This is a genomic window from Haloactinopolyspora alba (genome assembly GCF_003014555.1).
Lineage (GTDB): Bacteria > Actinomycetota > Actinomycetes > Jiangellales > Jiangellaceae > Haloactinopolyspora > Haloactinopolyspora alba.
Genome location: NZ_PYGE01000009.1, coordinates 1 through 57,671 on the forward strand (window position 1 = coordinate 1; position 57,671 = coordinate 57,671).

A 57,671-nucleotide genomic window follows, 5' to 3' on the forward strand; every position below is an offset into this window, starting at 1 on the left:
GACCCGGAAGGCACCGGCATCGTCATGACCGGGATGCGACAGAAACTGGCCGAGTTCTACGAGAAACTCCCCGGCCGCGGATGAACGAGCATCAGCGCGGGCGCGTCGGTCGGCACCACGGAGGCCGCCGCCCGCACCGAATCCACCGTCACATCCGAAACTGCCGTCATCTCGCTCCTTCGCTCGTGTCGGGGCGTACGGGAGGCCACCAGTCATGACCAGCACTCTTGGCGCCGACGCCACACCCCCACCGGCCAATCTCGACATCGCCGAACTCGAGCGGGAGCTGACGCGGCGAGTTGACGGCGAAGTTCGGTTCGACGTGGGAAGTCGTGGGGCGTACGCGACCGACGCGTCGAACTACCGGCAGGTGCCGCTCGGGGTCGTGCTGCCTGGAACGGTCGAGGCCGGGGTCGAGGCGGTGGCGGTGTGCCGTGAGCACTCGGCGCCGGTGCTGTCCCGTGGCGGCGGGACCAGCCTGGGAGGCCAGGCCACCAACGTCGCGGTGATCATCGACTGGACCAAATACTGCGACCGGCTGTTGTCGGTCGACCCGGACAGCTGGACCTGTGTCGTCGAGCCGGGGATCGTGCTCGACGAGCTCAACGACCAGCTGTCCGGTCACGGGCTGGAATTCGGCCCTCGCCCATCCACACACAGCCACTGCGCCATCGGCGGCATGATCGGCAACAACTCGTGCGGGGCGTCGGCACAGCGCACAGGCAAGATGGTCGACAACGTCGTCGCTCTGGAGATACTCACCTACGACGGAGTCCGCAGCTGGGTCGGCCGGACCAGCGACGGCGAGTACGAGCAGGTGCTCGCCGAAGGCGGCCGCAAGGCCGAGATCTTCCGTGGGTTGCGCGAGATCGTGGACGAGTACGGCGACCTGGTCCGGCGGCGGTTCCCGGACATACCCCGCCGGGTGTCGGGTTACAACCTCGACTCACTGTTGCCCGAGAAGGGTTTCGACGTGGCCCGGCTGCTGGTCGGCAGCGAGGGCACGCTGGCCACGGTATTGCGGGCGGAGCTGCGCCTGGTTCCGGTGCTGGCGCAGCGGACGCTGCTCGTGCTCGGCTACGACGACATCGCCGCGGCGGCGGACGCGGTGCCGGACATCCTGTCGAACAGCGACCCGGTGGTGCTCGAGGGGATGGACGACCGACTGGTGTACTTCGAACACCAGGAGCATCTGAACGAGGAGTCGCTGCAGATGCTCCCGGAAGGGGCCGGCTGGCTGCTGGTGCAGTTCGGCGCCGACACGAAGGAGGACGCCGACGCCCAGGCAGACGCGCTGCTCGAGGCGCTCGGAAAAGCCCGGGGTGACCCTCGGGTGAGCTTCTCCGACGACTTGGCCAAGGAGAAGGAGATCTGGCAGGCCCGCGAAGCCGGCCTCGGCGCCACCGCAAGGCCCCCGGACATGTCCGACACCTGGCCCGGCTGGGAGGACTCCGCCGTCCCGCCGGAGCGGCTCGGCGACTACCTGCGCGACCTGTCGGCGCTGATCGAGGAGTTCGATCTGGGGGACCCGTCGTTCTACGGTCATTTCGGCCAGGGATGTGTCCATGTGCGCATCCCGTTCGACCTGGTCACCGCGGACGGGGTCGCCTCGTTCGCCCGGTTCACCGAACGGGCGGCCGATCTGGTCGCTTCCTACGGTGGTTCGCTGTCCGGTGAGCACGGCGACGGCCAGGCCCGTGGGCCGTTGCTGGAGCGGATGTTCGGCTCTGACGTCGTCACGGCGTTCGAACGGACCAAGGCGCTGTTCGACCCCGACACCATGATGAACCCGGGCAAGGTGGTCACCGCGCGCCGCGTCGACGAGAACTTGCGTCTCGGCGCCGACTGGGAGCCGCAGCCACACAGCACGTGGTTCGCCTACCCCGACGACGACGGCAGCTTCACCCGCGCGACCATGCGCTGCGTGGGTGTCGGCAACTGCCGTCAGGAGCAAGGCGGAGTGATGTGCCCGTCGTACATGGTGACGCGCGAGGAGGAGCACTCCACTCGCGGCCGGGCGCGGCTGCTGTTCGAGATGCTCCAGCCGCACGAGGACTCCCCGATCACCGACGGGTGGCGCTCCACCCGCGTACGCGACGCACTCGACCTCTGCCTGGCCTGTAAGGGCTGCAAGTCCGACTGCCCCGTCAACGTGGACATGGCCACCTACAAGGCCGAGTTCCTCGCGCACCACTACGCGGGCCGCCTCCGCCCGGCGGCGCACTACACGCTGGGGTGGCTGCCGCTGTGGGCACGGGTCGCGTCGCACGCTCCACGGCTGGTCAACGCCGCGCTGTACGCGCCCGGGCTGGGCCGTCTCGGCAAGCAGCTCGCCGGAGTCGCGGTCGAGCGAGACGCGCCGCCGTTCGCCGGCGAGACGTTCCAGCAGTGGTGGCGCCGCCACCAGGGCGACGCGCCCGAGCCCGACCCCCGCGCGGATCGGACCGTGCTCATCTGGCCGGACAGCTTCACCAATCACTACCACCCGAACGTCGGGCGTGCGGCCGTGCACGTACTGGAAGCGGCCGGGTTCGACGTCGTCGTCCCCGACGACGCGGTGTGCTGCGGCCTGACCTGGATATCCACCGGGCAACTCGACGTCGCCCAGCGCGTCTTCCGCCGTACGCTGCGGACGCTGCGGCCGTGGCTGGCCGCCGACACCCCGATCATCGGGCTCGAACCCTCGTGCACCGCGGTGTTCCGCAACGACATGCCGGACATGCTGCCCGACGACGCCGACGTCCGCCGCCTGGCCCGCCAGACCCACACCTTGGCCGAGTTCCTGCTCCGGCACGCGCCGGACGGGTGGCAGCCACCGCAGCTGGACCGGCAGGCGCTCGTCCAGACCCACTGTCACCAGCACGCCGTCATCGGCTTCGACGCCGACACCGAGCTGATGTGCCGCGCCGGCATCGACGCGACCGTGCCCGACTCCGGATGCTGCGGCCTGGCCGGCAACTTCGGCTTCGAGGACGGCCACTACGACGTGTCGATGGCCTGTGCCGAACGCGTGCTGCTGCCCGCGGTCCGCGACGCCTCTCCGGAGACGCTGGTGATCGCCGACGGGTTCAGCTGCCGGACCCAGATCGAGCAGGGCGACAGCGGACGCACCGCCCTTCACCTGGCCGAAGCGCTGGACCTGGGGTTGCAGGGCGATCGAGGGGAGCCGTACCCGGAACGGACGGTGGGCCGGCCGGCGGTCGACCGGCGTGCCTCCCGCGGCGTCACCGCGACCGGTGTGGCCGCGGCGGCGAGCGCTGTCGCGGCCGTGGTGCTGGGCCTGCGTCGTCGATGGAAGAGGTGAACATCGAGGCCGAGTCGAGGGGTCCGCGTCATCGCGCTGGGTGCCACCGCGGTCGAGAGGACCGTCGCCCGCCGAGTCGAGCGGGCGCGTAACGTCGAACGACGTCCGGCGCAGCAGCCCGCAGCCGGTCGGCGGCGGCCGAGCGGCGCCGACACCGTGCCACTCCCCAGACGGAGGCCAGCGCGCCGGTTGCGGCGCCCGTGGCCGCGCCGAGCAGGTACCGATGTCGCGAGGCCCACATCTGGTAGCTGCGCGTGATCGACTTGCCATCGAACTCGCCGTGCGCGCCGTAGTCTTCGACGTCGTCGACCGGTTCCCACAGGTTGGCCGGGGCGTCGGGGTCCAGCGGCTGATCGGTCTGCTGGGACGCGAACGCGGTACGAGCCAGGTACCGGTCGAGCAGCCCGCCGGCGAACTTGTTCGCGACGATGGTGCCGACCGTGCTGCGGCCGACCCAGTACTCCCGCCGCCCCGGATGGGCGGCCGCGTGCAGCACGGCCCGCGCGCCCACCTCGGGCTGGTAGATCGGAGGCACCGGCTGGGCGTGGTGCGGTAGCCGGGTGAGGGCCCAGTCGAACTGCGGCGTGTTCATCGCTGGCAGATGCACCATCGTGAGGTTCACGTGTGAGCCTTCGTGCAGCAGCTCGCAGCGCAGCGACTCGTGGAAGCCGCGGAGGGCGTGCTTGGCTCCGCAGTAGGCGCTCTGCAACGGGATGCCCCGATAGGCCAGCGCGGACCCGACCTGCACGATCGTGCCGCGGTCGCGGGGGAGCATCCGGTCCAGGGCCACCTTGGTGCCGTAGACGTAGCCGAGATACGTCACATCGGTGACCCGTTCGAACTCCTCCGGTTCGATCTTGGTGAACGGTGCGAGCACGGACGTCATCGCCACGTTCACCCAGGTATCAATGGGACCCAGTTCGATCTCCACCTGGCCGGCGGCCTGGGCGAGCGCGCCGGCGTCGGCGACGTCCACAGGTAGCGCCAGGGTGCGACCGCCCGCGGCGCGCACGTCGTCAGCCGCGGCCTCCAGGCCCGCCTGCCCTCGCGCGAGCAGCGCCACCGCTGCACCCTTCTCCCCGAACCGTCGGGCGATCGCACGGCCGGTGCCTCCGCTGGCACCAGTGACGACAACGACGTCCATGTCCCCGGATCTCCTCTCGCTGCGGGCGCGCCGCCGACACGGCGCGTACGTCATCGCTTACCCCGCACGCTGTCGATCACGCGGGCAGTGGGCCGGAGGATCGGCGCTCGGCTTCATGGCATCGGGCCACGAAGCAGTTGATCATGGAATGGTCGGCGCCCAGATCTCGCGGAGCCGGTCGATCTGTTCCTGCGCCCCGGTGGACACCATGTCGCCGGCTTCGCCGTCCGTTTCGCTGCGAATGAGGGCGGTGTGCAGGTGCACCAGTTCCCGCTCGAGCGGCGCTGGGAGTGCGCCGAGCGTGGGGCGCTCGCGGGTGGCCCGGGCAATCTCGGCCCGGTCCGCGCCCGCGCCCCGCCCCGTGAGTACCTGCGTACGCGCGCGCGTCACGGCCTGCTGCGGGTCGTCGGCGGGGCGGGCGCGCGCACCGCTGCCTGGCTGGTTGTCGGCCGTCATACCCCCATGTAATCACCACGGCTCCCGGATGTGTGTGGATCACGCCTGCGGGTAATGCATCCACCGACCCCGGGCGTCCACAGGTGAGGAGAGTCCGTGCCCGATCCAGCGATCTTTCCGTGGTTCGTGGTGATCACACACGCGTTGACGGTGTTCTTCATGCTGATGCTCGCCCGGTCCGGCATCGAGGTTCTGGCGTCGTTCCCCAAGATGTACTGGAACGACGGATGCCCGCCCGGTCGGGAATGGGCGCGGTTCTCCACCAAGATGTACGGTGCCGACTCGCGCCGTCCGTGGGTCAGCCTGGACGAGGAAGAGGCGTGGAATCCGGTGATCGCGATGCCCGGGCGGAAGAACCTGGGGCTTGGGCGGCACTGGCACTTCATGACCGTGCACTTCTGGATCGCCACCGGGATCGTCTACATTGCGATGGTCTTCACGTCCGGGCGCTGGCACTTCCTGATTCCGACCGAGTGGTCGGTCGTTCCGGACGCGATCGAAGCCGTCGGAACGTACCTGCAGTTCGAGCTGCCGGCGAAACTGCCAGGTGAGCCCTACAACGCTGTGCAGAAGCTCACCTACTTCGCCGTGGTGTTCTTGCTCGCGCCGCTGCAGATCATCACCGGTGCGGCGATGTCACCGTCGGTACTGGCGCGTTTCCCGTGGTATGGCAAGCTGTTCGGTGGCAAGCAGGGTGCGCGAAGCATCCACTTCATCGGGTTGTGCGCGTTCGCCGGATTCGTCGTGATCCACACCGCGATGGTGATCATCCACGGACTGCCGCTCGGATTCGCGAAGATCGTCCTGGGCCATGAGACGGCGGACCGGTCGCTCGCGGTGGCGATCGGGACGATCGCACTCGCCGCGATCGTGCTCATCCATGTGCTGTTGACGGTGTTCGCCCGGCTGCGCCCGCGGACGGCCCAGCATCTTCTCGGCGTCGTGGTGGCGCCGTTCGAGGGAGTGCTGTCTCGGCTGTTCACGTCGCGGCAGCGTTACACCCGCGCCGACATCTCGGAATATCACCGGGTCAACGGTTATCCGCCGGTCGATCCGGAGTACGAGCGGATGGCTGCCGACGACTTCGCCGACTATCGGCTGCCCGTGGGCGGACGTGTCGCCAACCCGGTGTCGCTGTCGCTGGCCGAGCTGCGTGAACTCGGATGGGCGACGCAGATCTGCAATCACAACTGCATCCAGGGATGGAACTCGATCGCCGAGTGGGGCGGTGTGCCGCTCGAGCGCCTGGTCGACCTCGTGTCGCCCGATCCGGACGTGACACACGTTGTGTTCTACGCGATGGATGACAAGGGACTCACCGAGGGCGAAGGTCGTTACGGCTACTTCTACGAGGCGGTGCCGATCTTCCTGGCCCGTCACACCCAGTCGCTGCTCGCCCTGGAGATGAACGGGGCGCCGCTCCCGATCGAGCACGGCGCGCCGGTGCGGGTGCGCTTCGAGACCCAGCTCGGCTACAAGATGGTCAAGTGGATCAAGGCCGTGGAGTTCGTCGACGACGTCTCCACCATCGGGTTGGGACAGGGCGGATACCGCGAAGACCAGCTCTACTACGCCAACGCGGCAGGGATCTGACCATGGCCGTTCCACCGGACATTCGGCCGGAGGTGCTGCGCGAGTACGCCCTGCTGGCCGACGGCGAACGGGGCGCGCTGATCGGCCCTCGTGGTGACATCGTGTGGATGTGTGCTCCCGGATGGGACTCCGACGCGGTGTTCTCCGCCCTGATCGGTGGCGCCGGGACGTATGCCGTCAGCCCTCGCGACCGCTGGTACGTCTGGGGCGGTTACTACGAGGTGGGGTCGCTGATCTGGCACTCGCGCTGGATGACCTCCAGTGGCGCGATCGAGTGCCGGGAGGCGCTGGCGTTCCCCGGCGACCCGCACACCGCGGTCATGCTCCGTCGCGTACACGCCAACGACGACGAGGCCGCCGAGGTGGACGTGGTGCTCGACCCGCGCGCCGGCTTCGGGCGACACGCCATGCGTCAGCTCCATCGCAACGATGACACGTGGACCGCGCGTGTCGGCCCGCTCCATCTGCGGTGGTCCGGTGCTGCTGCGGCTCGCGAGCGTGACGGCGCTCTGGCCTGCACGCTGGTGGTGCCCGCCGGACAAACCCACGACCTGATCCTCGAACTGTCCGACCAACCGCTGGCCGACCAGCCGGTCGACGCCTCCGCGTCGTGGGAGGCCACGGAGCATCGGTGGAAGGGGACGATGCCCGACCTGAGCACCGTGATCGCCCGCCGAGATGCCCGCCACGCCGTGGCGGTGCTGCGTGGCATGACGAGCAGGCACGGTGGCATGGCCGCGGCCGCCACCACGTCGCTGCCGGAACGCTCCGAGGCGGGACGCAACTACGACTACCGATACTCGTGGATCCGCGACCAGTGCTACGCCGGTCAGGCCGCGGCCGTCGCGGGTGTGTCCGACCTGCTGGACAACGCCGTGGAATTCATCGCCCAGCGGATCCTCGACGACGGGCCGTCGCTGCGGCCCGCGTACACCGTCGACGGGGGACCGGTGCCCGACGAACACACCCTTCGCCGCGTGATCGGTTATCCGGGTGGGGGCAACCGGGCCGGCAATCGAGTCGGCCACCAGTTCCAGCTCGATGCGTTCGGTGAGGCGCTCCTGCTGTTCGCGGCCGCCGCGCGGGACGACCGCCTCGGTACCGAGCATTGGCGAGCCGTCGAGGCTGCGGTCGCCGCCATCGAGGAGCGCATGAACGACGAGGGCGCCGGGGTGTGGGAACTGCACGACGACCGGTGGACCCACTCCCGGTTGATCTGCGCCACAGGACTGCGCGCCGCCGCAGCGGCGGGCGCCGCTCGCTCGCAAGCTGCCGCTTGGACGTCGCTGGCCGACACCATCGTCGCCGATACCGCCAAGGACAGCCTGCACCCCACAGGACGGTGGCAGCGCACCCCGACCGACCCTGGGGTGGACGTTGCGCTGTTGTTGCCGGTGATCCGAGAGGGTCTGGACCCGGGCGATACGCGAAGCATCGCCACCCTCGACGCCGTACGCACAGAACTGACACAGGACGGGTACGTCTACCGTTTCCGGCACGACCAGCGTCCGTTGTACGAGGCGGAGGGCGCGTTCCTGCTCTGCGGGTTCGTGACCGCGATGGCCGATCACCAACAAGGCCGCGAAGTGCAGGCCCGAGCGTGGTTCGAGCGGAACCGGGCGGCCTGCGGTCCTGCCGGGCTCTACTCCGAGGAGTACGACGTCAACCAGCGCCAACTGCGCGGCAACCTGCCACAAGCATTCGTGCACGCCATGTTGCTCGAAGCGGCCTGCCGCCTTGCACAGCCATCGACCGCACCGTGAACCGTAGCGGCTCATCGGCGATGGGTTTGATGCGTGATGCACGGGCGGGTGTGACGCGTCGGAATCCGGGGAGCTCTCGGCCCCACGAGCGTTGTGTGTCCTGCGTCACAGAACTCGCCTCCGCATGGTTTCTAGCGTCGGTTCGTCTCTTCGGGATCGATCACATCGTGGGATGGAGGTCCGATCATGGCGGATGCGCAGGCGGTGGATCGTGGTGTGGCTTTGCCGGTGCGGGTCGGTGCCGGGATTGTCGGCGGCCTGGTCGGTGGTGTCGGGTTCGGTGTGTTGATGCAGGCCATGGGGATGATGCCGATGGTGGCCGACCTCATCGGCAGCAGCTCCGAGGGCGTGGGTTGGCTGGTGCATCTGTTCAACTCTGCGCTGTTCGGTGCGGTGTTCGTGGTGCTGTTCTCGCGGGTGCTGCAGGACCTGGGGGTGACGGCCCTGCTGGGGCTGGTCTACGGCGCGGCCTGGTGGGTGCTCGGCGCGCTGTGGATCATGCCGGCGTGGCTCGGGATGAGCGAGATGGTCTTCGAGGTCGGTGACGCGCAGTGGCAGAGTCTGGTCGGGCATCTGTTCTACGGCCTGCTGCTGGCCGTGACGTATCTGGTGCTGACGGCACGGATGGCGCGTCGGTGACCAGGGACACGTCGCGGGGGGCGTCCTCACCGGGAGATGATGCGGAGCAGAAGTTGACGTACTGTCTGGTCGAGGGCGTCGATGCCTTGGACCGGCAGCCTTGGGACAGCGATTCGCCTCCGTGGGCGCCGGGCCGGCGCGAGGAGGCGACGCTGATGGAGCAGGCGGGCGCGCAGCCGGACAAGACGTGGTGCCTGGCCGAGGTGGACATCTTCTGTGACCTGTCGGACCAGGAGATGCGGGTCATCGCGGACAACGCGCCGATGCGGACCTATGCGGCCGGCGAGTTGCTGTTCTCGCCGCACAACCCGGTCGAGACGTTGTTCATCCTGAAGCGCGGCCGGGTGCGGGTGTTCCGGGTGTCCGAGGACGGGCGTGCGCTGACGACGGCGATCATCACGCCGGGGACGATCTTCGGCGAGATGGTGTTGCTGGGGCAGTCGATGTACGACAACTTCGCCGAGGCGCTCGACGAGGCCGTGGTGTGTGTCATGAGCAGGGCGGACGTGCGCAGGTTCCTGCTCGCCGACCGGCGCATCGCCGGTCGGATCGCCGAGACGCTGGGTCATCGGCTGGCCGAGATGGAGCAGCGGCTCACCGACAGCGTCTTCAAGAGCGTTTCGCAGCGGATCGCGTCGACGTTGTGCACGTTGACACCGGACGCGCCTCGAGGTGGGGTGCTGAGCCGCGGGCAGCAGATCACGCTGACGCACGAGCAGCTCGCGGCGTTGGTGGGGACGTCCCGCGAGACGGCGACGAAGGTGCTGGGGGAGTTCGCCGACCGCGGCCTGCTCCGTCTGGGACGCGGCCGCATCGTCGTCCTGGACGCGGCGGCGATGGAGGCCGAAGCCCACGAGGGGTGACCATCCGGGACATCTGTCCTGGTCGATCGCGGACAGCTCGATCTGCCGTGGTGGCGGCCGGGCGCTCCAGCGTCGCGAACATGGAACCGCAGGAGTATGCGTTGACCTCCCAGGTTTCGGCTGTTAATTTACTTCTAAATTTACGTCCGAATCGAGGTCAGGTTGGCGCACGCCCCAGCACCGAACGGCTCCTCCGCGCGAGGCGATCTCGTGCCGTCGGCCATCCTCGGCCTGCTCGGCACTCGCGGCTCGGCGTCGCGGGCAGAGATCGCACGAGTGCTGGAGATCAGCCCGGCGACGGTTACCCAGGTCACCAAAAACCTGCTGGTCCATGGCTTGATCACCGAACTCGAGCAGGTTCCGTCGGACGGCGGGCGGCCGGCGCGCCTGCTCGGTCTCGTGCATTCCGCGGGCGGGGCGATCGGTGCCAAGGTCACCGCCGACCACGTCGCCGTGGTGGACGTGGGTCTGGACGGCGCGGTCCGGCACTCGACGTCGTACCCGTTCGATCCGGAATCTCCGACCGCGCTCGACCGGCTGGTCGACATCCTCGGCGCCGCCATGGACGACCGTGGCGACCGCCACCTGCTGGGGATCGGTGTCGGAGTCCCCGGGGCTGTCGACGACCAAGCGACGGGCATCGTGTCGGCGCCCACTCTGGGATGGAACGACGCACAGGTCGGGCCGATCCTCCGATCCGGACTGGGCGTGCCGGTGCTGGTGGAGAACGACGTCAACACCCTGGCGGTGGCGGAGCGGCTCTACGGTATCGGGCAGTCGCACTCGTCGTACCTGGTCGTCACCATCGGCCGGGGAATCGGCTGTGGCATCGTCGTCGACCGGGCGATCTACCGCGGGTCGCGCGGCGGCGCAGGCGAGATCGGGCACACCCCGATCACGGTCGACGGTCCGTTGTGCGGGTGCGGTTCCGAAGGTTGCCTGGAAGCACACGTCGGCGAGGCCGCCCTCGTGGCCACCGCGCGGGAACGCGGCGTCGTCGGCCCGCGCGGCACCGTGCGAGGTCTACACGCGGCGGCGGACGACGGCGACCCGGACGCGCGGGAGATCTACCGCCACGCGGGAGAGCTGCTCGGGCGGGCGCTGGCTGGCATCGTGCACACGCTCGACCCGGAGATCGTCATGATCCTCGGCGAGGGTATCGACGCGTGGAGCCACTGGGAGCCGGGCTTCGAGGCGGCCTTCCGGCGTCACCTGATCGCCTCGCGCCGGGGCCTCACCTACGTCGTGGAGCCGTGGGCGGAGGACAAGTGGGCGCTCGGCGCGGCAGCGCTCGTGTTCGCGTCGCCGTTCGACGTCGCGGGCGCCAGCGGCGACCAGGGCCGTCTGGTCCGGGAGCGGCTGCACGCCGGCCAGACCGAGTCGCGGGCATGAACGCGACGCAGCCGACCCTGACCCGGGGGTCCGTCGACGATCGGGACGGGGCCCGTCCGGTCGCTCCCGGCGCGAGTCGGCGCCGACGCTCGCCGCGGCTGCGAACCCTCGGTTGGGCGCTGTTCTTCCTCCTGCCCAGCGGTGTTCCGCTGTTGCTGTTCACGTTCGTCCCGATGGTGTCGTCGGCGTGGGTGAGCCTGCACGAGTGGAACCTGATCTCGTCTATGACGTGGGTGGGGTTGGACAACTATGCGCACCTGCTCACCGACCCCAACACCCGCGAGGTGTTCGGGCACACGCTGCTGTACATCCTCGGCTACTTCCCGCTCGTCTACGCGGGAGGCCTGGGCTTGGCGGTGGTGCTCAACCGGCGCCTCGCCGCCCGGGGGTTCTTCCGCGCCGCGTACTTCCTGCCCGTGGTCACCAGCTGGGTGGTCGTCGCACTGGTGTGGCAGTGGCTGCTCAACCCGTCCAACGGGCTCGTCAACCAGATCCTCGGCTTCCTGAACCTGCCGGAGCCCGGCTGGTGGACCGACCCCTCCTGGGCGATGCCGTCGGTGATCCTCGCCTCTGCCTGGAAAGACCTCGGCTTCGTCATGGTCATCCTCCTGGCGGGCCTGCAGACGATCCCGCAGGAGCTGTACGAGGCGTCCCGGATCGACGGGGCGTCGGCCTGGAAGCAGTTCCGGCACGTGACACTGCCGCTGCTGTCCCCGTCCACGTTCTTCGTCGTGGTGATATCGCTGATCAACGGGTTCCAGGTGTTCGACCAGGTCTATGTGATGACCGGCGGCGGGCCGAGCGGCGCGAGCCAGGTGGTGGTGGGCCAGATCTACGAGTTGACGTTCCGTTACGGGCGAGCCGGCGAGGCGTCGGCGCTGTCGTGGCTGCTGTTCCTGGTCATCCTCGCGGTCACGGCCGTCCAGATTCGCGGGCAACGCCGGTGGGTGCACTATGCCTGATGCCACCGTGACCGCTGTGCGCCCGGAGGCCGAGCCGAGAACCGGTCCGCGCCGTCGTGGGTTCGGTCGAGCCGCGCTCTACGCCGGAGTGATCGCCGGCGCGTTCGTCATGCTGTTCCCGTTCCTGTGGACGCTCGTCACCTCCATCACGGCCGACGGCAACCTCTCGGGCGGCCCGACGCTCTTGGTGGAGAACCCGACCCTGGAGGCGTACCGGACGCTGTTCGACACGCTGCCGATGTGGCGGATCGTGGCGAACTCGTTCGGCGTCGCCGTCGTGTCGACCGTGGCGCAACTCGTCACCGGCTCGATGGCCGCGTACGGCTTCGCGCGTCTGCGGTTCCCGGGCAGGAACGTCATTTTCACGCTCTACCTGGCCACCCTGATGGTGCCGCTGCAGGTGCTGGTGGTGCCGCTGTTCATTCAGATGAGCCGCTTCGATCTGAACGACACGTACTTCGCACTGCTCGCACCTTCCGTCGCGTCCGCGTTCGGCATCTTCCTGCTCAAACAGGCGATGGAGAGCGTGCCGCGAGAGCTCGACGAGGCCGCGACCATCGACGGTGCCAGCCACCTGCGGATCTACGCGACCATCGTGCTCCCGCTGGTCCGTCCGGCACTGGCCGCGCTGACCGTGTTCGCCTTCATGAGCAGCTGGAACAACTTCCTCTGGCCCCTGATCGTCATCCGCTCGCCGGAGCTGATGACGCTGCCGCTGGGCCTGTCCACCCTGCACGGCCAGTTCACCACCGAATGGAACGTGGTCATGGCCGGCTCGGTGGTGTCGATCCTGCCCATCGCCGTCGTCTACCTCTTCGCGCAACGGCACATCATCGCGGGCATGGCGCACACCGGCTTGAAATGACTCTTCAGACGAAAGGACCAACCATGGTGCAACGCAGCTCCACCCGACGCGCGGCCGTCGCCGCGGGCATCGGTGCCCTCGCGCTCGCGCTCTCGGCCTGCTCCCAGGGTTCGGCCACCGACTCGTCCGACTCGAACAGCGCGGACGGCACCACCACCGTCAGATACATGAACTTCTCCGCCAACGACGGCCACGAGGCCGACCTCGACCGGATCGTCGAAGCGTTCGAGGCCGCAAACGAGGACGTCCAGGTCGAGGTGGAGACCGTGCCGTTCGCTGACTACTTCACTTCCCTGCAGACCGCGGTGGCCGGCGGCACCGTCGCCGACACGTTCGAGTTGAACTACGAGAACTTCGTGACCTACGCGGAGAACGGGTCGCTGGCGCCGCTGGACGAGATCGACACCGGTGCCTACCGTGAGTCGCTGCTCGAGGCTTTCAACCGGGACGGGACGCAGTACGGCGTCCCGACGTCGTTCTCCAACGTCGTCCTCTTCTACAACAAGACCCTGTTCGAGCAGGCCGGCGTGGAACCGCCCACGAACGACTGGACCTGGGCCGACGAGCAGGCCGCGGCGAAGGCCCTGACCGACAAGGACGCCGGGGTCTGGGGCGACTACCAGCCGATCAGTTTCAACGAGTTCTACAAGGCACTGGCCCAGGCCGGTGGCGAGTTCATGAACGACGACGCTTCGCGGGCCACCTTCAACTCCCCGGAGGGCGTCGAGGCGGCCAACTGGCTGGTGCAGAAGTCCGGAACGACCATGCCGACGAAGGCCGACGGCGCCGGCACGCCGGACTTCGACTCGAACCTGTTCGCCGAAGGCAACCTCGCCATGTGGCACACCGGTATCTGGATGTTCGGCGCCATGGCCGACGTGCCGTTCGAATGGGACATCGTCGTCGAACCCGGCCGAGCGACCGACGCGTCGGCGATGTTCGCCAACGGCGCCGTCGTCTCCGCGAGCAGCGAACACCCGGACGCCGCTCAGCGCTGGGTCGACTTCCTCGCCGCATCGGACACGACGACGGACATCCGGCTGGAGACGTCCTGGGAACTGCCGCCGGTGGCCGACGAGTCCAAGCTGGCCGAGTACACCGAGGCCACACCGCCGGCCAACCGGCAAGCCGTTCTGGACTCGCTCGACGCCGTCGCGCTGCCCCCGGTGATCGAACGCCAGCAGGAGATGCAGGACGTCGTCACCGAGGAACTCGGCAACGCCGCGGCCGGACGCAAATCCGTCGAGGACGCACTCGCCGACGCCGAGCAAGCTGTCAACGAGCTGCTCTGATCCCGCCCGTTTCTCGATCTTTAGGACACTGACGCCCATGACCACGACGCCACCTCCGTCGTCGTCCACTCTCGCCGGCCTCGCGCACCGCAGCCATCAGGTGATCACCGAGCACCAGCATCGCTCCGGTGCCTACCCGGCGTCGCCGACGTTCTCGGCCTACCGGGGATTCGCGTGGTTCCGAGACGGCTCGTTCACCGCCGAGGGGATCTCGCGGTACGGCGACGTCACGTCGGCGAATCGGTTCCACGACTGGGCGGCCGGTGTCCTCACCGATCGCCGCGGGCACATCGAGAGCCTGGTCGGCGCCGCGGACAGCGGCCGGCAGGTGCCGGTGGAGTCGATGCTGCCGACCCGGTTCACCCTCGAAGGCGGCGACGGCGCCGTGCAGTGGTGGAACTTCCAGACCGACGGATACGGGACGTGGCTGTGGGCGGTCACCGAGCACGCCCGCAGGCACGACCTGGACGTCGGGCGGTGGCGTCCGGCCATCCAACTCTGCGTGGATTACGTCGCGGCGTTCTGGGACCGCAACTGTTACGACTGGTGGGAAGAACATCTCGACCAGCGGCACGTGTCCACTCTGGGAGCGCTGTACGGGGGCCTCGTCGCCGCGGTCGGCTCCGGCGTGGTGGATGCCGCACGAGCGGCGCGTGCCGGGCAGGTCGCCGAGGAGATCCGCAAGCTGGTCCTCGACGAAGGTGTGCGTGACGGGCACCTGATCAAGTGGCTCGGCAGCGAGGTCGTGGACGGGTCGCTGCCGGCGTGCGTCGTGCCGTTCGGTCTGGTGGAGCTGGACGATCCGGTCGCCGCGGCGACGCTCGACGCGGTGACGCGCGAGCTGGACACCGACGGCGGGGTGCACAGGTACGCGGCCGACGTCTTCTACGGCGGCGGGCAGTGGCTGCTGCTGTCGGCCCTGCTCGGCTGGAACCGGGCCGCGGCGGGCGACACGGCGGCCGCGTGGAGCTACCTGCACTGGATAGCCGCTCAAGCGACGAACGACGATGAACTGCCCGAGCAGGTGCCGCACCATCTGCTGGCACCCGAACATCGGGCGGAGTGGGTCGAGCGGTGGGGCACCGTCGCGACGCCGCTGCTGTGGTCGCACGGAATGTACCTCGTCCTGGCCGACGAACTCGGCCTGCTGACCGGAGAGCCGCGACAGTGGCAGGAGCGGCGATGACGGCGGTGGACGGCGAGCAGACCGTGATGAGGCACCGTCCGCACGGTGTCGGGCACCCGTACGCCGTCTCGCCGGACCAGCGCGTTCCGGTGCTTCCGGAGGCCGGGCAGCGCGTGCGTCTCGGCGTGGCGGCCGCGACCGAGGTGACGTCGGTGACGTGCGAGTGGGTGACCGTGACCAGCGGCGACGCGGCCGATGGCGGTACCGCGGGCGGCGAAGCCCGCACGCTCACGATGCGGCCCGCCCGGCCGGACGCGGGAGACGCTGCTGCGTTGGCCGGGGGAGAGGGTCATCTCGCGCAGGCGCAGGCCGCCGCGACGGCGTCGGACGGCGGATGGGAGGTGACGACCGAGCCGGTGCGTGACGGTGCGCGCTACCGGTACCGCTTTCACGCCACCCTCGGAGGCGGGACCGGCGAGGACGTGGGCACGGAGTGGTTCGAGTTCAGCACCGCCCGCTGGGTGCCTGACGCGGGTACGTTGAGCATCGCCTCTGACCGGCTCGTGGACGGCAGTCTCGAGTGGCTCGTCGTCGCCGGCCGCGCGCATCGTGCCCGGTTCGCGCTGCGGCTCGAGCCGGACGAGCACGTCGTCGGTTTCGGTGAGCGTTTCGACGCGGTGGACCAGCGCGGTCGGCGGCTGGACGCTGTCGTCTTCGAGCAGTACAAGTCGCAGGGCCGGCACGCACGGACCTACCTGCCCATGCCGTTCGCGCACGTGGTGTCCGAGTCCGGGCCGAGTTGGGGCTTTCACGTCCGGACGTCGCGTCGTACCTGGTACGACGTGGGTGCGTCCACGCCGGACCGCCTGGTCGTCGAGGTCGCCCTGGGTGGAACGGACGACGAGACGGTCGACGTCGCCATCTACGACGGAACGCCCGGTGACGTGCTCGCCGCGTTCACCGCGCAGGTCGGTCGGGCCGAGGAGCTGCCGACGTGGGTGTTCCGACTGTGGGCGTCCGGCAACGAGTGGAACACGCAGCGGATCGTGATGGACCGGATGCGGCGGCATCGCGAACTCGACATCCCGGTGGGTGCCGTTGTCATCGAGGCATGGAGCGACGAGCAGACCTTCGCAACGTTCCGGGACGCACGTTACGAGGTGCACCGCGACGGAGCGCCACACGCCGCGGAGGACTTCGACTACCCCGCGGACGGCGCCTGGCCGGACCCGAAGGGAATGATCGACGAACTGCACGACCGGGGGATCAAGGTGATCCTGTGGCAGATCCCGCTGCTGAAGACCCGGTACGAGCTGGGCGCCGACGTCAGCGACGACGCGCAGGTCATCCGGGACGGCGCCGAACTGGTGCGCGACGGCCACGCCGTGCGTGAGGCGGACGGCGGCGCCTACCACAACCGGGGCTGGTGGTTCCCGCAGTCGCTGATGCCGGACCTGTCCGTGCAACGCACCCGCGACCAGTGGACGCAGAAGCGCCGGTACCTGGTCCGTGACCTCGACGTCGACGGGTTCAAGACCGACGGTGGCGAGCACGCGTGGGGCCACGACCTGCGTTACGGCGACGGGCGCCGCGGCGACGAAGGCAACAACCTGTACCCGGTGCACTACGCGCGCGCCTACGGTGACCTGCTGCGTTCCGAGGGCAAGGCGCCGGTGACGTTCTCGCGCGCCGGCTTCACCGGGTCGCAGGCGCACGGTGCGATCTGGGCCGGTGACGAGGACTCCACCTGGGAGGGGTTCCGCTCGTCGATCATCGCCGGGATCACCGCGTCGGCGTGCGGCATCGTCTACTGGGGCTGGGACCTCGCCGGGTTCTCCGGCGACGTGCCGGACCCGGAACTGTACCTGCGCGCGGCGGCTGCGTCGTGCTTCATGCCGATCATGCAGTACCACTCCGAGTTCCACCATCACGAGCCGCCGCTGCGGGACCGGACGCCGTGGAACGTCGCCGAGCGCACCGGCGACCAGCGTGTGGTTCCGGTCTTCCGGCGATTCGCGCACTTGCGCGAGCGGCTCGTGGACTACCTGGCCGAGCAGGCGAGGGTGTCCGTGCGGGAGTCGCGTCCGCTGATGCGTGGGCTGTTCTTCGACCACCCCGGCGACCCGTCGGTATGGCGGTACCCGCTGCAGTTCAAGCTCGGCGACGCGCTGCTGGTGGCGCCGGTCGCCGAACCGGGTGTCGACGACGCGGTCGTGTATCTGCCCGAGGGCCGGTGGGTCGACGTGTGGACCGGGACACACCACGCCGGGCCGGGCGAGGTGACATTGCCGGCGCCGCTCGACCAGCCACCGGTCGTGTGTCGCGCCGACCGATGGCCGCAGTTGCGCGCGGCGTTCGCAGATCAACGGGGGACGTCCGAGTGAACGACACCGAAGGGTCCGCCATGCATCGAGGAAGATCACGCACGCCGTTCAAGGAGGGCGTCGAGAAGATCAGCGAAGCTGACCTCGATTTGCAGATGGCGAAGGTCGCCGAGGGGTGGCGGCATGGTGCGGTTCAGTGCGGTCAGGTGTGCACGGCGAGCAGTTGGTCGCGAAACACTTCCGGCAGCGTGTCCTGCGAAAGTGCTCGCACGATGTGTGCTGCGCCTTCGGCTGCTGATCCCGCTGCCTCCGTCAACTCGTGGCCGGCCGCGGTGAGCCGCTGCTCGAGCAAGTGCCGCAACGGCCCGTCCTGACCTGCGATCCCGCCCACCGCCGCGAGTCGCCGGGTAAGGCCATCGGCAGCGTGCAGCAGCGTGGCCGCGAGCTCGTCGGCGGCTTGGGCGAGTAACTCGGCCGCAGCGTCGTCCTCTCGCGCCGCCGCCACGACGTCGGGCACGAACGACGCCATCGTCGCGGAGGGATCGGGGCTGCGGTGCAGGTCGTTGACGAGCGTCGCTACGCTGCCGAAGCGACTCTCGGCTGCTGTGCGCAGGGCCGCGGACGTCGTGGGTCGGCCCGTTGCATGTCGAACCGCGACCTCCAGCGCCCGACGACCGATCCACGCCCCGCTGCCGATGTCGCCGAGCAGGTGACCGAGGCCGTCGGTGCGCCTCCACGTGGTCGTCGCATCGGTGGCGATCACGACCGAACCTGTTCCGGCCGCGAGCACCGCCCCGGCCTCGAACCCCAGCGCTCCCACGTAGGACGACACGCCGTCTGCGAACACCGCCATCATGTCGGCGTGCACGATGTTCAGGATCGGCAGCAGCGCCTCCGTGACGTTCGGAAACGCCCGACCACCGGCGACTCCCAACCCCAGGGTGGCGACATCCAGGCCGTGCCGTCGCGTCGAGACCGTCACTTCACGGGCCACGGCGTCGCTGACCGCCCGCAGGTCCGGACCTGTTGCGGACACGGACGGCCGTACGTGACCTTGCACCATGTCGACGAGCTCGCCGCCGCGCACGATCGCGACGCGATAGCCACTGGCGCCGATGTCGACGCCCACGTGGCAGTCCTGGGCGGTGCGTCGACGGTTCGACCTGGTCGTGTGCTGTACCGCCTCTCGCAGGCTGCGATGCTTCTCGTCCAGGGCACGCGCTCGTGCAGGATCGACGTCCAACAGCAGGACGAGCAGAGCCGTGCGAACCTCTCCACCGCAGGTGTCGAGGGCGCGGGCGGCTTCCGGGGCTGATGCGCCGGAGGCGACTTGCAGCAGGGTGAGTACGCGGGCGCGCAGCTTGTCGTTGACCGGGACGAGATCGATCATCAGATTCGAGTAGGTGTGGCCCAAGCGGATCATCAGCGCGGTGGAGAAGCTGCTCAAGATCAGCTTCTGGGCCGTTCCCGCCTTCATCCGGGTCGATCCGGTGATCACCTCGGGGCCGGTCGCGGCACAGAGGTGATGATCGGCCCCATCGGCCAGGGGTGCACTGGGATCAGAGGTGATGGCGACGGTGCGGGCGCCGAGTTCCCGTGCGCGACGAAGGGCGCCGGCGACGTACGGCGTCCTGCCGCTGGCGGCCAGGCCGATGGCGATGTCATCGGCCCGGAGGGCCTGCTCGGCGTCCGCGGCGCCGGACTCGGGGTCATCCTCGGCGTCCTCGACGGCGCTGATCATCGCTGCCGTGCCACCCGCGAGATGAGCGGTGAACGTGTCGGAGGACACCCCATAGGTCGCCGGCACCTCGGCGGCGTCCAGCACCCCGAATCTGCCCGAGGTGCCGGCGCCGAAGTAGTGGACGCGACCGCCTCGTCGTACCGCCGCGACTGCATGATCCACGACCGCCGCCAGTTGCGGCAGTGTTGCCGCGACAGCCCCGGGAACATTGCTGTCCTCCGTGTTGATGCAGGTCAGGATCTCCTGCGTGCTCATCAGGTCGATGTCGTACGACTCCGACAGGCGTCGTTCCGTGGGCTTGTCCGTGCCGGTCGCGCGAGTTGTCACTCGGCCAGCTTCCACGGTCCGTGCGGTTCGCCGGGGACGTCGTTCCTCGTCCGCCTCGTCGTGACGTAGCGGTTCTCGCGGTACTCCACCTCGTCCTTCTCCGTGAAGATCCTCGACGGCCGCCACAACGCCGTGCCGTCCTCCGCCACCGCGATTTCCTGCCACGGACCGCGGGCAGCACCGGGTTCCTGGTTCGGCGCCCGCCACGAGGCAAGCCAGACGGAGCCTTCATGGGTGACGGAGTCACCTTCCGAGTACGTGGTCGCGGGGTCCCAGGCCCGTGGCGCGGGCTCGACGTCGGAGTCGTCGGTGTCGCAGGATCGGGAAACTGTGAGGTCCTCGAACGTGCTCTCCTTCGTCGCGTAGAGCCCGACACCGCCGCTACGCACGACGGTGTCGCGAGCATCGAGGATCTCTTCGCCGTTCAACGTCACCGTGATGCGGTCACCGTGGATCGTTGCGCCCAGCTCGACCGGACCGTCCAGAGGGTCGCTGAGGGATGTTCCCGCTACCTTGACCGGCCCCGACCTGTGAGCCTCGCGGATGATGCTCGCGTACTGCGTCCCGCGGCTGGTCTTGCCGACATGGATCCGGTACCCGTAGGAGTCGGTGGAATCTCGCAACGAGACGCCTGCTGCACCGCGGCCGGGCAAGGTGACGGTGGTGTCGACCTCGTAGTTGCACGTCTCGGAGAAGCGTGCGGGCAGGGCCGAGTCGACCAAGACGTGTGCCCTGCCACCGTTGGCAGCGAGCCGCAGTTGACCCGAGTCGACGGACGCCTCGCCGCGGATCCCCCGCCAGTGGTCCTGGTCCAGCACTTCGGCAATCGTGACGTTGTCGAAGGTCGCGGCCCGTCGATGCGTATAAGCCGCGACGCCTCCGGTAGGCAGGCGTGTGTCATTGGCGGAGATCGACGTGTCGCCGACAGTGGCGGTCAGATGTCGCCCGACGGCGGATACGGTCATGGTGTGTGCGGCATCGGCGTCGAGTCGCAGATCAGTCTCGGCGAGGACGGTGAGCTGGCCGTAGAAGACCTTGATGATCTGAAGCTTCACACCCTCCGACGTGTTGAGAACGTTGGCCCGGTAGTAGTTGCGGGAGTCGCGGTAGCGGAACGCGAGACCGGTCCGGGTGGTCGTCTGGTGGCGCGTCCCGGGCACGACCTCCGCTGTCATGACCATGTCGGTCGGCACGTCTTGCTGCACCGCGAACGACAGCCTGTCGGCGGTCGACGTCTGCGCCAGCTGCGTGCCTTCCTGGCCTCCCAGCGCCCAGTCACCGTGCGCCGGCCTCCAGCCCTCGAGAGACCCGTCATCGAAGCCGTAGACGGTGCTGTCCAGACTCGCCTCCGCGAAGTCCTCCTCGAGTACCGGGGTGAGATCGACGGCTGCCTCGACGGAGAGGGAGACGACGTCACCGTTGCGGGTGAACGCCGCCGGCTCACCGTTCACCAGCACCACGTCCGCGTCCGGAGCGTTGATCGACAGCGACCCCGTGAACGGATCCCCGAGCGAGATTCGCGCGGTGTCGCCGGCCAGCTCCACACTGATGTCGGACACGACGTCGGATGCGTCGACGAGGCTCGCGTCGTCCCTGACCAGCGACGAGCCCGACGTCAGCGAGTACCGCGTGAGGCCGCCGTCCTCGTCACGCTCGATGTAGGCGGTCTCGCCGTCGGTCGCGGCAGTCCCGAACTCCCTCGACGCGGGATCGTCCTCACGTGAGAGGTAGAACGTGCCGGTTCCCTCGGGGAGGTCGATCTCCAGAGCGGTCGCCACGGAGTGATCGACTCCGGGCAGCTCGATGCGTTCCGCTGTCACCGACGGCGCCGGACCGGCCTTGCCTGGAACCACCACGGTGTCCAGTCCGGTGGCGCCGGTGGTGGACCAGTCGTACGACAGATAGTCGACGTCGGTGCGTACGTCCTGACCGACCCGGACGGCGCCGTCGTCGTGGACGGTCGGGGTGACGTCGGAGCCAGCGGTGCCGACGGGTACGAGCTGCACGCCGGAGACCGGCTCGTCGCCCGGCACGGTGTCGAACCCGACCGTGGCGACGCCCGTGCTGTCGTCGACGGAGACCGGGTCGCCCGGGAAGTGCCAGAGCTGCCGGTAGTCGTGCGCGTCGGCATCGCCCGTCAGCGAGTCGGAGACGATCCAGAAGCCGGGCTTGACGAAGTAGACGACCCGGTCGTGGGTGATCGGCCGGTACCCCTGAGCCTCGCCACGGTAGACATCGAGGCCCGCGTTCGAGCGCCACAGCCATGTGGCGCGGGTGACTCCGGCTTCCTGCGGGCGTCCATCGACCTCGACGGTGTTGTGCGCCTCGGTCGTCCGACGCATCCAGTTGTTCGTCTCGGTTGAGCTGTAGTCTTTTCCGACCCCTGGATCGACGATCAACGGGCGGCCGTAGGCAGCCATCACGAGGCTGAGGTCGTCCGGATGCCGGTGGGATCTCGTGTAGCCGGTGTTCTGGTTGTTGATCAGCATGTACCGGGCATCGCTGTCCCAGCCGGAGCGCTGGACCGCGTAGCTGATGGGGTAGACCGTGGACCCGAGCGTCGGAACCGTCCCCTCGGTCCGACCGGAGCCGACCCAGGAGAAGTCGGTCCACGAGTTTCGCGCTCCGCTCGTCCGAATGGCGTCCGTACCCGCCCTGCCCTTCGCGGTGTCACCGATCAGAGCAGATTCGAGATTCGGCATGCGAGTCGCGAACAGAGCGTCTGCCAGCCGGTCCGCCGAACTGGCGATCGAGTCGGGGAGGCTCCGCCCGTTGGTGTCAGCGAACTCGATGATGGTGTTCAGCAGATTCGCAACGTAGGCGTGGTAGTTGAAGGTCGGCTCGCGGTACACGCTGTCGCTCTTGAGGTGTCTCCCGACGAACCATTCGACCGAACGCACGACGTACGGCTCCCACCTCGGCGATGCCGAGAACTCGGGAAAGTACACCGCCGAGACATAGATCGCGCGTGCGATCGAAAGGTACCAGTTGTTCCCTACGTAGTTCTGCAGCACGTCAGACAGGTGATCCGTCGTCGCGTGGACACCGGACAGGTACGCCACGAGGTCGGACGGGTCGATGGTCGGCTCGGTGCGGAACACGGAGAACGAGTCGACGAGCTGCGCGAGCCGCTTGGCCGCCGAGAGATTCCTGTTCGACGGCCAGCTCTGCATGTCGTTGAAGAAGTCGAGGGAGATGTCCATCCACGCGGCCGCGTACGTTGCGCGTTTCTGCGGGTCGCTCTCGTTGAGGTACGCGTCCGTCAGAACGGGCATGAACGAGAAGTCGGTCATCAGAACCCGCGCATGGCCCGGGTTCTCCTCGGTGCCGCCCCAGGTGTCGTGCCAGTCGACGTCGATCCGCTGCTCGGCATCGTCGTAGAAGTCGCGGGTCTCGGTGCCGAACCGGAAGATCCCGCTCGCGAGTTCGTCGGCGGTCGCGTCACGAATGCCGCCCCCTCCGGGCGACGGAACTTCGATACCGGTGCGGCCGGAATAGAACTCCGTGAGTTCCTCCGCGGCGCCTTCCTCGTCACCGGCGTCGAGCCTGTCCGCGACGTCGGCGAGCTCTGGACGTGACAGGTCGAGCAATTCGCCGAGCTCTGACATGTCGCCCGCCGTAGTGGCGGCCGTCGCCGTGGGCAGGCCCGTCGTTGACAGGCCTGTCGTCACGAGGGCCAGCACAAACATTGCGGCAGCCATAGCGCGAGCACGACCGTGAGTGGCTCGCCGGGGAACGTTCCGCTGCATGCCAGGGCCTCCTTGCATCTCGGTGTCCGTGACGGCGTCAGCCGTTGAGTTCGTCCCCCGTGTGTTCGTGCTCGGCTTCGTACTCGGCCAGGTCCGAGCCTGTGATGTCGTCCCGTGAAGACTGGAGAAGCACGGATCGGTGGCCCGTGCCACGAGCGGTTGAGGGCAACGGTGGTCCTTCCGGTCTGCGGCGGGGATCGCCGTGCCTGGCCCTTGACGTGTCGTTGCGTCACCGTAGGCGTACGCCACTCTGAGCGTCAATAGCGCGTCGTCCGCAATTCTCGAGCGTTCATGACCGCCAGGGGAGCTGATCGCTGTAGCGCGTCTGAGGGGCGGCTACGATGACACCGATGGCGACCCAGAAAGAAATCGCACGTCGTGCCGGCGTCTCGGTGTCGGTCGTCTCTGCCGTGCTCAACGGCACTACACACACTCGGATGAGTGACGAGACGCGGGCGCGCATCGAGGCGGCCATCGCCGAGGTCGGGTATGTGCCCAACGATGCTGCACGTGCATTGCGGCGCCAGCAGGCGGGCACGATCGCGGTGGTCGTCGAGAAGCTGGAGAATCCCGCCTACAAGGAGCTGTTCCACGGCATCTACGAGGCGGCCGAGGCGCGGGGTTGGGCGGTGGTGCTGGGCGACACCGTCTGGATGCGTTCCGGCAGCCACTTTCTCGCGCGGCTGCTTGGTCGAGGGTCGATAGATGCGATCCTGCTGCGGCACGACGGCCTGATCGACGAGGAGGCGCTCGCTCACCTGCGCGCAAGACCCACCCCCGTCGTGCTGCTGGAGCGCCAATCCGACCCGCAAGATCCGTGGGTGGCGGTAGACGACTCCGCCGCTGCACGGTTGGCCACCGAGCACCTCATCGAGTTCGGACACACCGATATCGCCTTCGTGGGCGGTACCGCCGGCCAGCCCTCGACGGCCCGTTACGAGGGATACGTGGCCGCCATGAACGACGCGCGGCTGTCACCTCGGGAGCACTTGTTCACGGGCTTCGGCGCCGAGTCCGGTGTTCGGGGACTGACTGAGCTCCGATCAGGCGATGTGTTGCCCACCGCGGTCGTGGTCGCGAACGTGATGTCGGCGGTCGGCTTGCTCGCAGCGGCTGCCGATGCGGGGATCGACGTTCCGCGCCGGCTCTCGGTGGTCGGGATCCACGACGTCGAGATCGCCGATGTCGTCAGGCCGTCGTTGACGACCGTCCGGTTGCCGATGCGGGCGCTGGGCGTTCGGGCGGTCGAGGAGCTGTCGGCGCTGCTCTCGGGTGCTCCCATGGAGCCGGGCGTGATCGCGGACCCGCCGCCGCAAGTCATCGCCCGTAGTAGTACCGCGCCGGCTCCTGCTGAGCTGACGTCTCGGAGTGACGAGTTGTGACCGCCTTCTGACGCAACGTTGCATCGGATCCTATTGACGCTCGGAACGCGGTCATCTACGTTGACGCAACGACACGTCAAGAGGAGCCATGTCATGACCGATCACCGCCCGCTCTTCCTACCGAACCGGCGGACGTTCCTCGCCGGTGTCGGCGCCGCCGGCCTCGCCGCAGTCGTGGGCTGCAGCGCCGACGGCGACAGCCCCAGCCGGAGCGACAAAGGCCCCGAAGCACCTGGCCTGGCAGACCTCGTCGACTCGGGCGAACTGCCCCCGGTCGAGGATCGACTTCCGGCCAAACCGCTGGTGGTCGAGCCTGTCGAGCGCGTCGGCGTCTACGGCGGTCGCCTGAACACCGTCGTGCTCGGTCAGCAAGACCTCTCCTACACGAAGATGACGATCGGCTACGAGGGTCTGATGCGCTGGACGCCGGACTGGTCGGACACGATCCCGAACGTCGCCGAGTCCGTCGACGTGTCCGACGATGCCTCGACGTACACGTTCCACCTGCGCGAGGGCATGCGATGGTCGGACGGCAAACCGTTCACGGCCGCCGACATCGTGTTCGCCGCGAACGACGTCGCGTTCAACGAGGAGTTCGCGGGCGCGGTGGAGTCGGCCCACCTGTCCAACCCCGATGGCGACGCGACGGCCGAGGCGCTCGACGAGTACACCGTCCGGATCACGTTCCCGTCACCGAACGCGGGCTTCCTCGACGAGCTCTCCACGTTCAACAGCGCGGGGGTCCTCGTCGGGCACCCCAAGCACTACATGTCGCAGTTCCACCCCGCCCACAACGACAAGGCGCAGGCGAACGCGTCGGCGGCCGGCTTCGAGCACTGGGTCGACTACTACGTCGACCGCGCCGACTGGCGCATCAACACCGAACTGCCGACCGTGAACGGGTGGGTCGTGACCCGCACCCTCGAGGAAGGCAGCGAGATCCTCGCCGAGCGCAACCCGTACTACTGGAAGGTCGACCCCGACGGCAGCCAACTGCCGTACCTCGACGAGATCCGCCACGAGCTGGTCAGCGACGAGGAGGTCGTGCTGCTCAAGGCGACCCAGGGCGAGCTCGACATCGTGACCCGCCACATCAACAGTCTCGAGAACAAGCCGGTGCTCGCCGACGCTCGCGAGGACGGCGACTACCATTTCATCGACCTGCAGACGAGTTTCATGAACGAGATGGTCATCTCGCTCAACCTCAACCACCAGAACCAGGTGAAGCGGGAGATCTTCCAGAACAAGGACTTCCGCATCGCGCTCTCACACGCGATCAACCGCGACGAGATGAACAACGCGGTATTCCAGGCGCAGGGCGAGGCGTGGCAGGCCGCGCCCAACCCCGACTCGATCTACTACGACGAGGAGATGGCGCAGCAGTACACCGAGTACGACGAGGATCTTGCCAACCAGATGCTCGACGAGGCCGGGTACGCCGAGCGTGACTCCGACGGCTACCGTGTCGGCCCCGACGGCGAGCGCATCCGTATCACCGTCGAGATCGCCTCTCCCGCGCCGACGCCGTACATGGTCGACGCCATGGAGCTCGTCTCCGGGTACTGGGACGCGGTGGGCATCGACACACGGCCGGAACCGATCGACCGCTCGCTGTACCAGGAGCGCACCGCGGCGAACGAGCACGACGCCGGTGTATGGAACGGTACCGGCGGGTTCCGCGACGAGGTGCTCGCGCCGCTGTACTACCTGCCTTCGCGCACGGCGTTGGTCGCGTGGGCCGTCGAGTGGGCGGAGTACTTCATCAGTCGTGGCGCGGAAGGCGAGACTCCGCCCCAGGCGCCGCTGCGCCAGATGGAGCTGTTCTGGCAGATGGAGTCGGAGCCCGACCAGGCGCGGCGCGAGGAGCTCTTCCGCGAGATCCTGCAGATCGCCAAGGACGAGTTCTACACGATCGGCACGTTACGGATCCCGCTCAGCTACGGCACCGTCGCCAACAGCCTCAAGAACGTGCCGGAGGCCTTCCCGACCGCGTTCCGGTTCGCCGATCCCGCACCGACCAACCTGTCGCAGTACTTCTTCGAGGACTGATCCGCGAGTCGCGGTCACGGGCGGTGCCGACGCGATCGGCGCCGCCCGTGCGACGGCCGAACGTAGAGATGGGTGAGAGAACCCGATGGTGCAGTTCCTGATCCGGCGCATCCTGTACATGATCCCGACGCTGTTCCTGATCTCGATGCTGGTGTTCGTGATCATCCAGCTCCCGCCCGGTGACTACCTGACCACGGTGATCGTGGAGATGGAGGAGAGCGGCGAGGGCGTCGATCAGGCGCAGATCGAGTACCTGCGTGGGCGGTACGGACTGGATCAGCCGATCTGGGTGCAGTACTGGCAGTGGATCTCGGGCATCATCTTCGAGCTGGACTTCGGCCATTCGTTCGAGTGGGGCCGCGAGGTGTCGTCGCTGGTCGCCGACCGGCTGCCGCTGACGATCGCGATCTCGCTCATCACCGTCGTGTTCACGTGGGCGATGGCGTTGCCGATCGGCATCTACTCGGCCGTGAAACAGTACTCGGTCGGCGACTACTTCTTCACCACCATCGGGTTCCTCGGCGTCGCGACGCCGAACTTCCTGCTCGCGCTGTTGTTGATGTGGGCCGCCGCCAGCATGGGGATGAGCGTGGGCGGCATGTCGCCCGCGATGTTCGTGGTCGCCGTCGTCGTGCTCGGCACGGCCGGCACTGCGGGCCTCATCCGCGTCATGCGCGCGAACCTTCTCGACGAGCTGAAGAAGCCGTACGTGGTCGCGGCCAGGGCGCGCGGCATCCCGCAGCGCAAACGCCTCATCAAATACCCCGTACGTGTGGCCATGAATCCGTTCGTCTCGTCCATCGGGTGGCTGCTTCCCGGGTTGATCTCCGGTGAGGTCATCGTCTCCAGCGTGATGAACCTCCACACCACCGGCCCGCTGCTGCTGGAGGCGCTACGCGGTCAGGACATGTACCTGGCGGGATCGATCATCCTGATCGCCGCCGTGCTCACCGTTGTCGGAACGCTGCTGTCGGACCTTGCGCTGGCGTGGCTCGATCCGCGGATCCGGATCAACTGAGGGAGCGAGACAGATGTTCCGAAACAACGCCTCGACCATCGGGCCCGACAGTGAGCCGGACGACCAGGCCGCGGAGAAGTACGCCGTCGCCTCGCGCTGGCGCCTGGTGTGGCGGCGCTTCCGCAACCACAAGCTCGCCATGGCGGGCCTGATCGTCACGATCCTGGTGTACGTCGTGGCGGTGTTCGGGGAGTTCCTCGCCCCGTACAGCACCAGCCACCTCAACGACGAGTACACGTATGCACCGCCGCAGCGGCTGCAGATCGTGGACACGTCCGGGGACGACTGGGACTGGGGCCTGCACGTCAACGGCTACACGATGGAGCGCGACCCCGAGACGCTCGCACAGGAGTTCACGACGGACCCGGACAACAAGGTGCCGGTGGGGTTCTTCGTGAAAGGAGAAGAGTACGAACTGTTCGGCCTGATTCCGTGGGACCGTCATTTGATCGGCCCGGTCGACAGCGACACCCCGATGTACCTGCTCGGAGCGGACCAGATGGGGCGCGATCAGTTCTCGCGCATCATCCACGGCACGCGGATATCGATGTCGGTCGGCCTCGTCGGTGTCGCGATGGGATTCGTTCTCGGCATCCTGCTCGGAGGCATCTCGGGGTACTTCGGCGGCAGGACCGACACGATCGTCCAGCGTGCCGTCGAGCTGTTCATGTCGCTGCCCACACTGCCCCTGTGGCTGGGGCTGGCGGCGGCGATCCCCCGAGATTGGGGTAGCGTCGAGAGATACTTCGCGATCACCGTCGTGCTGTCGCTGGTGGCGTGGACGGGCCTGGCGAGAGACGTACGCGGCCGGTTCATGTCGCTGCGCGAGGAGGACTTCGTGACGTCCGCCCGCCTCGACGGCACGGGCGAGCCCCGAATCATCTTCGGCCACGTCCTGCCGTCGTTCACCAGCCACCTGATCGCGACGCTGACCCTGTCGATCCCGACGATGATCCTCGCCGAGACGGCGCTGTCGTTCCTCGGTCTCGGGCTGCAGCCACCGACCGTGTCGTGGGGTGTGCTGTTGCAGGAGGCCCAGAACATCCGCGTCATCTCGACGGCGCCGTGGCTGCTGCTGCCGGGGGTCGCCGTCGTGGTCGCGATCCTCGCGCTGAACTTCCTCGGCGACGGTCTGCGCGATGCGGCCGACCCGTACAAGCACTGACAAGGGAGCACCCGCAATGACCGCCATGACCCGAGCGGAGGAGGCCTCCGTCTCCCAGAACAGTGGTGCTGCGCGTGCGCCGGGCGACAGTGGCGAGGCCGTGCTGACCATCGACGGACTCAAGACGCACTACAAGACGGACGAGGGCGTCGTGAGAGCCGTCGACGGCGTCGATCTCACCGCCTACCGTGGCCAGACCACGTGCGTGGTCGGTGAGTCGGGCTGCGGCAAGTCGGTGACGGCGCGATCGATCCTGCAGCTGATCGACCTGCCGGGGAAGATCGCCGACGGGCGCATCATGTGGCAGCCGGACCCGGCCGTCGAGGCCGTCGACCTGACGACGCTGGACGAGGACGGTGAGCAGCTGCGCCGCGTGCGCGGCGGCGAGATCGGCATGGTCTTCCAGGAGCCGATGGCGTCGCTGTCGCCGATGTACACGGTCGGATCGCACCTGGTGGAGACGATCCTCCTGCACACGGATCTCAACGAGGCCGATGCGAAGGACCGGGCCATCCATGAGCTCAAGCGGGTGGGCATACCGCAACCGGAGCGGCGCTTCGACGCGTATCCGTTCCAGTTGTCGGGCGGCATGTGCCAGCGCGTGATGATCGCACTGGCGCTGTCCTGTGAACCCGCGCTGCTGATCGCCGACGAGCCGACCACTGCGCTCGACGTCACCACCCAGGCACGCATCCTCGACCTCCTCCTCGGGCTGCAGGAGGAGACCGGGATGTCGATGCTGTTCATCACGCACGACCTCGGGGTGGTGGCGGAGATCGCGGCCGACGTGTCGGTGATGTACCTCGGCAAGGTCGTCGAGAAAGCCGGGGTGGACGAGCTGTTCGAGAACCCGCAGCACCCCTACACGCAGGCCCTGCTGGAGTCGATTCCGAGCCTGGACCATGACGGCCAGAAGCCGGGCCGTCTGCGCGCGATCAGCGGGACGGTGCCGCACCCCGCCGACCGTCCGGCCGGGTGCTCGTTCCACCCGCGCTGTCCGCACGCGATGGCGGGGACCTGCGATGCCGAAGAGCCCCCGGTGATCGATCTCGGCGACGGCCGGATCGCACCCTGCCACCTGCACGACCCGGAGAGCTCGGGGCCCGGCCGGCCGTTGCCGTTGCTGCCCGTCCCGCCCGTCCAGGAGGCCCGGGCCACCGGCGCGGACGATGCGGTCGACGTCGCCGCCGTGCCCGCGCCCGACCTGGCTGGCAAGCAGCCGATGCTGCGCGTGCGGGACCTGTCGGTCGAGTTCCCGATCCGGAAGGGCTTCTGGAACCGCACCGTCGGGCACGTAGGCGCCGTCAGCAGCGTCGATCTCGACATCTACCCCGGTGAGACGCTCGGGCTCGTCGGCGAGTCCGGCTGCGGCAAGACCACGCTCGGTCGCAGCATCGTCCGCGCGCTGGAGCCCACACGGGGATCGATCACCTACCGCCCGCCCGGCTCGGACGGCGAGGTCGATCTTGCGGCACTTGGCGGCCGCGCGTTGCGGCCGTACCGCAGCGACGTGCGAATGATCTTCCAGGACCCCTTCACCTCGCTGAACCCGCGCAAGACTCTGCTGCAGCTGATCGGCGAGCCGCTCCGGCGGGCCGGCGCGCGCAACGGACCGGTCGCCGGCACGAAGGTGAACGACAGCACCACCCAGGACCAGGTCGCCGAGATGCTCGCGAGGGTCGGCCTGCGGCCGGAGTACATGTGGCGATACCCGCACGCGTTCTCGGGCGGGCAGCGTCAGCGCGTCAACATCGCGCGGGCGCTCATCACCCGCCCCAGCGTGGTCGTCGCCGACGAGGCGGTGTCCGCCCTCGACGTGTCCGTGCGTGCGCAGATCCTGAACCTGCTGAAGGACCTGCAGGAGGAGTTCCGGCTCACCTACCTGTTCATCTCGCACGACCTGTCCGTGGTCGAGCACGTGTGCGATCGCGTCGCCGTGATGTACCTGGGGCGGGTGGTCGAGCGGGCCGACACGGACTCGTTGTTCGAACAGCCGCGGCACCCGTACTCGGAGGCGCTGCTGTCGGCGGTGCCGCAGCCCGATCCGCGCCAACGCGGCACAGGTAAGCGCATCCGCCTGCCAGACGACCTGCCGGATCCGACCGACCCGCCGCCTGGGTGCCGCTTCCACACCCGCTGCCGGTTCGCAGTCGAAGGACTGTGCGACCGGGCCGGAGCATCGCCGGTGCTCCGGGATGAGGCGAGTCACTCGGTCGCGTGTCTGCGCGCCGAGGAGATCCAGTTGCAGGGCCGCCAATGATGCACCAACCCGAGAGGACGAAACTGACATGACGATCCAGGACCCGAGTCCAGGCCGTACCGTGCTTCTCCGCACGGCGTGGCAGGTGGACAACCTGGGCGATGTCGCTCATGTGCCGGGAGCGATCCGGGCACTCCAGAAGCACGGCGGGGCCGAGGTGATCCTGTGGCCGCTGGATCTCGGCACACGGGAGCGGCAGCTGATCGCCGAGATCCACCCCGACGTGGAGATCGTCGACGGGGAGGTCTCCGACAGCGGCCTGCCCACCGACTCTGACGTCCTCGCCGCGTGGGAGCGCGCGGACGTGTTCGTGCACGGCCCTGGCGCGTCGCCGATGCTGGGGAAGGAGATCGACGGCTGGCGCGCGCACACCGGCAAGCCGTACGGCTACTTCGGCGTCACGGCCGATCCGGTCTGCCCGCCCACGTTGGCGACGCTCGCCGAGATCGACAAGATGATCGACCTGCTGCTCGAGGACTACATGGACGACGAGCTGCGCGAACGCCTCGAGGGTGCGGAGTTCTTCTACGCTCGCGACTCGCTGAGCCTGAAGTACCTGCGCGGCCAGAAGCTGCAGGGCGTGCGGCTGGAGTTCGGCCCGGATGCGACCTTCGAGTTCACGCACCGCGACGACGACGCGGCCGAGGCGTTCCTGCAGCGGTTCGGGCTCACCGAACGGCAGTTCGGCTGCTTCGTCCCGCGCGTGCGGTACGCGCCGTATCCGCAGATGAAGCGCCGGCACCCCACGCGCGAGCAGCAGCGCCGTGCGGCCCTGAACCAGGTGACGTGTAGCGAGGACCTGGACGCGTTCGCGGGCATCGTGACCGACTGGGTGCGAACCACCGGCACACCCGCGGCGGTCGTGCCGGAGATGAGTTACGTGCACGAGCTCGCGCTGGGGCATCTACCCGAGCGCCTCCCGGAGGACGTCCGTGATCGCGTGCACGTCCTGGACCGCTACTGGCCGCTCGAGGAGATGTCCGGCGTCTACGCGCGCGCTGCGGTCGTGGTGAGCATGGACTGTCATTCCCCGATCATCGCTGCCGCGCAGGGGACCCCGACGTTCTACGTGCGCCTGCCCACCGAGACGACGAAGGGCAGGATGTACGCGGATCTCGGCGACCCGGACATGGTGGTCGAGATCGAGGACGCGCCGCGTGCGGGGCAGCTCGCGATCGCCGCCTATCGAGACTGGGACGCGGCGTCCCGTCGTGCGGTCGCGCTGGCCGAGAACGCGGATGCCCTGCTGCGGGAGGTGGCGGTCGCCGTGAGCCGTGCGCCGGCGCTCACCTGAGTACACGGGCGGGGCGAGAGTCCGCACCCAGGTGATCGGGCTGCCGGCGAAGTTCGAGCATCAGCCGCGCCGTCGCGTGGGGCCGGACGCGGTGGATCGGACACCGACGACGCAGCGCCGCCGGTGTCCGATCCGTTGCTGGGTGGGCGGCGCTGCGGCACAGCGTTTGGAAGGCGTAGCGACCGGGGACGACAGGCTTGAGGTCCCCGTCGGCGGCGATCACCTCAAGGGCCATGAACGGCTGGCTGGTCCGCGTCCCCCGGCGGCCAGCGTCAGGACCGCGCCCCGGTCGCGGGCAAGTGCCCCGAGGTCCAGCAACATCGTCCGGGTCGTGTGCTGCTCGGCCGCCGAGAGCTCACGCCACCCTGCAAGCTCTCGGCGCAACTCCTCGACGTTGCCTCGCTACCGCGCTCCGCTGCGTGCCACAGGATGAACCGTGCCGCCGTCCGTGCCACGTGTCATGCCACGGGCGGAGGATCCGGTCTTCCGGAATGACTGTCCTTGCTGGTGGGGCGGGCGGGACTCGAACCCGCGACCCAAGGATTATGAGTCCTCTGCTCTAACCGGCTGAGCTACCGCCCCGATCGTTGTCGCGTATCGGGTTCCGGCCGAACCTCGTCCGGCCACCGGGGTACCTTACCCGGTTCCGGGCTCGTGTCCGTCTCCGGGCGGCCGCTCCGAGCGCGGGCCGGCAAACCGTACCAGCTGGTGCCGATGAGCCGTTCGTCGTCGTCGAGTTCCGGGCCGATGCGTGAGATGTCGTCGGTGAAGTTGGTGGCGGCGAACCCCTGGACACGCTCGCCAGGGGCGTAGCGTGATGGCGGGCGCAATGGGCGCCCGCCTGCTCCCGCGGCTGGAGGCGAGCGTGACGAAACGACGGGTTTGGGTCGCGTGCGCGGCCGGTCTCTTCCTTGCCGCCTGCACGGGAACGTCGGACGAGGACGACGGGGCCGCGCCGAGCCCGCCGGCACCGTCGAGCACGCCCGATTCCACCCGTACGTCGCCGCAGCCGGGCAGCCCGTCGGTGCCGCCGGATCGGACGCCGCAGCCGCCACCGAGCGGGACGCCGGCGCCGGACCGGACGCTGGAGGTGGTGGCGCCGGACGACGGTTCGACGGTGTCGTCCCCGGTGGTCGTCGAGGTCGAGGTGTCGGGATTCTCGCTGGTGGATCTGGGCGGGGACACGCGCGAGGACGAGGGTCATCTGCACGCTTTCGTGGACGAGGTCCCTCCCGACGATCAGGTGTGGCTGCGGGAGTCCCCGTCGATCGTGACCTCGGCGGATGCGACGATCGAGCTCGGTGAGCTGGCGGCAGGGGAGCACACCGTCACCGTCGTCGCCACGTACTCGTATCCGGTGCCGTTCGAACCGCGGGTTGAGGACGGCGTCACCTTCGTCGTGCAGTGAGCCTGGTGCGGACTTCCGCCGTATGTTCTAATGTTCGTTAGAACAATAGGAGCTGAAGTGAGGGGCGGTCATGAACGCTGACCACGACGCCACGTCGACCGGCGACCCGGTGTGGATCTGCGTCACCTGCGGCGGTCACGTACCCGCCGCCCCGCAGCCACCGGACGTCTGCCTGATCTGCGCCGACGAGCGGCAGTGGATTCCGCCGGCGGGCCAGCGCTGGACGACGCCGGAGAAGGCCGCCGCCGACGGGTTCCACACCGAGATCCGCGAGATCGAGCCCGGGCTCACCGGCATCGGGCTCGAGCCGCCGATCGGAGTCGGCCAGCGCGGCGTGCTGGTGTCCACGGCAGCCGGGAACGTCCTGTGGGACCCGCCGCCGGTGCTGGACCGCAACGCGATCGACGCCGTGCGTGCCGCCGGCGGGCTGGGTGCCGTCACGTCGAGCCATCCGCACATGTACGGCGCGATCGTCGACTGGAGCGCCGAGTTCGACGCGGAGATCGCGCTGCCCGAGGCGGACCTCGCGTGGCTGTTCCGCCGGGAACGCCCGGTGCGGACGTGGTCCGGCTCGCTCGAGGTCGTCCCCGGCGTCACGCTCATCCAGTGCGGCGGGCACTTCCCGGGCAGCGCGGCGCTGCACTGGACCGACGGGGCTGACGGCCGCGGGGTGCTGCTGACCGGCGACACGATCTACGTGACGCCGGGCGCTGACCGGGTGTCGTTCCTGTGGAGCGCGCCGAACCATCTGCCGCTGCCCGAACGCGCCGTGCGCGGCATCGCGGCGGCGGTGCGGCCGTACCGGTTCGACCGGATCTACGGTGGGTGGTGGCATTCGGTCGTGAGCAGCGGCGGCGACGCGACCGTTCAACACTGCGCCGAGCGCTACATCAGCTTCCTGCGGGACGAGGCGGTCCTGGACCCGCAGCCGGGGCAGGGCTGACGACGAGGATCGAGGAGCCGATGGGCGAGTTCGTCGAAGAACCGATCTATGCGCAGCTGGCACGTGTCGGCAAGGCATTGGCCAACCCGGCGCGGCTGCGCCTGCTCGACCTGCTGGACCAGCGGGAGCGCACCGTCGAGGAGCTGTCGAACGAGGCGGGGATCGCGCTGAAGAACACGTCGGCGCAACTGCAGCAGCTGCGCGCGGCCAACATGGTGACCAGTCGCAAGGACGGCACGCGTGTGCTGTACCGGCTGGCGGCGCCGGAGGTGTCGGCGTTCCTCGGCCGGTTCCAGAGCTTCGCCGCCGAGCGGCTGTCGGATCTGCGTGACGCGGTCGCCGACCACCTCGGTGATCCCGCCGTTCTGGAGCCGGTGTCCGCCGACGAGCTGGACCGGCGCCTGAACGGTTCCGATGTGGTGGTGCTCGACGTCCGGTCGGCGGGGGAGTACGCCGCAGGACATCTGCCCGGCGCGGTGTCGGTGCCGATGGACGAGCTGCGCGACCGTCTGGACGAGCTGCCGCGCGGAGCCGAGATCGTCGCCTACTGCGACGGCCCCTACTGCGTGGTGTCGCCGGACGCGGTCCGCCTGCTCAAGGCGCACGGCCTCGCCGCGCACACCCTCGACGGCGGGCTCACCGCGTGGGCGCGTTCCGGTCGCGAGCTCGTCGCGGGCTGACTTCGTCCGGGTGCCAAGCCGCGCGGCGCATGTCGACGCGGGCGCCGTCGGCCGTCATCGGCGTCACCTCGGCGGCCAGCTCGCGCTGTGCGCGCACCTCGTTTCCCGGTGGCAGCCGCCCGTTCGACGTCACCACCCGCCACCACGGAACCGCTGCGCCCACGGCCGACATCACCGCGCCGACCTGGCGCGGCCCACCACGGTCGAGCTCTTCGCCGACCACGTCGGCGATGGCGCCGTACGACATCGCCCGGCCGGACGGGATCCGCTCGACCAGGCTGAGCACCGCCTCCACGTACTCCTCGTCGACCACGCGCACATGTTCTCACCCGCGTCCACCTGTTCCATGATCATCATGGGAAGCGGCCCGTAGGTGGGTTCGTGGCCCTCAGTGACGTCGTGGCCTCATGTCACACTTTCCAGCCACACACGGGCGTTCAGCGTGACACGAGACCACGACGTCACATCAGGCCACGAAGCGAGCACCCAACCGCGTGGTGTCGGGGTCAGTGACCGATCGGTGGTCCGGCCCTAGTCGGTGAAGGTGTACGTCCGGACCGGCGTCGAGTTCCACGCGTCGTCGATCGCGCGGTACTCGAGCGTCTGGCCCTGGCGCAGCACGACCGGGCGGTCGTACTCCGACCACTCACCGCCGTCCACGCGGACGTGGATCGTCGGCTCACCGTCGGCCGCGTCGTCGGCGCTCAGTTTCACGACGGCGGCGCGTGCCCCCGAGTCGCCAGCACGGACGTCGGCCGAGACCTCCGGCGCGGTGGTGTCGTCCGGCAGGTCGTAGCGCATCAGCCGGGTGGCGGCGCCGACGAAGTACAGGTCGCCGTTGCGGTCGCGCGCCAGCTCGTGAACGCGGTCGGCCGGTTGTTCGACGTCGCCGCCGTGCAGCGTCGTCACCTCGCCGGTGACCTGGTCGAGCACGAACAGCCGGTTGGCCGTGGACCCGAACAACCGCCCGTTGTCGAACAGCAGGCGATGGTCGTCGCCGTAACGGTCGGCCCCCGCATCGGCGTCGATCTCGATGGTGCGGATGGTCTCGCGCGTCTCGAGATCGAACTCGAACACGGTGGAGCTGCCGGCGATGCCCCACAGGTCGCCGTCGCCGTCCAGGGCCAGGCCGGACACCGTCGGCTCACCCGGTACGGGGGCGAGCTCCCAGAGCGTCTCGCCGGTGGTCGGGTCCCAGCCGAAGAGGCGGCCGTTCTCGGTGACCGGGTCGATGCCGTACCCGCCCTCGATCGAGGTGCCGCCGTAGAGGATGCCGTCCTTCTGCACGAGCGAGACCGGCGTCTGGTTCTCGACGACGTGCCGGAACACCTCGAGCGTGCCCTCGTCGGGCTGCCAGAGGGTGATGGCGCCCCCGTGCCGACCACCGTCCGGAACCGAGGCGACCGCGACGGTGCCGGGAACGGTGTCGCTGATGTCGACGAACGCCTGCGGCCTGCTCTGCTCGTCGCCGATCGGCAGCCGCGCCTCCGGGTTCGTGCCCTTGTCCCAGGGCTGCGACGGGTCGTAGTGGTACAGGGCGCCCTGTGGGTATCGCCCGAAGACGAGCTCGTCGCCGAAGGTGCCGTACCCTTCGACCTGGCTGGTGCCCCTGAGCAGCTCGAAGCCGTCCTTGTCCGGGTTGTAGCGGCCCATGCCCGGCGGGCTGAGGTAGGCGCCGGTGTAGATGTTGCCCTGCGGGCCGGTGCCGAGGCTGATGATCGGAGCTCCGGCCCCGAGCAGGTCGGGCACCTGGTAGGTGCCTTCCCCGGTGGCGAAGTTCTTGGTGTACGTGCGGCCCTGGCGCCAGTAGGTCAGCGCCAGCCACGGACCGGTGCCGTCCCGGTCGATCCATCCCCAGGACTCCGCTGTCGCGTTCGGCGCCCAGCCGGTGCCGGTCTTCTCACCCGTGCTCAGGTCGTACCGGGTGACCTCACCGGCGACGCGCAGGTAGACGGCGTCGGGGTCGTTCGGGGCGATCGGGGACACGCGGGAACCGCCGCGGGGCATGCTGTCGACCCATTCGCCGGTCTGGACGTCGCGCACGTACGTCTCGTCGGTGCCGACGAAGAGCAGGTTCTTCCGCAGGTTCAGGGCGTTGATGTTGCTCGCCGAGTGCCCCTCCGGCATCGTGATCTCGGTGAACTGGCCGCCGCTGCGGTCGTACTCCAGGAGCTTGGCGTTCGCCTGGGTGCCGACGTAGACGGTGTCGCCGGCCGGCTCGATCGACTTGATGTACTGCTCGCCCTCGGCCGCCTGGCCGTGATCGGTCATCTCGCCGGTGTCCGGGTCGAGCGAGTACAGCCGCCCGCCCGGGTACGTGCCGAACCAGACCGTGCCGTCGTGCCCGACATCCATCGACCAGACCCGCTGACCCTCCGGGCCGGGGCCGATGTAGTTCACGTCGGTGTCGCCGGGCGTGTAGCTGTACAGGTGCGGTTCGTCGGACGTGGCGAAGTAGATGGTGCCGTCGACGGGGGACTTGCCCATGGTGCGCTGGCTGCTGTGCCCGTGCGGGACGCGGGTCTGCAGCACGAGTTCTTCGGTGCGGAGGTTCATCACGGTGAACTCCGCGTTCGTCGTCGGGTTGCCGGAGACGACGTAGTAGCCGAGCGGTACACCGTCTGGGCTCTCGCCGGTCGCGGAACTCAGCACCTGGGTCTTTTGCACCGGTTCACCGAGATCGGTGACCGGGCCGTCGGTACTGGACTGTGCGGTGACCGGTGGTGCGGCTCCCATGGTCGCTACGGCCAACGCGGCCGCAGCGGTGAGGGAGAACAGGCCATGCGCCGGTTTCGCCATGCCAGATCCCTTTCTGCTCGGTTATTTAGGTCCGGGCCGAAATGAAGTACTGAGTGTTCTATCTTGATGTAGTTCACGTCAAGAGTCCGTGATGGCGTCATTCGGCCGGGGCCGCAAGTGCCGCAGTGACCGTCAGTCGAGGACGCCGAGGTCAGCGCGGCGAAGCCGGTCCGGGTCGGCGACCACGTCGATCTCGACGATCCTGTCGTCGGCGAGCACGAACCGGAGCACGATGCCGAGCCGTCCCCGCGGCGCCATCACCAGGCCCACAGCGCCGTCCACCAGGGCCGTCCGAGTGAACTCGGCCCGTCCCGCGGACGCGAGCGCGCCCTTGGCCACCGTGTGCGCTCCGCGGATTACTGTCGCCTTGCCGCTCGGGACGGCGTGCGCGTCGGCCCGCAGCACCACGTCGGCGTCCAGCAGCTCGACGAGCGCCGCCAAGTCTCCGCTGCGGACGGCGGCCAGGTAGGCGTCGACGACGCGGCGCTGCCGGGTCAGGTCCGTGTCGGGGACGGGCGCCCCCCTGACCTTGCGACGCGCACGGCTGGCGAGCTGCCGTGCCGCTGCCGGTGACCGTTCGACCATCGGGCCGACCTCGTCGAACGGCATCGCGAACATGTCGTGCAACACGAACGCCAGTCGCTCGTCCGGAGTCAGCCTGTCGAGCACCACCAGCAGGGCGAGTCCCACCGAGTCGGCCAGCAGCGCCTCCTGCTCGGGCTGGCCGCCGTCCCCGTCACCGACGTCCAGGTCGGCAGCCGGCGGGTCGAGCGGCTGCTCACGCCGTGCCGCCCGCGTGCGCAGCATGTTCAGGCTCACCCGCGACACCACCGTGGTCAACCACCCCTTGAGGTTCTCCACGGTGTCGGTGTCCGCACGGGCGACCCGCAACCAGGCGTCCTGAACGGCGTCGTCGGCCTCGCTGAGCGAGCCGAGCATGCGATAGGCCACCGAACGCAGATGGGGCCGATGCTCTTCGAACCGCTGCGCGAGCCGCGTGCTCTCGTCCACCCCGCGCCCCCTCGACGATGTACCGCTTTGGCCACGGCCACGTCATGTTGACATCCCCGGTCACCGCCTGGGTAGGTCCCGTCGGACGGTTCCGGCCTTCGGGCGGGCGTCAATTCCGTTGCGCGACCGTACGGCGTCCCGAGACAGTGACGACATCGATCTAGGAGAGGCAGATGCGCGCGCTCGAGAACAACTGGGGCTGGTGGCTGTTCATGGTGGGCCTGGTCGCCACCGGCGCGTACCTGGGCCTCGAATCGCGATCCGGCGACGACGAGGCATCAGCCGCCGCTGAGGCCGTGGCCGGTGCTGCGGGGAGTCTGGGTCTTCTCACCACCATCGTCGGCGTTGCCGACGCCTTCTCCAACCGCCATGCGGCTAGCGGGGCGTCATCGCCGGAAGAGCCGGTCGGCACGTGGTACCCGGATCCGTACGGCTGGGCGGAGCTTCGGTATCACGACGGCACTCGATGGACCGCATGGACCTGGAGCGCGGCGCACACGACTACCTGGCCTGAACTCAGGTGACTAACGATCCCATGGACTACGGGAGCGGCACGACCAAGGGGCAACCGACGATTGGTTGCCCCTTGTGTCTGTGCTGGTGAGACGGTGGCTCCCGCAACTGGACTCGAACCAGTAACCCTCTGATTAACAGTCAGATGCTCTGCCGATTGAGCTATGCGGGATCGGCGACGGCCCGTCGTCTGAACGACCAACCGCCGCTGTAGCTTACCAGCCCGAGGCACCGTCGGCCCAATCGGTTCGGCGGACGCGAGGCCGCGAAAAGCCTGCGGCGCCGGCCTTCCCGCCGTGCCAAACTGACCTCAGATACGGCGAGGAGGCGGGCTGATGCTGGACATCGAGGACCGGCGGTCGGAGTCGCCGTACATCGCCCGGGTGTGGCGCAGCCACAGCTCCGGTGTCGAACGCATGACCTCGGTGGCGACCACGAACTGGGAGTTCGTCGTGTGGACGCACCGTGGCCTGGTGCACGCCGGCGTCCGTGGTCCCGAGACGGCGGCGAGCGTGGCCGAGGTGCCCGACGATTCGGAGTCGTTCGGGATCAGCTTCGCCCACGGCACATCGATGCCGCACCTGCCGGTGTCGCGCCTCGTCGACACGCAGGTCGACTCTCCGCACGCGACCGCGAGCGGTTTCGTGCTCCGCGGCGAGGAGTGGCCCATGCCGAGCTTCGAGAACGCCGAGCAGTTCGTCGCGCGGCTCGCCCGCGAAGGGGTGCTCGTGCGCGATCCGCTGGTGGCCGGAGCCGTCGAGGGCGAGATCCCGCGGGTCGGTGCGCGCTCGGTGCAGCGGCGGGTCGCCGCGGCGACGGGCCTGACCCAGGGCGCGATCCGGCAGATCGAGCGTGCCCGGCAGGCCGCGATCCTGCTCGGCGAGGGCGTCACCCCACTGGACGTCGTGCACCGGCTCGGCTATTACGACCAGCCGCACCTGGCCAGGTCGCTGGCGCGCTTCGTCGGCCGCACGGCGACGCAGCTGCGGCGGGCCGACGGTGCCGAGCCGCTGTCGCTTCTGTACAAGACCGACACCTGACCCCGTCCGTAACCTGACGGTAGACGTGACGCGGCGCGTCGCGACGATCCGCAGGGACAGCACACAGGAGGACAGACGATCGTGGGAAAGATCATTTCGAACTTCTTCATCTCGCTCGACGGTGTCGTCGAGTCGCCGGACCAGTGGCACTTCCCGTACTTCAACGACGAGATGGGGGAGGTGGTCACCGCCGGCATCGACACCAGCAAGGCGCTGCTGATGGGGCGCACGCTCTACGACGAATGGGCCGCGTACTGGCCGGAAAGCACCGACGAGCCGATCGCGACCCATTTCAACACCATGCCGAAGTACGTGATCTCCGGCTCGCTGACGGATCCGACGTGGAACAACACGACGGTGCTGCCCGGCGACGTCGACGCGCTCCGCAGGTTCAAGGAAGGCGTCGACGGCGACATCACCATGTCCGGCAGCGCCACCACGGTGCGGTGGTTGCTGGACAACGGCCTGCTTGACGAGCTACGCCTGCTGGTGCATCCGATCGTCGTGGGTGGCGGGCAGCGCCTGTTCGAGGACACGTCCACGCACAAGCTCGCCCTGACCGGCAGCAGCACTCTCTCGACCGGGGTGCTCAACCTGACCTACGTCCCGGCCTCGTGACGCGCCATCAACGACGCCGACGCCCGCGATGCGTGCTGTCGCATTACCGAAGCGGTGTGGGGTTACTGCGGTAGCACTGTGGGTTTGCTGGGGCTGGCGCGCCGGTGAATCCACATCGCTTGTGCAGTAACTCCACAGTGCTCGGGCGCGGCCTCTTCGACGGGGTGGTAGGGACGAGATGCGTGCCGGAATGTCGCGAATGGCGGTCGATGGCCGCGCAGCCGATCGCACAGCCGGCGCGCTGGGGTACACCATCAGGCGTACTGCCGCGTCACCATGCCTGCAGGGGTCGTACAGCAGGGAATTCCACGGTCGACGTGATCATTTTCGAGGCTCGAGGACGTGGTCGGTGTAGCGTTTGCGCATCAGGGCGAGAACCTCGTCCGGGTCGGTGTTCCAGAGCTCGGCGTTGAAGATCTCGACCTCGATGTCGCCGTCGTAGCCGGCCGCCTCGACCCGCCGGCGCAGGTGCCGGAAGTCGATGTGCCCGTCGCCCATCATGCCGCGCGACAGCAGCGCGTCACTCGGGAACGGGGTGATCCAGTCGCAGACCTGGAAGCTCGCGATCCGCCCGGCCGACCGGGCGATGGCGTCGTCGACCCGTGGATCCCACCAGACGTGGAAGGTGTCGACGACGACGCCGACCGTCTCGGGCGCGAACGGCGCGGCCATCTCCAGCGCCTGGTCGAGCGTGGACAGCACGCCGCGGTCGGCGCAGAACAGCGGGTGCATCGGCTCGAGGGCCAGGCGGACCCCGCGCGAGGCCGCGTACGGCACGAGCTCGGCGATGCCGTCGGCCACCCGCTGCCGCGCACCGGCGAGGTCGCGTGAGCCGTCGGGAAGACCGCCGACGACCATGACGAGGCAGCCCGCGGAAAGCTCGGCCGCCTCGTCGATCGCCCGGCGGTTGTCGTCGACGGCCGCGTCGCGCTCGGGACCGGGCAGCGCAGTCAGGAATCCGCCCCGGCACAGCGACGACACCCGTAACCCGGCGTCGGCGACGCGCCGTGCCGTCGCCGCCACACCCGCCTCGTGCACCGGTTCACGCCACAGCCCGATCGACTCGATCCCGGCGCGGGCGCAACCGTCGACGGCCTGGGCGGCCGGCCAGCTGTTGGTGGTCTTCTGGTTCAGCGACAGACGGTGCGGCACGGCTCACTCGATCCCGTAGGTCCGGAGCAGTACGGTCATCCGCTGCGCCGCCAGCTCCGGGTCGGGCAACAGCCCGGCGTCGTCGGCCAGCTCGAACGCGCGGACCAGGTGCGGCAGGCTGCGGGCGCTGTGCATGCCGCCGACCAGGACGAAGCCGGGCTGCAGTCCGGAGAGCCAGGCGAGGAAGGCGATGCCGGCCTTGTAGTGGAACGTCGGCGCCTCGAAGACGTGCCGGGCGAGCGGCACGGTCGGCGCGAACGCCCGGTCGAACGCGTCCGTGTCGTCGCGGTCCAGGGCCTGCAGCGCGGCCGACGCCGCCGGGGCGATGGCCGCGAAGACGCCCAGCAGCGCATCGCTGGCGTGTTCGCCGTCGCCACGGATCAGCTCGGGATAGTTGAAGTCGTCGCCGGTGTACAGCCGGACCCCGTCCGGCAGCCGCGAACGCACGTCCCGTTCGAGCTCCGCGTCCAGCATGGACACCTTGATGCCGTCGACACGGGACGCGTGGTCGTGCAGCAGCGCGAGCACGTGGTCGGCGGCGCGGCCGGGGTCGTCGGACCCCCAGTAGCCGCCCAGCGCCGGGTCGAACATCGGTCCCAGCCAGTGCAGGATGACGGGGGCGTCGGCCTGGGGGAGGACGCGGTCGTAGACCTTCCGGAAGTCCTCGGGTCCCTGGGCGAGGGCCGCCAGCCGACGACTGGCCATCATGATCATCCGAGCGCCGGCGTCCTGGACGACGCTCATCTGCTCCTCGTAGCCGGCGGCGACGTCGTCGAGCGTGCTGGCCCGTTCGTCGAGGTGGTCGGTGCCGGCGCCGGCCGCGACGAGACCGCCGACCGCTCGGGCCTCCGCGCCGCTGCGGCGGATGAGCTCCTGGGTGGCGGTCCAGTCGAGACCCATGCCGCGTTGCGCGGTGTCCATGGCCTCGGCCACGCCGAGTCCGTACGACCACAGGTGCCGCCGGAACGCGAGCGTGTGTTCCCAGTCCACGACGGCCGGCGCGCCCGGGACGTTGTCGCCCAGCGGGTCCGCGGCCACGTGCGCGGCGGCGTAGGCGACCCGGGAACGGATCGGCGACGCCGGGCGCGGCCACGCTGGCGGTGCGGACAGCTCGCGCTCGTGCAGCGTGCCGTCGGCGGCGGGGAGTCGTACGGTCGTGATGCTCATAGTGTCAGCTCCGGGAGCTCGATCCTCCTGGCCTCGGCCGATGACTGCAGCCCTGCCTGGGCCAGCCGCACGCCGCGTGCGCCGGCCAGGAAGTCGTAGGGATGCGGTTCGTCGTCCACGACGTGCCGGACGAACTGTTCCCACTGCGCCTTGAACCCGTTCTCCGCGCCCACGTTGTCGGGGACGTCCTGCCACTGCTGCCGGTACGGGGTCGTGTCCGGCAGATCCGGGTTCCAGGTGGGGCGCGGCGTCGCGGCGCGCGGCTGGACGACGCACCGGTGCAGGCCGGCGACGGCGCTGCCGAGCGTGCCGTCGACCTGCAGCTCGAGCAGCTCGTCCCGGTGGACGCGGACCGTCCATGAGGAGTTGAACTGTGCGACGACGTCACCGTCGAGCTCGAAGATGGCGTAGGCGGCGTCGTCGGCGGTGGCTTCGTAGAGTTCGCCGTTCTCGTCCCACCGGTGCGGTAGGTGGGTCACGGCCCGCGACGTCACCGCGCCGACGCGGCCGAACAGGTTGTGCAGGACGTAGTCCCAGTGGCAGAACATGTCGACGACGATGCCGCCGCCGTCCTCGGCCCGGTAGTTCCAGCTGGGCCGCTGCGCGCTCTGCCAGTCGCCCTCGAACACCCAGTAGCCGAACTCGCCGCGGACCGAGAGGATGCGGCCGAAGAACCCGCTGTCGATCAGCCTGCGCAGCTTCACGAGGCCGGGCAGGAACAGCTTGTCGTGCACGACCCCGTTCTTCACGCCCGCGTCCCTGGCCCGCCGCGCCAGGTCGAGCGCGCCGTCGAGGGTCTCGGAGACCGGCTTCTCGGTGTAGACGTGCAGGCCGGCGTCGATCGCCTTGACGATCGACTTCTCGCGGACGGAGGTGAGCTGGGCGTCGAAATAGACCTGCTGGCCCGAGTCGCCGAGCGCGGTGTCGAGGTCGGTGGTCCACCGTTCGATGTCGTGCTGGGCCGCGATGTCGCGCAGCTTCTCCTCGTTCCGTCCCACCAGCAGTGGCGTGAGGTGGACTCGCGTGCCGTCGCGGAGCTCGACCCCACCCTGCTCGCGGATCGCGAGGATCGACCGGACGAGATGCTGACGGTATCCCATCCGGCCGGTCACACCGTTCAACACGACGCCGAGCGACTTGGTTGCCATGGACCCTCCGTTGCCACGAGCTTGGAAAGCGCTTGCCAACACCGTAGAGGTAGCCGCCGCGCGCATGCAAGCCAACGCACTGTGGCGCCAAGGCAGCTCGTTGTCCACAGATCGCGCTGACGGCCTCTCGGTCCGGAGTCAGCCGTGGACGATGATCGGATGCGCTTCGAAGATCCGCCGCTGCCGGCAGATGTGGCCGACTTGCTCCGCCGAGGGCACGGGGTGCTCGGAACGGCCGAGGCCGAGCGGCTCGGTGTCACGCGTAGTCGGATGTCGCGTCTGGCCGGCAGCGGACGGCTCGTCCGGCTGGCCCGTGGAGTGTACGCCGACGCCGCCGCCTACGCGGCCGCTGACGAGTGGCGGGCGTTCGAGTTGCGCTCGCGAGCATTTGTCCTGGCGTGTGGGCCACGTGCCGTCGTGGGTGGATGGTCGGCGGCGGCCGTGTGGCGGCTGCCGGTCATCGGCGGGCCGCCCGAGTTGCCGTCGGTGTTCGTGCCGGAAGGCTCGGGAGCAGCTGTCAACAGCCGCTACGGCATGGTCCGCGCGGCCGCGTTGCCGCGGCGGCACGAGGCCATCGTCCGTGGTTGTCCGACGACCGTCCTTCCGCGCACGGTCGTCGACGTGGCCCGGAAGGCGCCGCGTGCCGACGCGCTGGTCATGGCCGATGCCGCGTTGACCACGCGGATGACGAAGAAGGCGTTGAGCGCCGTCCTCGACATGGAGGCCGGCTGGCCCGGCAGGGCCGCCGCGGCATGGGTGAGCGAACACGCCGACCCTTATGCCGAAAGTCCACTCGAGACCCTGGGCCGGCTGACGTTCATCGAGCGCGGCCTTCCGGTGCCGTTGTCGAACGTGTGGGTCGACGTCGGTGGAGCGCGGTATCGCGTCGACCACCTGCTGCCGGACCGGTGGCTGGTCGTCGAAGGCGACGGCGCGCTGAAGTACGACAATCGGCCGGACGCCGGACGTGTCGTGGCGGATCAGCGCGAGCGCGAATGGCGGCTACGAGAGGCGGGGCTCGACGTCGTCCGGTACGACTGGCGGCTTGCGCAGCATCAGCGCGGGCAGCTGGCGGACCGGTTCGCCCATGCCGTGGCCGCGAATCCCGTGCGCGCGGAGCCGTTCCCGTGGTGGCGAGATCCGCAACCACGGGAACGGCTCCTGGTCTGACGTCACGTCGTGGTCCCATGTCACGCTTTCGGGCCGTTTACGGGCTCTCGGCGTGACTGGAGACCAGGACGTTACTGGGGACCAGGAAGCCCGGGGGAAGCGCCGGCCCGTCGACGACGGGAGTGCGGGTGACGGCGTAACTGCTCAGGGGTTCAGTGTGCGGGTGCTCTGCCGCAGCACGACCTCGCCCTTGATCCGGCGGGTGCGGATGCGTTCGCGCGAGTCGGAGGTGAGGACGAGGTCGAAGGCGGTGGCGCCGACGGTCTCGAGGGGCAGTCGCACCGTGGTCAGCGCGGGATTGACGTCGCGCAGCGTGCTGATGTCGTCGAAGCCGGCCAGGCCGAGGTCGTCGGGCACCCGGACGCCGTGCTCGCGGCATGCCGCCATGGCGCCGACGGCCATGACGTCGTTCACGGCAAACACGCAGTCGAGCTCGTCGGCGCGAGACAGCAGGCCGCGCATCGCCTCGTAGCCGCCGTCCCGGGTGAACGGGCCGTACACCACGTCGTCGCTGCCGAGCTCGACGCCGTGGCTGCGCAGTCCCTCGCGGAAGCCGTGCATCCGGTCGCGGGCGGTCAGCAGCGCGTCAGAGGCCGCCAGGACGGCGAAACGCCGGTAGCCGAGCTCGACCAGCGCGCCGGCGAGGTCGCGGGCGCCGGCGCGGTTCTCGATGACGACGGTGTCGACCGGCAGTTGCTTCTGGGTGATGGCCACGACGGTGCCGCCGGAGTCCTCGAAGTTCTCGACCTCACGGCGCAGCGCCTCGGCCGCGTCGTCGTCGTCGATCCGGCTGCCGGCGAGGATCACCGCGCGGCTGCGCTGGCCGCGCAGCGCCACGACGTAGTCGATCTCGCGTTCCGGCCGCCGGAGCGTGCTGGCGAGCGTGACCAGCACCTCGTGGCCCTCGGCCGCCTCCATGACGCCGGCGGCGATGGAGGAGAAGTACGGGTCGGCGATGTCGTGGACGACCAGGCCGACCACGTTCGTCTTGCCGCGGGCCATCGCCTGCGCCTGGGCGTTCGGTGCGTAGTTCAGGCTGGTCGCGGCGTCGAGAACGCGCTGGCGCAACGCATCGCCCACGCGGCGGTTGCTGCCGTTCAGTGCGCGTGAGGCGGTGGCGAGCGAGACGCCGGCACGGGCCGCGACGTCCATGAGCGTGACCGACCCACGGTGTTGGTCCGTCATGGGCCTCCTGTCGCCGCATCGGCACGCTGGAATGCGTGTTCCACGATAACTCTTCACAGCGTCTCTGGACTGATCCTGTCGACAAGACGTTAGTATGTCAGGACAAAACTAACGAGCGTCGGCACCAGGAGGATTCGAGATGCGGGTGGGTTTCGTCGGCGTGGGCCGGATCGGTGCGGCGCACGCCCAGGTGGTGCGCGACCATCCGGCGGTCTCGGAGGTGCGCATCGCCGACGCGGACCCGGCGCGGGCGCGCGTGGTGGCCGACGACCTCGGGGTGACCGCACTGGACCGTACGGCCGACGCCTTCAGCGGCGTCGACGCCGTGGTCGTGGCGGCGGCGACGTCGGCGCACGCCGAGTTGCTCACGGCGGCCGCGCGGGCCGGACTGCCGGTGTTCTGCGAGAAGCCGGTCGCTCCGGACATCGCGGGGACACTCGACGTCCTGGACGAGGTTACCAAGGCGGACATCCCGCACCAGATCGGCTTTCAGCGACGCTTCGATGCCGGCTACACCGCCGCGCGCCAGGCGCTGGCCGCCGGCGCCCTCGGCGAGTTGCGGCGCGCTCACGTCATCACCGCCGACGCCGAGCCACCGCCCCCGTCGTACGTGCCGACGTCCGGCGGGATCTTCCGCGACTGTCACGTGCACGACTTCGACGTGCTGCGCTGGGTCACCGGCCGCGAGGTCGTCGACGTCTACGCCACCGGCGCCAACCGCGGCGCGGCCGTGTTCGGCGACAACGGCGACGTCGACGAGTCCGCCGCGGTGCTGACCCTCGACGACGGCACGCTCGCGACCGTGCAGGGGTCGCGGTACAACGGCGGCGGCTACGACGTCCGCATGGAGCTGGCCGGTACCGCCGGCACCCACGTCGTCGGCCTGGACGAGCATGCGGCCCTGATCTCCGCCGAACCGGACGTGGCGTTCCCGTCCGGGAATCCGTTCCGCGAGTTCTGGAGCAGGTTCCGGCCCGCTTACCAGGCCGAGATCAACGCGTTCGTCGAGCTGGCGCGCGGCGAGCGCGAGAGCGCGTGCACCGTCGCCGACGCACTCGAGACCAGCTACGTCGCCGAGGCCGCCACGTTGTCGCGCGCCCAGCACCGCCCCGTGAGAATCGACGAGGTCCGCCACAGATGAACGGGCATGAAAGCACCGGCCGGGCGACCGCAGCCCTGACGCCGAACCGAGCAGGCGAGGTGTGGTGTCCGTTGTCGGCGGCCAGGGTTCGGTCGGGCATCGGCGAGGTACGAGCCGCGGGCGGGGACGCCGGCAACGGACACCACACCTACAAGAGGAGAGTGACAGCGTGGACGTGTTGACGATCGGCCGGGTCGGCGTCGACATATACCCGAACCAGATCGGTGTCGGGCTCGAGGACGTCACCAGCTTCACCAAGTACCTCGGCGGCTCGGCGACCAACGTGGCCGTGGCGGCGGCGAGGCACGGACGCGAGGCGGCCGTCGTCACCCGGACCGGGGAGGACCCGCTCGGCCGGTTCGTGCACCGCGCGCTGCGGGGCTACGGTGTCGACGACCGGTACGTGACGGCGGTGCCGTCGTTGGCCACGCCGGTGACGCTGTGCGAGATCTTCCCGCCGGACGACTTCCCGATCTACTTCTACGGACGCATCCCCACTGCGCCGGACCTGCAGATCAGCACGGACGAGCTGGATCTCGACGCGGTGCGGGAGGCGGACATCTTCTGGGCCACCGGCACCGGCCTGTGTCAGGACCCGAGCCGCTCGGCCACGCTGGCGGCGCTCGAGGCGCGCGGGCGCACCGGCCACACCGTGCTCGATCTGGACTACCGGCCGATGTTCTGGGAGTCGCGCGAGCACGCCCGCACCCACATGCAGGAGGCGTTGCGGCACGTGACCGTGGCCGTCGGCAATCTCGACGAGTGTGAGACCGCCGTGGGCACTCGCGATCCGGAGGAGGCGGCCGCCGCGCTGCGCGAGCTCGGCGTCACCACCGCCGTGGTCAAGCGTGGGCCGAAGGGCGTGCTGGCCGTCGACGACACCGGCAGCTACGACGTCCCGCCGATCCTCGTCGACGTGGTGAACGGGCTGGGTGCCGGCGACGCGTTCGGTGGCGCGCTGTGCCACACGATGCTGGCCGGCATGCCGCTGGACGAGTGCGTGCGCTTCGCGAACGCCGCGGGCGCCATCGTCACCACCGAGCTGGCGTGTTCGGACGCGATGCCGACGACCGAGGCCGTGACGGCCTTCCTGGAGGAGGACGCGCGTGTCCGCTGAACGTGTGCGCTCGATCGCCGAGACCCGGGCGACGCGACCGGAAGCCGTGACCGAGGCGGCTGCCCGCCGGCAGCGGCCGGACAGCCTCGTGGGCCCGTCCGGCAAGCTGATGGTGATCGCCGCCGACCATCCGGCGCGCGGTGCTCTCGGCGCCGGCCGGGACCCGCAGGCGATGGGCGACCGTGCCGAGCTGCTGGACCGGCTGATCGTGGCGCTGAACCGGCCGGGGGTGAACGGCGTCCTCGGCACAGCGGACCTGCTCGAGGACCTGCTGCTGCTCGGCGCGCTGGACGACAAGGTCGTGGTCGGGTCGATGAACCGGGGCGGCCTGGCGGGGGCGGTTTTCGAGATCGACGACCGCTTCACCGGCTACGACGCGGCCGGCATCGACCGCATGGGCTTCGAGATGGGCAAGATGCTGCTGCGTATCGACCCGGCCGACCCGGCGAGCGCACCCACGATGCAGTCCTGCGCACAGGCGGTCGACGAGCTGGCGGAGCGCCGCCGCATCGCGCTGGTCGAGCCGTTCATGTCACACCGGGTCGACGGGCGGCTGCGCAACGACCTGTCGACCGAGGCCGTGGTCCGGTCGGTGACCGTCGCGGCCGGCCTGGGCGGCACGTCGGCCTACACCTGGCTCAAGCTCCCGGTCGTCGACGACGACCCGTACGGCATGGAACGGGTGCTGTCGGCGTCGACGCTGCCCGCCGTGCTGCTGGGTGGTGAGGTGCCCGACGACCCGGACGCCGCGTTCCGGAGGTGGGAGAAGGTGCTGCGGTTGCCGACGGCACGTGGTCTGGTTGTCGGGCGGACGCTGCTGTACCCGCCGGACGGCGACGTCGCGGCTGCCGTCGACACGGCAGTGAGCCTGCTGTGAACGTCAGAGGAGGGCGTATGGACGACCGGACCCACTACCGGCCCGCGGGGAGCGCGGCACGCGGGCCGTACGCGATCGAGGTCGCGCCGGACGACGAGACCTGGAGGTGGACCTCGCTGCGCGTCCTGGAGCTGGGCGCGGAGGAGAGCCAGGGCTTCGCTACCGGGGACGAGGAGATGTTCGTCCTGCCGCTGGCCGGGTCGTGCACGGTGGTCTGCGACGGGGAGGAGTTCACGCTGCGCGGGCGGCGGGACGTGTTCAGCGCCGTCACCGATTCCGTGTACGTCCCGCGCGACGCCGAGGTCGTGGTGACGGCGCACGACGGCGGACGGTTCGCACTGCCGGCGGCGCGGTGCACCCGGCAGTTGCCCGCGCGGTACCGCCCGGCCGAGGACGTACCGGTCGAGGTGCGCGGCGCGGGCAACTCGACCCGGCAGGTGAACAACTTCGGTTCCGCCGACACGTTCGAGGCCGACCGGCTGATCGCCGTCGAGGTGATCACCCCGGCGGGCAACTGGTCGTCGTACCCGCCGCACAAGCACGACGAGGACCTTCCCGGGCAGGAGGCCGCGCTCGAGGAGATCTACTACTTCGAGGTCAGCGAAGGCACGGACGCGGCCGCCGGGTCGACGGGCCGCCCCGGCGCCGGGTTCGGATTCCACCGGGTGTACGGGACGCCGGAGCGGCCCATCGACGTGCTGGAAGAGGTGCGCACCGGCGACGTCGTGCTGATCCCGCACGGCTGGCACGGTCCGTCGGTCGCCGCTCCGGGCTACCACCTGTACTACCTGAACGTCATGGCCGGTCCCGGTTCCACCCGCGAGTGGCTGATCCGGGACGACCCCGACCACGCGTGGGTGCGCCGCGAGTGGGAGCAGCAGCAGCCGGACTCCCGGCTTCCGCTGACGTCCGCCGACTCCGGTGATCATCAACGATCCGCCAGGTCATAGTGGGCAGATCGTTGATGATCATCGGAGCGAAGGAAGGAGGAGAGCCATGCGGCTGACCGTGGGGCAGGCCGTGGTGCGGTTCCTGTCGGCGCAGTACACCGAGCGCGACGGCGAGCGGCACCGGCTGTTCGAGGGCTGCTTCGGCATCTTCGGGCACGGCAACGTCGCCGGACTCGGGCAGGCGCTGCTGGAATCGGAGCTGGCCGACCCGGAAGCGCTGCCGTACCACCAGGCACGTAACGAGCAGGGCATGGTGCACGCCGCGGTCGGGTTCGCGCGGATGCGCAACCGGCTGTCGACGCTGGCCTGCACCGCGTCGATCGGCCCCGGCGCCACCAACATGGTCACCGGCGCGGCGCTGGCCACCATCAGCCGGCTGCCGGTGCTGCTGCTGCCGGGCGACGTGTTCGCCACCCGGGTCGCCGACCCGGTGCTGCAGCAACTGGAGCACCCCGTCTCGCACGACGTGTCGGTCAACGACTCGCTGCGGCCGGTCTCCACCTTCTTCGACCGGGTCTGGCGGCCGGAACAGCTGCCGGCGGCGCTGCTGGGCGCGATGCGAGTGCTCACCGACCCGGCCGAGACCGGGGCGGTGACGGTGGCGCTGCCGCAGGACGTGCAGGCCGAGGCGTACGACTGGCCGGACGAGCTGTTCGCCCCCCGGGTGTGGCACGTCGCGCGGCCGGTGCCCGAGCCCGCCGCGCTGGCACGCGCCGCCGAGGTCGTGCGGACGGCGCGGCGTCCACTCGTGGTGGCCGGCGGCGGCGTGATCTACGGCGAGGCCACCGCGGCGCTGCGCGAGTTCGCCGAGGCCACCGGGGTGCCGGTCGCCGAGACCCAGGCCGGCAAGGGCAGCATGGCCTACGACCACCCGCTGGCGCTCGGCGCCGTGGGCAGCACCGGCACCACGGCCGCCAACCGGATGGCCCGCGAGGCCGACGTCGTCATCGGGGTCGGCACCCGCTACAGCGACTTCACGACGGCGTCGCGCACCGCGTTCCAGGATCCGGACGTGCGGTTCGTCAACATCAACGTCGCCGGCTCGGACACCGTCAAGCACTCCGGCGTGGCCGTGCAGGCCGACGCCCGCGAGGCGCTGGTCTCGCTGCGCGAAGAGCTGGCCGGCTGGTCCACCCCGGTGGGCTACCGCGACCGCGCCCGTGCGCTGGCGGCGGAGTGGGACCAGACGGTGCAGGAGGCGTACACGCTGCGGCACTCTCCGCGTCCGGCGCAGTCGGAGGTCATCGGCGCGGTCGAGGACGTCAGCGAGGATCGCGACGTCGTCGTCTGTGCGGCCGGGTCGATGCCTGGTGACCTGCACAAGCTGTGGCGGACCCGGGACCCGAAGGGCTACCACGTCGAGTACGGGTACTCCTGCATGGGCTACGAGATCGCCGGCGGCCTCGGCGTCCGGATGGCGGCCCCCGACCGCGACGTGTTCGTGCTGGTCGGCGACGGCTCCTACCTGATGATGGCGCAGGAACTGGTCACCGCGGTGCAAGAGGCGGAGAAGCTGATCGTGGTGCTGGTGCAGAACCACGGCTTCCAGTCCATCGGGTCGCTGTCGGAGTCGGTGGGCGCGCAGCGTTTCGGGACCCGGTACCGGTACCGCGACGAGACCAGCGGCCGGCTCGACGGCGCCACGTTGCCGGTGGACCTGGCGGCCAACGCCGAGAGCCTCGGCGCGCGGGTCATCCGAGCCCACGACGTCGAGAGCCTGCGCGCCGGGCTGCGGCAGGCCAAGGAGGCCGACGAGACCGTCGTCGTGCACATCGAGACCGACCCGATGGTTCCCGCGCCCGACAGCGAGTCGTGGTGGGACGTGCCGGTCAGCGAGGTCGCCGAGCTGGACACGACCAGGCGGGCCCGTGGGACGTACGACGAGCAGAAGAAGGAACAGCGCGCGCTGGTGGATCCCGCCGAGCGTGCCGGAGAGGACGCCACGTGAGGACCATCGAACACTGGATCGGCGGCACGGCCGCGACGGCCGGCGCCACCAGCACCGCGCCGGTGTGGAACCCGGCGACCGGTGAGCACCAGGCGGACGTGCTGCTGGCCGACCCGGCCGGGGTGGACGCCGCCGTCGCCGCGGCGCGTGACGCGTTCCCCGCCTGGTCGCAGGCGTCGCTGAGCGCCCGGACGAAGGTGCTGTTCGCCTTCCGCGACCTGGTGCACCGGCACGCCCGCGAGCTGGCGGAGCTCATCGCCGACGAGCACGGCAAGGTCGTGTCGGACGCGCTGGGCGAGGTGCAGCGCGGGCTCGAGGTCGTGGAGTTCGCCTGCGGCATCCCGCAGCTGCTCAAGGGCGAGTACTCCGACCAGGTGTCCACCGGCGTGGACGTGTACAGCTTCCGCGAGCCGCTCGGGGTCGTCGCCGGCATCACACCGTTCAACTTCCCGGTCATGGTGCCGATGTGGATGCACCCGGTCGCCATCGCCTGCGGCAACACGTTCGTGCTGAAGCCCAGCGAGCGCGACCCGTCGGCGTCGATGCTCGTCGCGCGGCTGTGGTCGGAGGCCGGGCTGCCCGACGGCGTCTTCAACGTCGTGCACGGCGACAAGACCGCTGTCGACGCGATCCTGGACCACGACGACGTCGCCGCCGTCTCGTTCGTCGGCTCGACGCCCATCGCGCGGTACATCCACGAGCGCGCCACCGCGACCGGCAAGCGGGTGCAGGCGCTCGGCGGCGCGAAGAACCACGCGATCGTGCTGCCGGACGCCGACGTCGACTACGCGTCGGACCACCTGGTGGCCGCCGCCATGGGGTCGGCCGGCGAGCGGTGCATGGCCGTCTCGGCCGCGGTGACGGTCGGCGACGCCGGCGACGCGGTGGTCGAGGCGGTAGCGGACAAGGCGGCGAAGGTTCGCGTCGGGCCGGGCCGGGACGAGTCCAGCGAGATGGGCCCGGTCATCACGGCGGCGGCGCGCGACCGCATCAGCGGCCTGATCGGCACCGGAGAGGAGCAGGGCGCGCGGCTGGCCGTCGACGGGCGCGGACTGACCGTGCCCGGGCACGACGACGGCTTCTGGGTCGGGCCCACGGTGTTCGACCAGGTCACGACCGACATGGACGTGTACACCGAAGAGATCTTCGGCCCGGTGCTCACGGTGCTGCGCGCCGACACCGTCGACGCGGCCATCGACCTGATCAACGCGAACCCGTACGGCAACGGCACGGCGATCTTCACGTCCAGCGGCTCGGCCGCACGACGGTTCCAGCGCGGCGTCCAGGTGGGCATGATCGGCATCAACGTGCCCATCCCGGTACCGATGGCGTACTACTCCTTCGGCGGATGGAAGGATTCCCTGTTCGGGCAGTCGCACATCCACGGGCCGGAAGGCGTCGCCTTCTACACCCGGGCGAAGGTCGTCACGTCCCGCTGGCCGTCCGTCGAACACCCGGCGGACGCCAGCTACCACTTCCCGACGACGTCTTGATCGAGGAGAGTGTGCTCCGTCCCCGGGGCGGATCGGCCATCTGACGCACGGCGCGGGCCCGGGACCGGCCGTGGAGTGAGGAGATCGCAATGGCGCGAGAACGACTCCGACAGCGACGGGCCCTCGCCGGCGCGATGAGCCTGCTGGTGGTCCTGGCCGCCTGCAGCAGCTCCGGCGGGCGTGAAGCCGAAGAGGAGAACCAGCAGCAGGGCGGCGGTGGCGGCGGCTCCGGCCCCACCGAACACACGATCGCCTTCGTCACGCACGAGGCGCCCGGCGACACCTTCTGGACCATCGTGCGCAACGGTGCCGAGGAGGCCGCCAAACGACACAACGTCGAACTCGTCTACTCCAACAGTCCCGAAGCGGCCGAGCAGGCCAACCTCGTCCAGAACGCCATCGACTCCGAGGTCGACGGCATCGCGGTGACGATGTCCAAGCCGGACGCCATGGGACCGGCCGTCCAGCGGGCCGTGGACGCCGGCATCCCGGTGGTCGCGCTGAACGCCGGACAGGACGCCTGGCAGCAGGCCGGAGCGAGCATGTTCTTCGGCCAGGACGAGACCGTCGCCGGCGAGGCGGCCGGTCAGCGGCTGAGCGAGGCCGGCGTCAGCAAGGTTCTGTGTGTCATTCACGAGCAGGGCAGCGTGTCCCTCGAGGCTCGTTGCAACGGTGCCGCCGCCACCTTTTCCGGCACGATGGAGAAGCTGTACGTCGACGGCACCGACATGCCGTCGGTCCGCTCGACCATCCAGGCCAAGCTGGCCGAGGACCCGAACATCGAGCGGGTCCTGACGCTCGGCGCGCCGTTCGCGATGACCGCCGTGCAGTCGGTCGCCGACGCCGGCGCGGACGCGCAGGTCGTCACGTTCGACACCAACGCGGAACTCGTCGACGCGATCAAGAGCGGCGACGTCCTCTGGGCCGTGGACCAGCAGCCGTACCTGCAGGGCTATCTCGCCGTCAGCGGGTTGTGGCTGAACGTCACCAACGGCAACGAGATCGGCGGTGGCCGCGCGGTGCTGACCGGGCCGTCGTTCGTCACCCAGGAGAACATCGACGAGATCGCCCAGTACGCCGAGCGCGGGACGCGGTGACGCGTCGATGAGCACGACCGTGAAAGCGGAGCCGGCCCAGCCAGGCCAGGACGATCAGCCGCGTCGTCCGGTCTGGCGCCGGCTGTTCATCCGGCCGGAAGCCGGTTCGCTGGTCGGCGCCGTGGCGATCTTCGTGTTCTTCTTCGCCACGGCGGCGCCGTTCCGGCAGCTCGACTCGTTCGCCACGGTGCTGTACACGGCGGCCGTGCTCGGCATCATGGCGGTCGCCGTGGGGCTGCTGATGATCGGCGGCGAGTTCGACCTGTCGGCCGGCGTCGCGGTGACGACGTCGGCGATCGCGGCGGCCACGATCACCTACCAGTTCACGCTGAACGTGTGGGTGGGCGTGTTCGCCGCCCTCGGGGTGTCGCTGGCCATCGGTTTCTTCAACGGGTACGTGGTGATCAAGACCGGGATACCGAGCTTCCTGGTGACGCTGGGCATGCTGCTCATGCTGCAGGGCGCGAACCTCGCCGTGACCAGGCTGGTCACCGGCACGGTCTCCACCCAGCGGATCTCGGACATGGACGGCTACGCCGCGCTGGAGGCGATCTTCGCCTCGGAGTGGACCATCGGCGGGGTGCGGATCCGGGTGCTGGTGCTGTGGTGGCTGCTGTTCGTCGCCATCGCGACCTGGGTGCTGCTGCGCACGCGTATCGGGAACTGGATCTTCGCGGTCGGCGGCAACAAGGACAGCGCCCGCGCCGTGGGCGTGCCCGTGGCGCGGGTGAAGATCGGGCTGTACATGACCGTCGGTTTCGCGGCCTGGTTCGTCGGCATGCACCTGCTGTTCTCGCTGCACACCATCCAGGCCGGCGAAGGCGTCGGCAAGGAGTTCGAGTACATCATCGCCGCGGTGATCGGCGGCTGCCTGCTCACCGGCGGTTACGGCTCGGCCGTGGGCGCGGCCATGGGCGCGTTCATCTTCGGCATGACCAACCAGGGCATCGTCTACGCCGGCTGGAACCCGGACTGGTACTACACCTTCCTCGGGGCCATGCTGCTGCTGGCGACGTTGCTGAACATGTACGTCCGACGATCGGCGGCGAAGAGGTGACGGCGATGACGGCCGACGACACGAGTGCGCCCACCGCGCTGGTCGAGGTGCAGGACATCGGCAAACACTACGGCGCGATCCGCGCGCTCGAGGGGGTGTCGCTGCGGGTCAACGCCGGCGAGATCACCTGCGTGCTGGGCGACAACGGTGCCGGCAAGTCCACCCTGATCAAGATCATGTCCGGGTTGCACCAGCACTCCGAGGGAGTGCTGCGCGTCGACGGCGAGGAGACGACGTTCTCGTCGCCGCGGGAGGCACTGGACCGGGGGATCGCGACCGTCTACCAGGACCTCGCCGTGGTGCCGCTGATGGAGGTGTGGCGCAACTTCTTCCTCGGCTCGGAGATCCGCAAGGGCTTCGGCCCGGTCAAGATGCTGGACTCCGACCGCATGCGCCGCACGGCGCGCGAGGAGCTGGCCAAGATGGGCATCGAGCTGGCCGACATCGAC

The 57,671-nt window shown here is 69.4% G+C and carries 44 protein-coding genes, 2 tRNA genes and 1 pseudogene (1 of these 47 running past the window's edge); 33 read left to right on the forward strand and 14 right to left on the reverse strand.

Features of this window, described 5'->3' with window-relative positions; all coding sequences use genetic code 11:
- The first annotated feature begins 214 nt into the window (after nucleotides 1–214).
- Complete coding sequence (locus CLV30_RS13255; RefSeq protein ID WP_106537710.1) at nucleotides 215–3,304, forward strand: FAD-binding and (Fe-S)-binding domain-containing protein; 3,090 nt, start codon at nucleotides 215–217, stop codon at nucleotides 3,302–3,304.
- A 28-nt stretch (nucleotides 3,305–3,332) separates the two neighbouring features.
- On the opposite strand, the gene CLV30_RS13260 is transcribed toward CLV30_RS13255, so the two are convergent.
- Entirely contained in the window at nucleotides 3,333–4,448 is a 1,116-nt protein-coding gene (locus tag CLV30_RS13260; RefSeq protein WP_106537711.1) for an SDR family oxidoreductase, read from the reverse strand.
- A gap of 141 nt (nucleotides 4,449–4,589) precedes the next feature.
- Nucleotides 4,590–4,904, reverse strand: a complete 315-nt coding sequence (locus CLV30_RS13265; RefSeq protein WP_106537712.1) for a hypothetical protein — start codon at nucleotides 4,902–4,904, stop codon at nucleotides 4,590–4,592.
- A 96-nt stretch (nucleotides 4,905–5,000) separates the two neighbouring features.
- Here CLV30_RS13265 and CLV30_RS13270 point away from each other — a divergent pair, with 96 nt between their 5' ends.
- The 10 genes from CLV30_RS13270 (at nucleotide 5,001) to CLV30_RS13315 (ending at nucleotide 17,783) form a co-directional block, all read left to right on the forward strand.
- A complete protein-coding gene (locus CLV30_RS13270; RefSeq protein ID WP_205740844.1) occupies nucleotides 5,001–6,497 on the forward strand; it encodes a molybdopterin-dependent oxidoreductase in 1,497 nt (498 codons plus the stop codon).
- 2 nt (nucleotides 6,498–6,499) lie between these two features.
- A complete protein-coding gene (locus CLV30_RS13275) occupies nucleotides 6,500–8,260 on the forward strand; it encodes a glycoside hydrolase family 15 protein (RefSeq protein ID WP_106537713.1) in 1,761 nt (586 codons plus the stop codon).
- Nucleotides 8,261–8,446: 186 nt separating this feature from the next.
- Entirely contained in the window at nucleotides 8,447–8,899 is a 453-nt protein-coding gene (locus CLV30_RS13280; RefSeq protein ID WP_106537714.1) for a hypothetical protein, read from the forward strand.
- Between the two features lie 53 nt (nucleotides 8,900–8,952).
- Entirely contained in the window at nucleotides 8,953–9,762 is an 810-nt protein-coding gene (locus tag CLV30_RS13285; protein ID WP_106537715.1) for a Crp/Fnr family transcriptional regulator, read from the forward strand.
- Nucleotides 9,763–9,972: 210 nt separating this feature from the next.
- Nucleotides 9,973–11,154 (forward strand): ROK family transcriptional regulator, encoded by a 1,182-nt coding sequence (locus CLV30_RS13290; RefSeq protein ID WP_205740845.1) that lies wholly within the window; start codon nucleotides 9,973–9,975, stop codon nucleotides 11,152–11,154.
- The gene (locus CLV30_RS13295) at nucleotides 11,151–12,116 is read left to right on the forward strand and encodes a carbohydrate ABC transporter permease (protein WP_106537717.1); all 966 of its coding nucleotides are present in this window, start codon (nucleotides 11,151–11,153) and stop codon (nucleotides 12,114–12,116) included. The genes CLV30_RS13290 and CLV30_RS13295 overlap by 4 nt, the downstream gene beginning before the upstream one ends.
- 7 nt (nucleotides 12,117–12,123) lie before the next feature.
- Nucleotides 12,124–12,981: a carbohydrate ABC transporter permease gene (locus CLV30_RS13300; protein WP_205740846.1), complete on the forward strand. Its 858-nt coding sequence runs from the start codon at nucleotides 12,124–12,126 to the stop codon at nucleotides 12,979–12,981.
- A gap of 23 nt (nucleotides 12,982–13,004) precedes the next feature.
- Nucleotides 13,005–14,273, forward strand: a complete 1,269-nt coding sequence (locus tag CLV30_RS13305) for an ABC transporter substrate-binding protein (RefSeq protein WP_106537719.1) — start codon at nucleotides 13,005–13,007, stop codon at nucleotides 14,271–14,273.
- Between the two features lie 37 nt (nucleotides 14,274–14,310).
- Nucleotides 14,311–15,459 (forward strand): glycoside hydrolase family 15 protein, encoded by a 1,149-nt coding sequence (locus tag CLV30_RS13310; RefSeq protein WP_106537720.1) that lies wholly within the window; start codon nucleotides 14,311–14,313, stop codon nucleotides 15,457–15,459.
- Complete coding sequence (locus CLV30_RS13315; protein ID WP_205740847.1) at nucleotides 15,456–17,783, forward strand: glycoside hydrolase family 31 protein; 2,328 nt, start codon at nucleotides 15,456–15,458, stop codon at nucleotides 17,781–17,783. Before CLV30_RS13310 ends, CLV30_RS13315 begins: the two co-directional genes overlap by 4 nt.
- A 142-nt stretch (nucleotides 17,784–17,925) precedes the next feature.
- On the opposite strand, the gene CLV30_RS27865 is transcribed toward CLV30_RS13315, so the two are convergent.
- The 3 genes and pseudogenes from CLV30_RS27865 to CLV30_RS13325 form a co-directional block, all read right to left on the reverse strand.
- Complete coding sequence (locus CLV30_RS27865) at nucleotides 17,926–18,852, reverse strand: BadF/BadG/BcrA/BcrD ATPase family protein (RefSeq protein WP_420841998.1); 927 nt, start codon at nucleotides 18,850–18,852, stop codon at nucleotides 17,926–17,928.
- Between the two features lie 30 nt (nucleotides 18,853–18,882).
- Nucleotides 18,883–19,791 (reverse strand): annotated as a pseudogene (locus CLV30_RS27870) (N-acetylmuramic acid 6-phosphate etherase); the annotation flags it as partial.
- The gene (locus CLV30_RS13325) at nucleotides 19,788–23,399 is read right to left on the reverse strand and encodes a heparinase II/III family protein (RefSeq protein WP_165358624.1); all 3,612 of its coding nucleotides are present in this window, start codon (nucleotides 23,397–23,399) and stop codon (nucleotides 19,788–19,790) included. The gene CLV30_RS13325 and the pseudogene CLV30_RS27870, both read right to left, overlap by 4 nt.
- A gap of 491 nt (nucleotides 23,400–23,890) precedes the next feature.
- On the opposite strand from CLV30_RS13325, the gene CLV30_RS13330 reads away from it, so the two are divergent.
- From CLV30_RS13330 to CLV30_RS13355, 6 genes are all read left to right on the forward strand, one after another.
- The gene (locus CLV30_RS13330; protein WP_165358625.1) at nucleotides 23,891–24,922 is read left to right on the forward strand and encodes a LacI family DNA-binding transcriptional regulator; all 1,032 of its coding nucleotides are present in this window, start codon (nucleotides 23,891–23,893) and stop codon (nucleotides 24,920–24,922) included.
- Between the two features lie 93 nt (nucleotides 24,923–25,015).
- Entirely contained in the window at nucleotides 25,016–26,971 is a 1,956-nt protein-coding gene (locus CLV30_RS13335; RefSeq protein ID WP_106537724.1) for an ABC transporter substrate-binding protein, read from the forward strand.
- Nucleotides 26,972–27,056: 85 nt separating this feature from the next.
- A complete protein-coding gene (locus tag CLV30_RS13340) occupies nucleotides 27,057–27,989 on the forward strand; it encodes an ABC transporter permease (RefSeq protein WP_106537725.1) in 933 nt (310 codons plus the stop codon).
- Nucleotides 27,990–28,002: 13 nt separating this feature from the next.
- Nucleotides 28,003–29,154, forward strand: coding sequence for an ABC transporter permease (locus tag CLV30_RS13345; RefSeq protein WP_106537726.1), 1,152 nt, complete (start codon nucleotides 28,003–28,005; stop codon nucleotides 29,152–29,154).
- A 16-nt stretch (nucleotides 29,155–29,170) separates the two neighbouring features.
- A complete protein-coding gene (locus tag CLV30_RS13350) occupies nucleotides 29,171–31,414 on the forward strand; it encodes an ABC transporter ATP-binding protein (protein ID WP_106537727.1) in 2,244 nt (747 codons plus the stop codon).
- 28 nt (nucleotides 31,415–31,442) lie between these two features.
- On the forward strand, nucleotides 31,443–32,708 hold the full coding sequence (locus CLV30_RS13355) for a polysaccharide pyruvyl transferase family protein (RefSeq protein ID WP_165358626.1): 1,266 nt from the start codon (nucleotides 31,443–31,445) through the stop codon (nucleotides 32,706–32,708).
- 505 nt (nucleotides 32,709–33,213) lie between these two features.
- On the opposite strand, the gene CLV30_RS13360 is transcribed toward CLV30_RS13355, so the two are convergent.
- Nucleotides 33,214–33,290: transfer RNA gene (locus CLV30_RS13360), tRNA-Ile, on the reverse strand.
- Between the two features lie 283 nt (nucleotides 33,291–33,573).
- Here CLV30_RS13360 and CLV30_RS13365 point away from each other — a divergent pair.
- From CLV30_RS13365 to CLV30_RS13375, 3 genes are all read left to right on the forward strand, one after another.
- Complete coding sequence (locus tag CLV30_RS13365) at nucleotides 33,574–34,116, forward strand: hypothetical protein (RefSeq protein WP_129711011.1); 543 nt, start codon at nucleotides 33,574–33,576, stop codon at nucleotides 34,114–34,116.
- A gap of 70 nt (nucleotides 34,117–34,186) precedes the next feature.
- Nucleotides 34,187–35,059 carry a hypothetical protein gene (locus CLV30_RS13370; protein ID WP_106537730.1) on the forward strand — a complete coding sequence of 291 codons (873 nt, stop codon included), beginning with the start codon at nucleotides 34,187–34,189 and terminating at the stop codon, nucleotides 35,057–35,059.
- A gap of 20 nt (nucleotides 35,060–35,079) precedes the next feature.
- Complete coding sequence (locus tag CLV30_RS13375) at nucleotides 35,080–35,739, forward strand: ArsR/SmtB family transcription factor (protein WP_106537731.1); 660 nt, start codon at nucleotides 35,080–35,082, stop codon at nucleotides 35,737–35,739.
- On the opposite strand, the gene CLV30_RS13380 is transcribed toward CLV30_RS13375, so the two are convergent.
- From CLV30_RS13380 to CLV30_RS13390, 3 genes are all read right to left on the reverse strand, one after another.
- Complete coding sequence (locus CLV30_RS13380) at nucleotides 35,696–36,052, reverse strand: MGMT family protein (protein WP_106537871.1); 357 nt, start codon at nucleotides 36,050–36,052, stop codon at nucleotides 35,696–35,698. The two genes, CLV30_RS13375 and CLV30_RS13380, sit on opposite strands and share 44 nt — an antisense overlap.
- Before the next feature lie 218 nt (nucleotides 36,053–36,270).
- Nucleotides 36,271–38,538 carry a ligand-binding sensor domain-containing protein gene (locus tag CLV30_RS13385; RefSeq protein WP_106537732.1) on the reverse strand — a complete coding sequence of 756 codons (2,268 nt, stop codon included), beginning with the start codon at nucleotides 38,536–38,538 and terminating at the stop codon, nucleotides 36,271–36,273.
- Nucleotides 38,539–38,670: 132 nt separating this feature from the next.
- A complete protein-coding gene (locus tag CLV30_RS13390; protein WP_106537733.1) occupies nucleotides 38,671–39,549 on the reverse strand; it encodes a sigma-70 family RNA polymerase sigma factor in 879 nt (292 codons plus the stop codon).
- A gap of 173 nt (nucleotides 39,550–39,722) precedes the next feature.
- On the opposite strand from CLV30_RS13390, the gene CLV30_RS13395 reads away from it, so the two are divergent.
- Nucleotides 39,723–40,073: a hypothetical protein gene (locus tag CLV30_RS13395; RefSeq protein ID WP_106537734.1), complete on the forward strand. Its 351-nt coding sequence runs from the start codon at nucleotides 39,723–39,725 to the stop codon at nucleotides 40,071–40,073.
- An 85-nt stretch (nucleotides 40,074–40,158) separates the two neighbouring features.
- Here the strand turns inward: CLV30_RS13395 and CLV30_RS13400 are convergent.
- Nucleotides 40,159–40,234 (reverse strand) — tRNA-Asn (locus CLV30_RS13400).
- Between the two features lie 163 nt (nucleotides 40,235–40,397).
- On the opposite strand from CLV30_RS13400, the gene CLV30_RS13405 reads away from it, so the two are divergent.
- Nucleotides 40,398–41,102 (forward strand): helix-turn-helix domain-containing protein, encoded by a 705-nt coding sequence (locus tag CLV30_RS13405; RefSeq protein WP_106537735.1) that lies wholly within the window; start codon nucleotides 40,398–40,400, stop codon nucleotides 41,100–41,102.
- Between the two features lie 81 nt (nucleotides 41,103–41,183).
- Nucleotides 41,184–41,720 carry a dihydrofolate reductase family protein gene (locus tag CLV30_RS13410; protein ID WP_106537736.1) on the forward strand — a complete coding sequence of 179 codons (537 nt, stop codon included), beginning with the start codon at nucleotides 41,184–41,186 and terminating at the stop codon, nucleotides 41,718–41,720.
- A gap of 321 nt (nucleotides 41,721–42,041) precedes the next feature.
- On the opposite strand, the gene CLV30_RS13415 is transcribed toward CLV30_RS13410, so the two are convergent.
- The 3 genes from CLV30_RS13415 to CLV30_RS13425 are packed head-to-tail and all read right to left on the reverse strand — an operon-like array spanning nucleotide 42,042 to nucleotide 45,187.
- A complete protein-coding gene (locus CLV30_RS13415) occupies nucleotides 42,042–42,872 on the reverse strand; it encodes a sugar phosphate isomerase/epimerase family protein (protein ID WP_106537737.1) in 831 nt (276 codons plus the stop codon).
- Nucleotides 42,873–42,875: 3 nt separating this feature from the next.
- Nucleotides 42,876–44,039 carry a dihydrodipicolinate synthase family protein gene (locus CLV30_RS13420; RefSeq protein WP_106537738.1) on the reverse strand — a complete coding sequence of 388 codons (1,164 nt, stop codon included), beginning with the start codon at nucleotides 44,037–44,039 and terminating at the stop codon, nucleotides 42,876–42,878.
- A complete protein-coding gene (locus CLV30_RS13425; RefSeq protein WP_106537739.1) occupies nucleotides 44,036–45,187 on the reverse strand; it encodes a Gfo/Idh/MocA family protein in 1,152 nt (383 codons plus the stop codon). Before CLV30_RS13425 ends, CLV30_RS13420 begins: the two co-directional genes overlap by 4 nt.
- A gap of 159 nt (nucleotides 45,188–45,346) precedes the next feature.
- Here CLV30_RS13425 and CLV30_RS13430 point away from each other — a divergent pair, with 159 nt between their 5' ends.
- Nucleotides 45,347–46,357: a type IV toxin-antitoxin system AbiEi family antitoxin domain-containing protein gene (locus tag CLV30_RS13430; protein ID WP_106537740.1), complete on the forward strand. Its 1,011-nt coding sequence runs from the start codon at nucleotides 45,347–45,349 to the stop codon at nucleotides 46,355–46,357.
- A gap of 144 nt (nucleotides 46,358–46,501) precedes the next feature.
- Here the strand turns inward: CLV30_RS13430 and CLV30_RS13435 are convergent, their stop codons facing one another.
- Nucleotides 46,502–47,542, reverse strand: coding sequence for a LacI family DNA-binding transcriptional regulator (locus CLV30_RS13435; RefSeq protein ID WP_106537741.1), 1,041 nt, complete (start codon nucleotides 47,540–47,542; stop codon nucleotides 46,502–46,504).
- A gap of 139 nt (nucleotides 47,543–47,681) precedes the next feature.
- Between CLV30_RS13435 and CLV30_RS13440 the strand changes: the two genes are divergently transcribed.
- From CLV30_RS13440 to CLV30_RS13480, 9 genes are all read left to right on the forward strand, one after another.
- Nucleotides 47,682–48,683 carry a Gfo/Idh/MocA family protein gene (locus CLV30_RS13440; protein WP_106537742.1) on the forward strand — a complete coding sequence of 334 codons (1,002 nt, stop codon included), beginning with the start codon at nucleotides 47,682–47,684 and terminating at the stop codon, nucleotides 48,681–48,683.
- Nucleotides 48,684–48,852: 169 nt separating this feature from the next.
- Nucleotides 48,853–49,800: a 5-dehydro-2-deoxygluconokinase gene (gene iolC / locus CLV30_RS13445; RefSeq protein WP_106537743.1), complete on the forward strand. Its 948-nt coding sequence runs from the start codon at nucleotides 48,853–48,855 to the stop codon at nucleotides 49,798–49,800.
- Nucleotides 49,790–50,677 (forward strand): Cgl0159 family (beta/alpha)8-fold protein, encoded by an 888-nt coding sequence (locus CLV30_RS13450; RefSeq protein WP_106537744.1) that lies wholly within the window; start codon nucleotides 49,790–49,792, stop codon nucleotides 50,675–50,677. Before iolC ends, CLV30_RS13450 begins: the two co-directional genes overlap by 11 nt.
- A gap of 17 nt (nucleotides 50,678–50,694) precedes the next feature.
- Nucleotides 50,695–51,627 carry a 5-deoxy-glucuronate isomerase gene (iolB, locus tag CLV30_RS13455; protein ID WP_106537745.1) on the forward strand — a complete coding sequence of 311 codons (933 nt, stop codon included), beginning with the start codon at nucleotides 50,695–50,697 and terminating at the stop codon, nucleotides 51,625–51,627.
- 46 nt (nucleotides 51,628–51,673) lie between these two features.
- Nucleotides 51,674–53,575 (forward strand): 3D-(3,5/4)-trihydroxycyclohexane-1,2-dione acylhydrolase (decyclizing), encoded by a 1,902-nt coding sequence (gene iolD / locus CLV30_RS13460; protein WP_106537746.1) that lies wholly within the window; start codon nucleotides 51,674–51,676, stop codon nucleotides 53,573–53,575.
- Nucleotides 53,572–55,068 (forward strand): CoA-acylating methylmalonate-semialdehyde dehydrogenase, encoded by a 1,497-nt coding sequence (locus CLV30_RS13465; RefSeq protein WP_106537747.1) that lies wholly within the window; start codon nucleotides 53,572–53,574, stop codon nucleotides 55,066–55,068. The genes iolD and CLV30_RS13465 overlap by 4 nt, the downstream gene beginning before the upstream one ends.
- An 89-nt stretch (nucleotides 55,069–55,157) precedes the next feature.
- The gene (locus CLV30_RS13470) at nucleotides 55,158–56,165 is read left to right on the forward strand and encodes a sugar ABC transporter substrate-binding protein (protein WP_106537748.1); all 1,008 of its coding nucleotides are present in this window, start codon (nucleotides 55,158–55,160) and stop codon (nucleotides 56,163–56,165) included.
- Nucleotides 56,166–56,172: 7 nt separating this feature from the next.
- On the forward strand, nucleotides 56,173–57,222 hold the full coding sequence (locus CLV30_RS13475) for an ABC transporter permease (protein ID WP_106537749.1): 1,050 nt from the start codon (nucleotides 56,173–56,175) through the stop codon (nucleotides 57,220–57,222).
- 5 nt (nucleotides 57,223–57,227) lie between these two features.
- Nucleotides 57,228–57,671, forward strand: partial view of an ATP-binding cassette domain-containing protein gene (locus tag CLV30_RS13480; protein WP_106537872.1) — the 5' portion only. Its footprint extends 351 nt past the window's final position; the window shows 444 of its 795 coding nt (coding positions 1–444); it begins with the start codon at nucleotides 57,228–57,230; the stop codon falls past the right edge of the window.

What these genes read in the sequence shown, in the direction of transcription:
- CLV30_RS13325 (WP_165358624.1), bottom strand. Translation starts at nt 23,399, where the DNA reads ATGTCAGAGCTCGGCGAATTGCTCGACCTGTCACGTCCAGAGCTCGCC.
- iolB (WP_106537745.1), top strand. Translation starts at nt 50,695, where the DNA reads ATGGACGACCGGACCCACTACCGGCCCGCGGGGAGCGCGGCACGCGGG.
- CLV30_RS13440 (WP_106537742.1), top strand. Translation starts at nt 47,682, where the DNA reads ATGCGGGTGGGTTTCGTCGGCGTGGGCCGGATCGGTGCGGCGCACGCC.
- CLV30_RS13265 (WP_106537712.1), bottom strand. Translation starts at nt 4,904, where the DNA reads ATGACGGCCGACAACCAGCCAGGCAGCGGTGCGCGCGCCCGCCCCGCC.
- CLV30_RS13340 (WP_106537725.1), top strand. Translation starts at nt 27,057, where the DNA reads ATGGTGCAGTTCCTGATCCGGCGCATCCTGTACATGATCCCGACGCTG.
- CLV30_RS13425 (WP_106537739.1), bottom strand. Translation starts at nt 45,187, where the DNA reads ATGGCAACCAAGTCGCTCGGCGTCGTGTTGAACGGTGTGACCGGCCGG.
- CLV30_RS13280 (WP_106537714.1), top strand. Translation starts at nt 8,447, where the DNA reads ATGGCGGATGCGCAGGCGGTGGATCGTGGTGTGGCTTTGCCGGTGCGG.
- CLV30_RS13350 (WP_106537727.1), top strand. Translation starts at nt 29,171, where the DNA reads ATGACCGCCATGACCCGAGCGGAGGAGGCCTCCGTCTCCCAGAACAGT.
- CLV30_RS13420 (WP_106537738.1), bottom strand. Translation starts at nt 44,039, where the DNA reads ATGAGCATCACGACCGTACGACTCCCCGCCGCCGACGGCACGCTGCAC.
- CLV30_RS13470 (WP_106537748.1), top strand. Translation starts at nt 55,158, where the DNA reads ATGGCGCGAGAACGACTCCGACAGCGACGGGCCCTCGCCGGCGCGATG.
- CLV30_RS13475 (WP_106537749.1), top strand. Translation starts at nt 56,173, where the DNA reads ATGAGCACGACCGTGAAAGCGGAGCCGGCCCAGCCAGGCCAGGACGAT.
- CLV30_RS13310 (WP_106537720.1), top strand. Translation starts at nt 14,311, where the DNA reads ATGACCACGACGCCACCTCCGTCGTCGTCCACTCTCGCCGGCCTCGCG.
- CLV30_RS13275 (WP_106537713.1), top strand. Translation starts at nt 6,500, where the DNA reads ATGGCCGTTCCACCGGACATTCGGCCGGAGGTGCTGCGCGAGTACGCC.
- iolD (WP_106537746.1), top strand. Translation starts at nt 51,674, where the DNA reads ATGCGGCTGACCGTGGGGCAGGCCGTGGTGCGGTTCCTGTCGGCGCAG.
- CLV30_RS13355 (WP_165358626.1), top strand. Translation starts at nt 31,443, where the DNA reads ATGACGATCCAGGACCCGAGTCCAGGCCGTACCGTGCTTCTCCGCACG.
- CLV30_RS13330 (WP_165358625.1), top strand. Translation starts at nt 23,891, where the DNA reads ATGGCGACCCAGAAAGAAATCGCACGTCGTGCCGGCGTCTCGGTGTCG.
- CLV30_RS13260 (WP_106537711.1), bottom strand. Translation starts at nt 4,448, where the DNA reads ATGGACGTCGTTGTCGTCACTGGTGCCAGCGGAGGCACCGGCCGTGCG.
- CLV30_RS13315 (WP_205740847.1), top strand. Translation starts at nt 15,456, where the DNA reads ATGACGGCGGTGGACGGCGAGCAGACCGTGATGAGGCACCGTCCGCAC.
- CLV30_RS13435 (WP_106537741.1), bottom strand. Translation starts at nt 47,542, where the DNA reads ATGACGGACCAACACCGTGGGTCGGTCACGCTCATGGACGTCGCGGCC.
- CLV30_RS13385 (WP_106537732.1), bottom strand. Translation starts at nt 38,538, where the DNA reads ATGGCGAAACCGGCGCATGGCCTGTTCTCCCTCACCGCTGCGGCCGCG.
- CLV30_RS13345 (WP_106537726.1), top strand. Translation starts at nt 28,003, where the DNA reads ATGTTCCGAAACAACGCCTCGACCATCGGGCCCGACAGTGAGCCGGAC.
- CLV30_RS13305 (WP_106537719.1), top strand. Translation starts at nt 13,005, where the DNA reads ATGGTGCAACGCAGCTCCACCCGACGCGCGGCCGTCGCCGCGGGCATC.
- CLV30_RS13405 (WP_106537735.1), top strand. Translation starts at nt 40,398, where the DNA reads ATGCTGGACATCGAGGACCGGCGGTCGGAGTCGCCGTACATCGCCCGG.
- CLV30_RS13430 (WP_106537740.1), top strand. Translation starts at nt 45,347, where the DNA reads ATGCGCTTCGAAGATCCGCCGCTGCCGGCAGATGTGGCCGACTTGCTC.
- CLV30_RS13375 (WP_106537731.1), top strand. Translation starts at nt 35,080, where the DNA reads ATGGGCGAGTTCGTCGAAGAACCGATCTATGCGCAGCTGGCACGTGTC.
- CLV30_RS13255 (WP_106537710.1), top strand. Translation starts at nt 215, where the DNA reads ATGACCAGCACTCTTGGCGCCGACGCCACACCCCCACCGGCCAATCTC.
- CLV30_RS13335 (WP_106537724.1), top strand. Translation starts at nt 25,016, where the DNA reads ATGACCGATCACCGCCCGCTCTTCCTACCGAACCGGCGGACGTTCCTC.
- CLV30_RS13370 (WP_106537730.1), top strand. Translation starts at nt 34,187, where the DNA reads ATGAACGCTGACCACGACGCCACGTCGACCGGCGACCCGGTGTGGATC.
- CLV30_RS13295 (WP_106537717.1), top strand. Translation starts at nt 11,151, where the DNA reads ATGAACGCGACGCAGCCGACCCTGACCCGGGGGTCCGTCGACGATCGG.
- CLV30_RS13395 (WP_106537734.1), top strand. Translation starts at nt 39,723, where the DNA reads ATGCGCGCGCTCGAGAACAACTGGGGCTGGTGGCTGTTCATGGTGGGC.